The 55,527-nt window shown below is 62.2% G+C and carries 53 protein-coding genes and 3 pseudogenes (3 of these 56 only partly in view); 39 read left to right on the top strand and 17 right to left on the bottom strand.

Annotated elements, in window-relative coordinates:
- The 5 genes from BHE81_RS08505 to BHE81_RS08485 form a co-directional block, all read right to left on the bottom strand.
- Positions 1-3 carry the 5' end (the start) of an MFS transporter gene (locus BHE81_RS08505; RefSeq protein ID WP_024622677.1) on the bottom strand. The gene continues 1,185 nt to the left of window position 1, outside the view, so the window shows 3 of its 1,188 coding nt (coding positions 1-3); the start codon lies at positions 1-3; its stop codon lies off the left edge, out of view.
- A 56-nt stretch (positions 4-59) separates the two neighbouring features.
- Positions 60-821: an ABC transporter ATP-binding protein gene (locus BHE81_RS08500; RefSeq protein WP_023301809.1), complete on the bottom strand. Its 762-nt coding sequence runs from the start codon at positions 819-821 to the stop codon at positions 60-62.
- Positions 821-1,858, bottom strand: coding sequence for a FecCD family ABC transporter permease (locus BHE81_RS08495; protein ID WP_001545318.1), 1,038 nt, complete (start codon positions 1,856-1,858; stop codon positions 821-823). Before BHE81_RS08495 ends, BHE81_RS08500 begins: the two co-directional genes overlap by 1 nt.
- Positions 1,858-2,856 (bottom strand): ABC transporter substrate-binding protein, encoded by a 999-nt coding sequence (locus BHE81_RS08490; protein ID WP_004189482.1) that lies wholly within the window; start codon positions 2,854-2,856, stop codon positions 1,858-1,860. Before BHE81_RS08490 ends, BHE81_RS08495 begins: the two co-directional genes overlap by 1 nt.
- A 158-nt stretch (positions 2,857-3,014) precedes the next feature.
- Positions 3,015-3,926 (bottom strand): LysR family transcriptional regulator, encoded by a 912-nt coding sequence (locus BHE81_RS08485; RefSeq protein ID WP_004180365.1) that lies wholly within the window; start codon positions 3,924-3,926, stop codon positions 3,015-3,017.
- 96 nt (positions 3,927-4,022) lie between these two features.
- Between BHE81_RS08485 and BHE81_RS08480 the strand changes: the two genes are divergently transcribed.
- The 4 genes from BHE81_RS08480 to BHE81_RS08465 all read left to right on the top strand — a co-directional run bounded on the left by BHE81_RS08480 (position 4,023) and on the right by BHE81_RS08465 (position 10,001).
- The gene (locus tag BHE81_RS08480) at positions 4,023-5,018 is read left to right on the top strand and encodes an NAD-dependent epimerase/dehydratase family protein (RefSeq protein ID WP_023280245.1); all 996 of its coding nucleotides are present in this window, start codon (positions 4,023-4,025) and stop codon (positions 5,016-5,018) included.
- 95 nt (positions 5,019-5,113) lie between these two features.
- Entirely contained in the window at positions 5,114-5,728 is a 615-nt protein-coding gene (locus BHE81_RS08475) for a TetR/AcrR family transcriptional regulator (protein WP_004143215.1), read from the top strand.
- Positions 5,729-5,802: 74 nt separating this feature from the next.
- On the top strand, positions 5,803-6,912 hold the full coding sequence (locus BHE81_RS08470; protein ID WP_023159502.1) for an efflux RND transporter periplasmic adaptor subunit: 1,110 nt from the start codon (positions 5,803-5,805) through the stop codon (positions 6,910-6,912).
- A complete protein-coding gene (locus tag BHE81_RS08465; protein ID WP_023280243.1) occupies positions 6,909-10,001 on the top strand; it encodes an efflux RND transporter permease subunit in 3,093 nt (1,030 codons plus the stop codon). The genes BHE81_RS08470 and BHE81_RS08465 overlap by 4 nt, the downstream gene beginning before the upstream one ends.
- Before the next feature lie 55 nt (positions 10,002-10,056).
- Here BHE81_RS08465 and lldD read toward each other — a convergent pair whose 3' ends face one another.
- Positions 10,057-11,241, bottom strand: coding sequence for an FMN-dependent L-lactate dehydrogenase LldD (lldD, locus tag BHE81_RS08460; protein WP_004151846.1), 1,185 nt, complete (start codon positions 11,239-11,241; stop codon positions 10,057-10,059).
- A gap of 287 nt (positions 11,242-11,528) precedes the next feature.
- Positions 11,529-11,621: pseudogene (locus tag BHE81_RS28140) on the bottom strand (hypothetical protein); the annotation flags it as partial.
- Between BHE81_RS28140 and BHE81_RS08450 the strand changes: the two are divergent.
- The 8 genes from BHE81_RS08450 to ldtE all read left to right on the top strand — a co-directional run bounded on the left by BHE81_RS08450 (position 11,620) and on the right by ldtE (position 18,910).
- Positions 11,620-11,817: a hypothetical protein gene (locus BHE81_RS08450; RefSeq protein WP_002908880.1), complete on the top strand. Its 198-nt coding sequence runs from the start codon at positions 11,620-11,622 to the stop codon at positions 11,815-11,817. The pseudogene BHE81_RS28140 and the gene BHE81_RS08450 overlap by 2 nt on opposite strands.
- A 482-nt stretch (positions 11,818-12,299) precedes the next feature.
- The gene (sufA, locus tag BHE81_RS08445; RefSeq protein WP_004143232.1) at positions 12,300-12,677 is read left to right on the top strand and encodes a Fe-S cluster assembly scaffold SufA; all 378 of its coding nucleotides are present in this window, start codon (positions 12,300-12,302) and stop codon (positions 12,675-12,677) included.
- 2 nt (positions 12,678-12,679) lie between these two features.
- Positions 12,680-14,167: a Fe-S cluster assembly protein SufB gene (gene sufB / locus BHE81_RS08440; protein WP_002908877.1), complete on the top strand. Its 1,488-nt coding sequence runs from the start codon at positions 12,680-12,682 to the stop codon at positions 14,165-14,167.
- 16 nt (positions 14,168-14,183) lie between these two features.
- Positions 14,184-14,930 carry a Fe-S cluster assembly ATPase SufC gene (gene sufC, locus BHE81_RS08435; RefSeq protein WP_002908876.1) on the top strand — a complete coding sequence of 249 codons (747 nt, stop codon included), beginning with the start codon at positions 14,184-14,186 and terminating at the stop codon, positions 14,928-14,930.
- Positions 14,905-16,179, top strand: a complete 1,275-nt coding sequence (sufD, locus tag BHE81_RS08430) for a Fe-S cluster assembly protein SufD (protein ID WP_023280242.1) — start codon at positions 14,905-14,907, stop codon at positions 16,177-16,179. The genes sufC and sufD overlap by 26 nt, the downstream gene beginning before the upstream one ends.
- Complete coding sequence (gene sufS, locus BHE81_RS08425; RefSeq protein WP_002908867.1) at positions 16,176-17,396, top strand: cysteine desulfurase SufS; 1,221 nt, start codon at positions 16,176-16,178, stop codon at positions 17,394-17,396. Before sufD ends, sufS begins: the two co-directional genes overlap by 4 nt.
- 11 nt (positions 17,397-17,407) lie before the next feature.
- Positions 17,408-17,824 (top strand): cysteine desulfuration protein SufE, encoded by a 417-nt coding sequence (sufE, locus tag BHE81_RS08420; protein ID WP_002908865.1) that lies wholly within the window; start codon positions 17,408-17,410, stop codon positions 17,822-17,824.
- A gap of 99 nt (positions 17,825-17,923) precedes the next feature.
- The gene (gene ldtE, locus BHE81_RS08415) at positions 17,924-18,910 is read left to right on the top strand and encodes a L,D-transpeptidase LdtE (protein ID WP_019705815.1); all 987 of its coding nucleotides are present in this window, start codon (positions 17,924-17,926) and stop codon (positions 18,908-18,910) included.
- 61 nt (positions 18,911-18,971) lie between these two features.
- Here ldtE and BHE81_RS08410 read toward each other — a convergent pair whose 3' ends face one another.
- Complete coding sequence (locus tag BHE81_RS08410) at positions 18,972-19,208, bottom strand: major outer membrane lipoprotein (RefSeq protein WP_002908860.1); 237 nt, start codon at positions 19,206-19,208, stop codon at positions 18,972-18,974.
- A 312-nt stretch (positions 19,209-19,520) separates the two neighbouring features.
- Complete coding sequence (gene pykF / locus BHE81_RS08405; RefSeq protein ID WP_002908859.1) at positions 19,521-20,933, bottom strand: pyruvate kinase PykF; 1,413 nt, start codon at positions 20,931-20,933, stop codon at positions 19,521-19,523.
- Between the two features lie 137 nt (positions 20,934-21,070).
- Between pykF and BHE81_RS28135 the strand changes: the two genes are divergently transcribed.
- The 3 genes from BHE81_RS28135 to fumD all read left to right on the top strand — a co-directional run bounded on the left by BHE81_RS28135 (position 21,071) and on the right by fumD (position 21,651).
- Positions 21,071-21,202, top strand: coding sequence for a hypothetical protein (locus BHE81_RS28135; protein ID WP_004217210.1), 132 nt, complete (start codon positions 21,071-21,073; stop codon positions 21,200-21,202).
- A gap of 88 nt (positions 21,203-21,290) precedes the next feature.
- Positions 21,291-21,449 carry a hypothetical protein gene (locus BHE81_RS08400; RefSeq protein ID WP_032413936.1) on the top strand — a complete coding sequence of 53 codons (159 nt, stop codon included), beginning with the start codon at positions 21,291-21,293 and terminating at the stop codon, positions 21,447-21,449.
- Positions 21,439-21,651 carry a fumarate hydratase FumD gene (gene fumD, locus BHE81_RS08395; RefSeq protein ID WP_004180357.1) on the top strand — a complete coding sequence of 71 codons (213 nt, stop codon included), beginning with the start codon at positions 21,439-21,441 and terminating at the stop codon, positions 21,649-21,651. The genes BHE81_RS08400 and fumD overlap by 11 nt, the downstream gene beginning before the upstream one ends.
- A 17-nt stretch (positions 21,652-21,668) precedes the next feature.
- Here the strand turns inward: fumD and BHE81_RS08390 are convergent, their stop codons facing one another.
- Positions 21,669-22,307, bottom strand: coding sequence for a TetR family transcriptional regulator (locus BHE81_RS08390; protein ID WP_002908844.1), 639 nt, complete (start codon positions 22,305-22,307; stop codon positions 21,669-21,671).
- Positions 22,308-22,433: 126 nt separating this feature from the next.
- On the opposite strand from BHE81_RS08390, the gene BHE81_RS08385 reads away from it, so the two are divergent.
- From BHE81_RS08385 to BHE81_RS08370, 4 genes are all read left to right on the top strand, one after another.
- Complete coding sequence (locus tag BHE81_RS08385; protein WP_110246355.1) at positions 22,434-24,287, top strand: bifunctional sugar phosphate isomerase/epimerase/4-hydroxyphenylpyruvate dioxygenase family protein; 1,854 nt, start codon at positions 22,434-22,436, stop codon at positions 24,285-24,287.
- Positions 24,288-24,358: 71 nt separating this feature from the next.
- Entirely contained in the window at positions 24,359-25,681 is a 1,323-nt protein-coding gene (locus BHE81_RS08380; protein ID WP_004148701.1) for an MFS transporter, read from the top strand.
- A gap of 15 nt (positions 25,682-25,696) precedes the next feature.
- Positions 25,697-26,533, top strand: coding sequence for a shikimate dehydrogenase family protein (locus BHE81_RS08375; RefSeq protein WP_004189497.1), 837 nt, complete (start codon positions 25,697-25,699; stop codon positions 26,531-26,533).
- Between the two features lie 56 nt (positions 26,534-26,589).
- Entirely contained in the window at positions 26,590-27,333 is a 744-nt protein-coding gene (locus BHE81_RS08370; protein WP_023342758.1) for a substrate-binding domain-containing protein, read from the top strand.
- Here the strand turns inward: BHE81_RS08370 and BHE81_RS08365 are convergent.
- The 4 genes from BHE81_RS08365 to BHE81_RS08350 form a co-directional block, all read right to left on the bottom strand.
- The gene (locus tag BHE81_RS08365) at positions 27,317-28,066 is read right to left on the bottom strand and encodes an ABC transporter ATP-binding protein (RefSeq protein ID WP_004184407.1); all 750 of its coding nucleotides are present in this window, start codon (positions 28,064-28,066) and stop codon (positions 27,317-27,319) included. The two genes, BHE81_RS08370 and BHE81_RS08365, sit on opposite strands and share 17 nt — an antisense overlap.
- The gene (locus BHE81_RS08360) at positions 28,063-29,070 is read right to left on the bottom strand and encodes a FecCD family ABC transporter permease (protein WP_023301815.1); all 1,008 of its coding nucleotides are present in this window, start codon (positions 29,068-29,070) and stop codon (positions 28,063-28,065) included. Before BHE81_RS08360 ends, BHE81_RS08365 begins: the two co-directional genes overlap by 4 nt.
- Positions 29,060-30,118, bottom strand: a complete 1,059-nt coding sequence (locus BHE81_RS08355) for an ABC transporter substrate-binding protein (protein ID WP_023301816.1) — start codon at positions 30,116-30,118, stop codon at positions 29,060-29,062. Before BHE81_RS08355 ends, BHE81_RS08360 begins: the two co-directional genes overlap by 11 nt.
- 91 nt (positions 30,119-30,209) lie before the next feature.
- Positions 30,210-31,022 carry a DNA-binding transcriptional regulator gene (locus BHE81_RS08350; RefSeq protein ID WP_009486088.1) on the bottom strand — a complete coding sequence of 271 codons (813 nt, stop codon included), beginning with the start codon at positions 31,020-31,022 and terminating at the stop codon, positions 30,210-30,212.
- A 177-nt stretch (positions 31,023-31,199) separates the two neighbouring features.
- Between BHE81_RS08350 and BHE81_RS08345 the strand changes: the two genes are divergently transcribed.
- The 8 genes from BHE81_RS08345 (at position 31,200) to BHE81_RS08310 (ending at position 39,567) form a co-directional block, all read left to right on the top strand.
- The gene (locus tag BHE81_RS08345) at positions 31,200-32,864 is read left to right on the top strand and encodes a bifunctional 3-(3-hydroxy-phenyl)propionate/3-hydroxycinnamic acid hydroxylase (protein ID WP_023301817.1); all 1,665 of its coding nucleotides are present in this window, start codon (positions 31,200-31,202) and stop codon (positions 32,862-32,864) included.
- A gap of 1 nt (position 32,865) precedes the next feature.
- On the top strand, positions 32,866-33,810 hold the full coding sequence (mhpB, locus tag BHE81_RS08340) for a 2,3-dihydroxyphenylpropionate/2,3-dihydroxicinnamic acid 1,2-dioxygenase (protein WP_023301818.1): 945 nt from the start codon (positions 32,866-32,868) through the stop codon (positions 33,808-33,810).
- Positions 33,811-33,827: 17 nt separating this feature from the next.
- A complete protein-coding gene (mhpC, locus tag BHE81_RS08335; protein ID WP_004151837.1) occupies positions 33,828-34,694 on the top strand; it encodes a 2-hydroxy-6-oxonona-2,4-dienedioate hydrolase in 867 nt (288 codons plus the stop codon).
- A 10-nt stretch (positions 34,695-34,704) separates the two neighbouring features.
- Positions 34,705-35,511, top strand: a complete 807-nt coding sequence (gene mhpD, locus BHE81_RS08330; RefSeq protein WP_002908598.1) for a 2-keto-4-pentenoate hydratase — start codon at positions 34,705-34,707, stop codon at positions 35,509-35,511.
- On the top strand, positions 35,504-36,454 hold the full coding sequence (gene mhpF / locus BHE81_RS08325) for an acetaldehyde dehydrogenase (protein WP_009307632.1): 951 nt from the start codon (positions 35,504-35,506) through the stop codon (positions 36,452-36,454). Before mhpD ends, mhpF begins: the two co-directional genes overlap by 8 nt.
- On the top strand, positions 36,451-37,467 hold the full coding sequence (gene mhpE, locus BHE81_RS08320; RefSeq protein WP_023301819.1) for a 4-hydroxy-2-oxovalerate aldolase: 1,017 nt from the start codon (positions 36,451-36,453) through the stop codon (positions 37,465-37,467). Before mhpF ends, mhpE begins: the two co-directional genes overlap by 4 nt.
- Positions 37,468-37,542: 75 nt before the next feature.
- Positions 37,543-38,739, top strand: a complete 1,197-nt coding sequence (mhpT, locus tag BHE81_RS08315; protein ID WP_004148691.1) for a 3-(3-hydroxy-phenyl)propionate transporter MhpT — start codon at positions 37,543-37,545, stop codon at positions 38,737-38,739.
- A 102-nt stretch (positions 38,740-38,841) separates the two neighbouring features.
- Positions 38,842-39,567, top strand: a complete 726-nt coding sequence (locus BHE81_RS08310) for a polyphenol oxidase family protein (protein WP_009307636.1) — start codon at positions 38,842-38,844, stop codon at positions 39,565-39,567.
- Between the two features lie 12 nt (positions 39,568-39,579).
- On the opposite strand, the gene BHE81_RS08305 is transcribed toward BHE81_RS08310, so the two are convergent.
- Together BHE81_RS08305 and BHE81_RS08300 are read right to left on the bottom strand one after the other, a co-directional pair.
- Positions 39,580-41,160, bottom strand: a complete 1,581-nt coding sequence (locus tag BHE81_RS08305) for a rhodanese homology domain-containing protein (protein WP_004215159.1) — start codon at positions 41,158-41,160, stop codon at positions 39,580-39,582.
- 5 nt (positions 41,161-41,165) lie between these two features.
- Complete coding sequence (locus BHE81_RS08300; protein ID WP_023301821.1) at positions 41,166-41,768, bottom strand: cysteine dioxygenase type I; 603 nt, start codon at positions 41,766-41,768, stop codon at positions 41,166-41,168.
- Between the two features lie 106 nt (positions 41,769-41,874).
- Here BHE81_RS08300 and BHE81_RS08295 point away from each other — a divergent pair, with 106 nt between their 5' ends.
- The 7 genes and pseudogenes from BHE81_RS08295 to BHE81_RS08265 all read left to right on the top strand — a co-directional run bounded on the left by BHE81_RS08295 (position 41,875) and on the right by BHE81_RS08265 (position 48,891).
- The gene (locus BHE81_RS08295) at positions 41,875-42,768 is read left to right on the top strand and encodes a LysR family transcriptional regulator (RefSeq protein ID WP_023342759.1); all 894 of its coding nucleotides are present in this window, start codon (positions 41,875-41,877) and stop codon (positions 42,766-42,768) included.
- Positions 42,769-42,912: 144 nt separating this feature from the next.
- Positions 42,913-44,008 (top strand): annotated as a pseudogene (locus BHE81_RS08290) (LLM class flavin-dependent oxidoreductase).
- The gene (locus tag BHE81_RS08285) at positions 43,995-45,146 is read left to right on the top strand and encodes an acyl-CoA dehydrogenase family protein (RefSeq protein ID WP_004151831.1); all 1,152 of its coding nucleotides are present in this window, start codon (positions 43,995-43,997) and stop codon (positions 45,144-45,146) included. The pseudogene BHE81_RS08290 and the gene BHE81_RS08285 overlap by 14 nt, the downstream one beginning before the upstream one ends.
- 5 nt (positions 45,147-45,151) lie before the next feature.
- Positions 45,152-46,114: an ABC transporter substrate-binding protein gene (locus tag BHE81_RS08280; protein WP_023342760.1), complete on the top strand. Its 963-nt coding sequence runs from the start codon at positions 45,152-45,154 to the stop codon at positions 46,112-46,114.
- Positions 46,111-47,148 (top strand): ABC transporter substrate-binding protein, encoded by a 1,038-nt coding sequence (locus BHE81_RS08275; RefSeq protein WP_023282699.1) that lies wholly within the window; start codon positions 46,111-46,113, stop codon positions 47,146-47,148. The genes BHE81_RS08280 and BHE81_RS08275 overlap by 4 nt, the downstream gene beginning before the upstream one ends.
- On the top strand, positions 47,129-48,124 hold the full coding sequence (locus BHE81_RS08270; RefSeq protein WP_023301824.1) for an ABC transporter permease: 996 nt from the start codon (positions 47,129-47,131) through the stop codon (positions 48,122-48,124). Before BHE81_RS08275 ends, BHE81_RS08270 begins: the two co-directional genes overlap by 20 nt.
- On the top strand, positions 48,118-48,891 hold the full coding sequence (locus BHE81_RS08265) for an ABC transporter ATP-binding protein (protein ID WP_002908439.1): 774 nt from the start codon (positions 48,118-48,120) through the stop codon (positions 48,889-48,891). The genes BHE81_RS08270 and BHE81_RS08265 overlap by 7 nt, the downstream gene beginning before the upstream one ends.
- Positions 48,892-49,118: 227 nt before the next feature.
- Here BHE81_RS08265 and BHE81_RS08260 read toward each other — a convergent pair whose 3' ends face one another.
- The gene (locus BHE81_RS08260; protein ID WP_023301825.1) at positions 49,119-51,191 is read right to left on the bottom strand and encodes a TonB-dependent siderophore receptor; all 2,073 of its coding nucleotides are present in this window, start codon (positions 51,189-51,191) and stop codon (positions 49,119-49,121) included.
- A 505-nt stretch (positions 51,192-51,696) separates the two neighbouring features.
- Between BHE81_RS08260 and BHE81_RS08255 the strand changes: the two genes are divergently transcribed.
- Complete coding sequence (locus tag BHE81_RS08255) at positions 51,697-52,518, top strand: ABC transporter ATP-binding protein (RefSeq protein WP_023301826.1); 822 nt, start codon at positions 51,697-51,699, stop codon at positions 52,516-52,518.
- Positions 52,515-53,540 carry a FecCD family ABC transporter permease gene (locus BHE81_RS08250; RefSeq protein WP_004175714.1) on the top strand — a complete coding sequence of 342 codons (1,026 nt, stop codon included), beginning with the start codon at positions 52,515-52,517 and terminating at the stop codon, positions 53,538-53,540. The genes BHE81_RS08255 and BHE81_RS08250 overlap by 4 nt, the downstream gene beginning before the upstream one ends.
- The gene (locus BHE81_RS08245; RefSeq protein WP_004175715.1) at positions 53,537-54,589 is read left to right on the top strand and encodes a FecCD family ABC transporter permease; all 1,053 of its coding nucleotides are present in this window, start codon (positions 53,537-53,539) and stop codon (positions 54,587-54,589) included. Before BHE81_RS08250 ends, BHE81_RS08245 begins: the two co-directional genes overlap by 4 nt.
- A protein-coding gene (locus tag BHE81_RS08240) for an ABC transporter substrate-binding protein (RefSeq protein WP_073545859.1) crosses the window boundary here: on the top strand, positions 54,579-55,527 show its 5' portion. 29 nt of this gene lie beyond the right edge of the window; the window shows 949 of its 978 coding nt (coding positions 1-949); it begins with the start codon at positions 54,579-54,581; the stop codon falls past the right edge of the window. Before BHE81_RS08245 ends, BHE81_RS08240 begins: the two co-directional genes overlap by 11 nt.
- Positions 55,522-55,527 (top strand): annotated as a pseudogene (locus BHE81_RS08235) (MurR/RpiR family transcriptional regulator) (it continues 928 nt past the right edge of the window). Before BHE81_RS08240 ends, BHE81_RS08235 begins: the two are co-directional and overlap by 35 nt.

Here is a 55,527-nt window from a genome sequence, read left to right as displayed (position 1 = left end):
CACCGGAGGCCAGAGGGTTGCCGCAGGGCGCAGGGAGAAAAGAGGCATATCCGCCCAACCTAAACGATGAAATGAATGTGCTTTTTGCCGTGGTAAGGGGAGATCTCGATTTTGGTTTTCACCCGGAAAACGTCACACAGCAGCGCTTCGGACAAAATCTCCTCCGGCGTCCCGCTGGCGAGGATCTGCCCCTGCTGCATCACGATCAGCGAATCGCAGAACATCGCGGCATGGTTAAGATCGTGAATGGCCACAATGCTGGTTACCGGCAGCTCGCTGATCAACTGCATTAACTGCATCTGATGGTGTATATCCAGATGGTTGGTCGGCTCATCCAGCAGGATTTCGCTCGGGCTCTGCGCCAGCGCGCGGGCGATATGCACCCGCTGCCGCTCGCCGCCGGAGAGGCTTAACCATCCCTGTTCGCTTTTCTCCAGCATCGCTACCCGCTGCAGCGCGGCGGCAATCGCCTCGTCATCCTGAGCGCTCCAGTTTGAGAACGGAGAGTGGTGGGGAATGCGTCCCAGGCGCACGACGTCGCGCACCCGCATATTGGCCTCGGTCATGCCGTGTTGCTCGACGAAAGCCACGCGGCGGGCGAGCTGCTTTTTCGCCATCCGGGCGATATCCTGGCCGTCGAGGGTGACGCGACCTGCATCCGGGCGGCGCAGGCCCGCCAGAACGCGCAGCAGCGAGGATTTGCCGCAGCCGTTGGGCCCCAGCAGTCCGACCGTTTCGCCTCGCGGCACCCGCAGCGAGACATTATTGACGATGACCTTTTTGCCTGCCTTCCAGGTGATATTTTCAGCGCAAATACTCATCACTTATTCCTTGAGCGGTAGATAATCACGGCAAAGAAAGGCACCCCAACCAGGGCGGTTACTACCCCAACGGGCAGACTTTGCGGGGCAATCAGCAGGCGCGACGCAATGTCCGCCAGTACCATCAATATCGCCCCTGCCAGCGCGCTGGCGATCAGCAACGTTCGGTGCAGCGGGCCAAAGAAGAAACGCATCACGTGCGGCACCACCAGGCCAACAAAGCCGATTGAGCCGGCCATGCTGACGATGGTGGCGGTGATCAGCGCCGCAGTGGTGAAGAGGATCAGGCGCACGCGCGGCACAGCAATCCCCAGCGAGGCGGCGGCATCGTCGCCGAAGGTGAACGCGTCCAGCGCCCGGGCATACCACAGGCAGACCGCCAGACCCGCGAGCACCACCACAATGACCAGCTGGAATTCGGGCCAGCGGACGCCGCTGAAGCTGCCCAGCAGCCAGAACATCACATCGCGCGCCTGCTGCGCGCTGGCGGAGGTGCTGATGGTATAGGCCGTGATGGCGTTAAATAACTGCGAGGCGGCGACGCCCGCAAGAATCGTACGCTCATTGCCGCCGCGCGCGCCGTTAGTCAGCAAGGCGACAAAGGCGAAGGCGGCGAAGGCCCCGGCAAAGGCCCCGGCCGAGAGGGAAATCGCACCGGCGCCAAGGCCCAGCACCACGATCGATACCGCGCCGGTGGAGGCCCCGGCGGAGACGCCGAGGACGTAGGGTTCGGCGAGGGCATTTTTCAGCAGGCTTTGCAGCACGACGCCGCAGATAGCGAGGCCTGCGCCGCAGCAGGCGGCGACCAGCGCGCGGCTGAGGCGGAAATCCCAGATTACGCTCTCATAGATACGGTTGAGCGGCTCAGCGGTTAAGCCGGTTCTGTTGCTGATAGCGTAAAAGACATTCTGCAGCGGGATGGCCAGCTCGCCGACGCTGACGCCCACAGCGATTACCAGCGCCAGCACGATCGCTGCCAGTACACACCAGCCGGTGAGCAGTATGCTGCGGCGCGTCTCAATCGCGGCGACGCTCATCAGTTCAGCCCCATTTTTCTCAGCTGCTCGCCCACCTGTTCCGCGCCGTAAAGCGTGCGGATGGTCGGATTCATCGCCTGACCGTCCATGACCACGATATGGCCTTTTTTCACCGCCTCCAGCTGGCTGACGGCGGGATCGCTTTTGAGGAATTTGATCTTCTCCTCTGCCTTATCCAGCGCCCAGCGGTTACGGTCCAGGCTGGCGACCACGATCACATCCGGGTTGGCGGCAATAATGCTCTCCCAGCTCACCGTGGGCCACTCGGTTTCGGAGGTAATCGCATTATGTCCGCCCAGCACGCTGGCGATAAATCCGGAGGCGCTGTTTTTACCGCCGACATAGGCATCGGCCGAAGGCGAGGCGCTGGAGAACCAGAAGACGAAGGAGAGATCTTTTTTGTTTTTACCAAATTCGTGGCGCAGGTCGGCTTCACGTTTTTTGAAATCGGCAATCAGCGCCTGACCACGATCTTCGACGTTGAAAATGCGGGCGAAATCGCTAATTTCCTGATACAGCCAGGTCATATCCCACAGCTTTTGCCGGCTGCCGTACATATCGCCGGTGGCCTTTTTGGTGGCGCACATCCCCGGTGAGACGTAGCTGTTTACGCCGACGGTAGCGAGATCTTCACGCCTGGCGACTTTGCTTTCCGGCCCCAGCAGCAGCGGCAACTGGGCGGGAACGAAATCAGGATTTTGCGCCAGCACCGATTCCAGGCTCGGAATTTCCACCGTCAAGGTTTTAATCTTCGCGTTTTGCTCAGCCAGCTGCGGTAAAACGCTGGTCGGCCAGAAGGCGCTGGCGACCACCTGCTTTTGCAGCCCGAGCAGCAGCAGAATTTCGACCGTATTTTGCCCCAGCGCGACCACGCGCTCCGGCGGCCGGGTGAAGGTCTCCTGATAGCCGCAGTTTTCAATCGTCAGGGGGTAGGTTGTTGCCAGCGCGGAACTGACGGCGGTGAACATCAAGCCTAACGCGCAAAGGACCTTCTTCATTAAACGCTATCCTTGTAAACAGGCGAGTGGATGACCAGCAAATGGGAGTAATGCAAATGAAACTCATTATTGGGGCGGGGTTTTATACAATGCCATATTTACAGTGTCAATGAGTGACTATTTCCGCAGGCAATGAAATGCCCGCGCGATGGGGCGGGTCAGCTCGCCAGTGGGCCACGAATATACGCCTGCAACCCCTGGGCGAGAAAATCAAATACCCGCTTACAGGCAGGGCTGTGGCGCAGATCCTCATGCATTACCAGCCAGGTATCAAGATACAGAGAAAAGTCGGCCGCCAGCACTCGCTGCAGGGGAATAATGCCATCCGCAAGAGGCGCCTGGCAGATGCCGATCCCCGCTCCGGCGCGGATCAGGCTCAACTGGGCGAGGTCGCTATCGGTCCGCATCGCGAACGCCTCGCGCTGAAAACGGGGGTAAGCCTGCAGCGCCCGGCGCACGAGAGGGGTGGCGCTATCAAAACCAATTAGCGCGTGGCTGGCCAGATCGTCGAGGGTCGCGGGCAGGCCCTGCCGCGTCAGGTAGGCGGCGGTGGCATGTAACCCAAGCTCGATCCTGCCGAGACGGCGGGCGATAAGCTGCTCCTGCTGCGGGGCGACCATCCGCACCGCAATATCCGCCTCCCGGTGAAGCAGATCCTGAAACCGATTGGAGAGCATCAGTTCGATGACGATATTCGGGCACGCCTGCCTGAGCCGGGCAACCAGCGGCGGCAGCACCTCGGCGCCGACCACCTCGCTGGCGGCCACCCGCACCACGCCACGCAGCTCGGCTCTGTCGCGACTGAAGTTAGCCGCGGTGCGTTCCAGCGCCCGGGCGGTATTGTCCATCGCCTCGGCGTGCACCCGCAGCGCCAGCGCCGCGTCGGTCGCCAGCAGGCCGGTTTGCGAGCGGGTAAATAAGGCCTGGCCGAGGGCGTTTTCCAGCCCGGCAATATGGCGCCCCGCCGTCGGCTGAGTGATGTTCAGGGTACGCGATGCGCCCGATAAAGAGCCTTCCTGCAGGACGGCGAGAAAGGTTCGGTACCACTCCCAGGGAATAGAGGTATTCATACAAATATGTATAGCCGCTCGACGATGGTATGCAATTTCATTTGATATGAGCCGCAGGTAGGCTGTCAAGCATCCATTAGCGAACGGGGAAAGAGGATGAACAGCAGCGGCAAGGTACTTATTCTGGGAGCAAGCGGGGGCATCGGCGGGGAAGTGGCGCGCCGGCTGGTGGCAGACAACTGGCAGGTTCGGGCGCTGAAGCGCGGCGCCCAGATACGTGATCCCGAAGATGGCATACAGTGGATAGCCGGCGACGCGCTGGATGGCGGCCAGGTCGCGGCGGCGGCTGCCGGTTGCGACGTTATCGTCCATGCGGTGAATCCGCCGGGCTACCGGCACTGGCGGCAACAGGTACTGCCCATGCTGCACAACACCCTGCAGGCTGCCGAACGCCAGCGGGCGCTTGTAGTCCTGCCCGGCACGGTCTACAACTATGGACCGGATGCCTTTCCACTGATTGCTGAAGAGGCCGCACAACAGCCGGTGACCCGCAAAGGCGCCATCCGGGTGGCGATGGAGCTGGCGCTGAAGGATTACGTGCAGCGCGGCGGCCGGGCGTTGATTGTTCGGGCGGGCGATTTTTTTGGTCCACGCGCCGGAAATAACTGGTTTTCGCAGGGGCTGGTCAAGCCTGGTCAGCTTCCCCGCATCATTAGCTACCCGGGGGCGATCGGCGTGGGGCATCAGTGGGCCTGGCTGCCCGACGTCGCCGCCACCATCGCCGCGCTGCTCGCCCGCAGGCATGAGCTTGAGCCGTTCGCCCGCTTTCATATGCAGGGCCACTGGGACCCGGACGGCAGCGAAATGAGTCAGGCGATCCAGCGGGTGGTCGCCCGCTATGGCGGCAGGGCGGTAGCGAAGTCCTTTCCCTGGTGGCTGGTGAAGCTGGCGGCGCCCTTCAACGCCACCCTGCGCGAAATGGTCGAGATGCACTATCTCTGGCGTCTGCCGGTACGCCTGCGCAACGACAAACTGGTTGATTTTTTAGGCGCGGAACCGCATACCCCGCTCGACAGCGCGGTGTATCAGACGCTGCAAGGCCTGGGTTGTCTGTCCGCCGGCGCGATAAACCAAGAGGCGGGTGAGGCGTAACGCGGCAAGAGGATCACAGAGCGGGGCGTTATTGTGACCAAATCATAATAACGTCACTCGTTGTCAAACGATAGCGATCGCATTAAGCTAAACGGATGACGAAAAATACCCCCACCCCTGCAAGCCGTGGTCCCCATGACCACAGCGTTCGGGACCAGATTCTTGACGCGGCCATGGCGCACTTTAGTCGCTATGGCTATGAGAAAACGACGGTCACCGATCTCGCCAAAGCGATAGGCTTTTCCAAAGCCTATATCTATAAATTCTTTGACTCCAAGCAGGCGATTGGCGAGGCGATTTGCGCCAGCCGGCTGGAGAAGATCATGGTGGCCGTCAGCGCGGCCATCGCCGATGCGCCGTCCGCCAGCGAGAAACTGCGCCGCCTGTTCCGGGCGCTGACCGAGGCCGGCAGTGAACTGTTTTTCGAGGATCGCAAACTGTACGACATCGCCGCCGTCGCGGCGCGCGATAAATGGCCTTCAACGGAACAGTATGCCGGTCATCTGCAGCAGCTGATTGGTCAAATTCTTGTCGAAGGCCGCCAGGCGGGTGAGTTCGAGCGCAAAACCCCGCTGGATGAAGCGACCCTGGCGGTCTATATGGTGATGTGTCCTTTCATCAATCCGGTGCAGTTGCAATACAATCTCGACACCGCGCCCACCGCGGCGGTGCTGCTTGCCTCCCTGATCCTGAGAAGTCTCTCCCCCTGATTAGTGACTATTGACTTTATTGGTCACTGGTCTGAGAATGCGGTCACCATCCGGTCTTTTCATTAAGGTGACCCATGCTCAGGCTCAACGCCGTCCATCTTGCCGTCTGCCTCCTGCCGCTGGCCCTCGCGGGCTGCGGCGAACCTGCCGATCATGACGACCCCCGCATCCGGCCGCCGCTGGTCCGGGTGGCGACCGTCGAGCGCGCGGAGGCCGGCTCGCGGGCCTTTACCGGCGTGGTAGTGGCCCGAACCCAAAGCGACCTCGGCTTCAGGGTGGCGGGAAAAGTGCTTGAACGGCGGGTGGAAACCGGGCAGAGCGTCAAGCGCGGTCAGCTGCTGCTGCGCCTGGATCCGGCTGATCTAGCCTTGCAGGCGCAGTCCCAACAGCGGGCCGTAGATGCCGCGCGGGCGCGAGCCAAAAAGGCGGCCAACGATCTGGCCCGCTATCGCGGCCTGGTGGCGAGCGGCGCCATCTCTGCCGCGGAATTCGACCAGATTAACGCGGCAGCAGAGGCGGCGAGAGCCGACCTCAGCGCGGCCCAGGCGCAGGCCAATGTGGCGCAAAACGCCACCGGCTATGCCGGACTGCTGGCGGATGCTGACGGCGTGGTGGTGGAAACCCTCGCTGAGCCGGGGCAGGTGGTCAGCGCCGGGCAGGTGGTGATCCGCCTGGCGCGGGCGGGGCAGCGCGAAGCGCGGGTGCAACTGCCGGAGACGCTGCGCCCGGCGGTCGGCAGCGAGGCGCTGGCGAAACGCTATGGCAGCGAATCTCAGCCGGTCACGGCGACCCTGCGCCTGCTTTCGGACGCGGCTGACGCCACCACCCGCACCTTTGAAGCGCGCTATGTGCTTAACGGCGCGCTGGCGAATGCCCCGCTGGGGTCTACCGTGACCCTGCGCATCGGCAACGACCAGGCGCCAGGCCAGGTGCTGGCGGTGCCCCTGGCGTCGGTCTACGATCCGGGTAACGGCCCTGGCGTCTGGCGCATTGCCTCTCGTCCGGCCACCGTCTCCTGGCAACCGGTGACCGTGCTCGGCCTGGATGATGAAACCGCGCGGGTGACCGGCCCGCTGAAGCCCGGCGAGCCGATCGTCGCCCTGGGCGCCCATCTTCTGCACCAGGGCGAGGCGGTGCGTCTGGCGGAACGACGCGAGCATAATGCCGCCGGGAGCCAGCCATGAGCGCCGGGCGTTTTAATCTCTCCGCGCTGGCCGTCCGCGAGCGGTCGGTGACCCTGTTTTTGATTATCCTTATCTCCGTCGCCGGGCTGGTGGCGTTCTTCGGACTCGGGCGAGCGGAAGATCCGCCCTTTACGGTTAAGCAAATGACGGTCATTACCGTCTGGCCCGGCGCCACCGCGCAGGAGATGCAGGATCAGGTCGCCGAGCCGCTGGAAAAACGGCTCCAGGAGTTAAAGTGGTACGATCGCACGGAGACCTATACCCGCCCTGGCATAGCGTTGCTCACCCTGTCGCTGCAGGATCAGACCCCGCCTTCCGAGGTGCCGGAGCAGTTTTATCAGGCGCGCAAGAAGCTCGGCGATGAGGCGAAAAATCTGCCTGCCGGCGTCTCCGGTCCGATGATGAATGACGAATTCGCCGACGTCACCTTTGCGATCTTTGCCCTGAAGGCGCGGGGAGAGCCGCCGCGGCAGCTGGTGCGTGACGCCGAAGCCTTACGCCAGCAGCTGCTGCATGTACCCGGGGTGAAAAAAGTGAATATCCTCGGCGAACAGGCGGAGCGCATTTATCTCTCGTTTTCTCATGACCGTCTCGCCACTCTGGGTCTCTCGCCGGAGGCGATTTTTGCCGCGCTGAACAGCCAGAATGTGCTGACCGCCGCCGGGGCTATCGAGACCCGGGGCGGGCAGATCTTTATCCGCCTCGACGGGGCGTTCGACCGCCTGCAGCAGATCCGCGACACGCCGATTATTGCCGGGGGCAGAACGCTGAAACTGGCCGATGTCGCCACGGTTGAGCGGGGATATGAAGATCCCGCCACCTTCCTGATCCGCCATCAGGGCGAACCGGCGCTGCTGCTGGGCGTGGTGATGCGCGAGGGCTGGAATGGTCTGGCGCTGGGAAAAGCGCTGGATGCCGAAACGGCCAGCATCAATCAGAGCCTGCCGCTCGGCATGTCGTTGACCAAGGTGACCGATCAGTCGGTGAATATCAGCGCCGCGGTCGATGAGTTCATGATCAAATTCTTTGTCGCCCTGCTGGTGGTGATGGCGGTGTGCTTTGTCAGCATGGGGTGGCGCGTGGGCGTGGTGGTCGCGGCGGCGGTGCCTTTAACCCTCGCCGTGGTGTTTGTGGTGATGGAGGCGACCGGCAAAAACTTCGACCGCATCACTCTCGGCTCGCTGATCCTCGCCCTGGGGCTGCTGGTGGATGATGCCATCATTGCCATCGAAATGATGGTGGTCAAAATGGAGGAGGGGTATGACCGCCTCAAAGCCTCGGCCTATGCCTGGAGCCATACCGCGGCGCCCATGCTGGCCGGTACCCTGGTGACGGCCGTGGGCTTTATGCCTAATGGATTTGCGCAGTCCACCGCCGGGGAGTACGCCAGCAATGTGTTCTGGATCGTCGGTATCGCGCTGATTGCCTCCTGGATTGTGGCGGTGATTTTTACCCCCTGGCTGGGGGTGCACCTGTTGCCGGACAGAAAGCCCGCGGCGGCCGGCCACGCCGCGCTGTATGACACCCCGCGCTATCAGCGCTTCCGTCGGCTGCTGACCCGGGTTATTGCTCACAAATGGCGCGTGGCCGCCGGGGTGGTGGCGCTGTTTATCGTGGCGATCCTGGGCATGAGCGTGGTGAACAAGCAGTTTTTCCCCACCTCCGATCGTCCGGAAGTGCTGGTTGAAGTGCAGCTGCCTTACGGGTCGTCGATTAGCCAGACCAGCGCCGCGGCGGCGAAAATTGAGCACTGGCTGCAGCGGCAGCCGGAGGCGAAGATTGTCACCAGCTATATCGGCCAGGGCGCGCCGCGCTTTTACCTGGCGATGGCTCCGGAATTGCCCGATCCCTCCTTCGCCAAACTGGTGGTGTTGACCGACGGGCAGGGTGCCCGCGAGGCGCTCAAGCGGCGGCTGCGGGAGGCGGTGGCCAATGGCCTGGCGCCGGAGGCGCGGGTGCGCGTCACTCAGCTGGTGTTTGGCCCTTATTCGCCTTATCCGGTCGCCTGGCGGGTGATGGGGCCCGATCCGCACGCTCTGCTCGACATCGCCGAGCGGGTTAAATCGGTGCTGCAGGCCAGTCCGCTGATGCGCACCGTCAATACCGACTGGGGTTCGCGGGTACCGGTGATGCATTTCAGCCTCAATCAGGACCGGCTGCAGGCGAGCGGACTCAGCTCCCAGTCCGTCGCCCAGCAGCTGCAGTTCCTGCTGTCAGGGATCCCGATCACCACCGTCCGGGAAGATATTCGCGCCGTGCAGGTGATCGGCCGCGCGGCGGGCGACATCCGTCTGGATCCGGCGAAAATCGCCGACTTCACCCTGGTGGGCAGCGGCGGGCAGCGGGTTCCCTTGTCACAGATTGGCGACGTGTCGATCAGGATGGAGGACCCGCTGCTTCGCCGTCGCGACCGCACGCCGACCATCACCGTCCGCGGAGATGTTGCGGAGAACCTGCAGCCGCCTGATGTCTCCACCGCGCTGATGAAGCCGCTGCAGCCCATTATCGACTCGCTGCCGCCTGGCTATCGCATCGAGACGGCGGGGTCGATTGAGGAATCCGGCAAGGCCACCCGGGCGATGGTGCCGTTATTTCCGATAATGATCGCCCTCACGCTGCTGATCATTATCCTGCAGGTGCGTTCGCTGTCGGCGATGGTCATGGTTTTCCTGACCGCGCCGCTGGGGCTGATTGGCGTGGTCCCGACGCTGCTGCTGTTCAATCAGCCGTTTGGCATCAATGCCCTGGTGGGCCTGATCGCCCTGTCGGGGATCCTGATGCGCAATACGCTGATCCTGATTGGCCAAATCCATCATAACCAACAGGCGGGGCTCGATCCGTTCCACGCGGTGGTGGAGGCGACGGTGCAGCGCGCCCGCCCGGTTCTGCTGACCGCGCTGGCGGCGATCCTGGCGTTCATTCCGCTCACTCATTCGGTCTTCTGGGGAACGCTCGCCTATACGCTGATTGGCGGGACGCTGGGGGGAACCATCATGACCCTTATCTTCCTGCCGGCCATGTACGCGATCTGGTTCCGCATCCGTCCGGAGAACACGGTACAACAGACAGAGTTGCACCTTCAGAGGTAATTCCACTTTGCCGGACCTGGGCGAGGCACATGGCCAGGCCAGGTCCCGGGCAGGGTCAGGCGGGTAAGGATACCGGCACCGCATGAGTGCGGTGTTGATCCTGTTCGAGGCGATCAAGGCAATCGAGGCTGATGGCCGATGGCGAGGTCGCGCCGGTGAGGGTCATGGTAACCTTCATATCCTCGGCAAATAAGCGCAGCAGATGCGCCACGCCCGCTTCGCCCGCCGCGGCCAGGGCATAAATATAGGCCCGACCGAGCAGCACGCCTTTCGCGCCGAGGGCCAGCAGACGTATAACGTCCACGCCGGAGCGCACCCCGGAATCGGCAAGCACTGTCAGATCGTCGCCGACCGCATCCACCACCCTGGGCAGCGCCCGGGCGGTGGGGATGGCGCCATCGAGCTGTCTGCCGCCATGATTCGACACCACAATACCATCGGCGCCCAGCCGCACGGCATTGCGCGCATCGTCGGCATCGAGGATCCCTTTGATGATTAATTTTCCTTGCCAGCTGTCGCGGATCCACTCCAGATCGTGCCAGGCGATGGACGGGTCGAAGTTGTTGCTGATGAACCCCATATAGTCGTCCATGGTCATTTTGTGGCCGGTGTAGGCTTCGATATTACCAAACGACAGGGGTCTGCCCGCCAGCCCGACGTTCATCGCCCAGCGCGGATGGGTGCAAGCCTGGAGATATTGTCGCAGGGTGGCGTGCGGCCCGGACATCCCTGAGCGGTTATCGCGATACCGCGAGCCGGGGATTGGCATATCGACGGTAAATACCAGGGTTTTCATGCCAGCGGCCCAGGCGCGCTCCAGCGCGTTACGCATATAGCCGCGATCTTTCAGTACGTACAGCTGGGACCAGAGCGCGCCGCTGGCGTGGCTCGCCACCTCTTCAATCGAGCAGACCGACACGGTGGATAAGGTGTACGGGATCCCGGCGCGGGAGGCGGCGCGGGCCGCCTGGACTTCGCCGCGGCGGGCGTACATCCCGGTGGCGCCGACGGGCCCCAGCGCCACGGGCATCGCCCATGGGGCATCAAGGATCGTGGTCGCCAGCGTCGGTTCGCCGGCCCCGCACAGTACGCGCTGGCGAAGAGCTACCGAGGCAAGCTCGGCGGCGTTGGCGTTCATGGTGTTTTCCGCCACCGCGCCACCGTCAATATAATCGAAAAGGAAGCGGGGCAGACGACGACGAGCGGCTTCGCGATAATCGCTGGGGGCTGAAACAATCATTATTATGTCCTTATGTTTTTTAACCTTAGTGGATGTTCTGCAGGTAAAAAAACTATAGGCCTCTAAAAACCGGCGAGGAAATGAAATATTAGCATTCCAGCTATTCCCTGCTGGAATAATCTGGTTTTATCGCTGAGGCTGCTATTTCCTTTTTTTACTCTTCGGCGCGCGCGTTATTTTTATTTATTTCCGCGCAACGTGAAGCTGGCAAAATAAAGACCCGGTATGAGGCGACAGCGCTTTGCGCCATCGCCACCAGGGGAAGGAGAGGTCAGTGCGGCGCCTGCGTTTTCCGGGAGGTGTAAAGAAGATGAATTTGAAATTGAGCAGATGGTATCTTTTGCTAGCCTTTCTGAGGAGGGCAGACGGAGCGACACCATGAAAGATAAAGATGAACAAACGGCATTGATTGGCATGGCCATCGGCGCGGCGGTCATTAGCTTAGTGGCTACACAAAAGCAGATTAATCAGGGGAGTATCGTGGATGAACTGGTGAGGCTGGGCAGACAGAAGGGGGACGGGGTAGAGGATGAGGTCTTTGTCCAGGCCGCCCGGCTGGTGAGTAAAGGCACCTAGCCAGCCGGTATCCCGCCTGGCAGCCCCGTGTGCCCGTTTTATTTTGGTTTTTATTCCCCGAATGCGGCCGGCGAGCGGCGCTTATTCCTTTCCTGAAGCGTTACCGGCGGGCGCTTTCACTACCCGCTTTTTTCTAGCGCATGGCCGGGGCCGCGCCCCGCGCTGGCATGGTCTTTCTGTTACGTTGTCACTTTATGCTCGCCTGCAAGCGATAACCAGCAAGGTGGTCTGCCGCTATTGCATAAATCGGTATTTTCGATACATCTTTGCCATTGCGTGCGGAGATAGAATGATTTCAAAATAACATATTATAAATCAATCCATTAAGTTCTCTTTGCACGCCCTGATAATCCCCGGGCGAGGGTCTATGCTTATAAAAAGCGCTAAATGAGGCAATACCCCTGCTGCAGAAGGGTTGAAGTGATAATCATTATCACTAACATGGCGGTATGCCTTGATGGCGCCAACCTGGAGGTCTATCGATGGAAGTACAAGCAGGAACTTTTAATCCCGCCGATTTCAGCTGGCAGGGACTGACCATGACGCCGGCCGCTGCCGCGCATATCCGCGATCTGATGCGCAAGCAGCCGGATAAGAAAGGGCTGCGGCTGGGCATTAAAACCAGCGGCTGCGCCGGTTTTGGCTATGTGCTCGAAATGATTGCCGAGCCGGCGCCCGACGATCTGCTCTTTGAATCTGACGGGGCGAAGCTGTTTGCGCCGCTGCAGGCGATGCCGTTCATCGACGGCACCGAGCTGGATTATGTCCGGGAAGGTTTAAATGAAATCTTTAAATTTCATAACCCGAAAGCGCAGCATGAGTGCGGCTGCGGCGAAAGTTTTGGGGTGCAGGCGGAGTAACTATGTCGCGTAATACTGAAGCAACTGACGATGTCAAAACCTGGACCGGCGGCCCGCTCAACTACAAAGAGGGCTTTTTTACTCGCCTGCAAACCGATGAGCTGGCCAAAGGCATTAATGAAGAAGTCGTTCGGGCTATCTCGGCTCGCCGCAATGAGCCGCAGTGGATGTTGGAGTTTCGTCTGAATGCCTACCGGGCGTGGCTGGAAATGGAGGAGCCGCACTGGCTGAAAGCGCATTACGATAAGCTGAATTATCAGGATTACAGCTACTATTCCGCGCCCTCCTGCGGCAACTGCGATGAGACCTGCGCCTCCGAGCCTGGCGCGGTGCAGCAGACCGGGGCCAATACCTTTCTGACCAGCGAGGTGGAAGAAGCCTTTAACCAGCTGGGCGTGCCGGTACGCGAAGGGCGCGAGGTGGCGGTGGACGCGATATTTGACTCGGTGTCGGTGGCGACCACCTACCGAGAAAAGCTGGCCGAGCAGGGGATCATCTTCTGTTCTTTCGGCGAGGCGATCCACGATCATCCGGAACTGGTGAAAAAGTATCTGGGCACCGTAGTGCCGGGGAATGACAACTTCTTTGCCGCGCTGAACGCCGCGGTGGCTTCGGACGGCACCTTTATCTATGTGCCGAAGGGCGTCCGCTGCCCGATGGAGCTGTCCACCTATTTCCGCATCAACGCCGAAAAGACCGGGCAGTTTGAACGCACCATTCTGGTGGCCGATGAAGGCAGCTACGTCAGCTATATTGAAGGCTGCTCGGCGCCGGTGCGCGACAGCTATCAGCTGCATGCCGCGGTCGTTGAAGTCATCATCCATAAAGACGCGGAAGTGAAATACTCCACGGTGCAGAACTGGTTCCCCGGCGATAACAACACCGGCGGGATCCTCAACTTCGTCACCAAGCGCGCCCTGTGCGAAGGGGAGAACAGCAAAATGTCATGGACCCAGTCGGAAACCGGCTCGGCCATCACCTGGAAATACCCCAGCTGCATCCTGCGCGGCGATAACTCGATCGGCGAATTCTTTTCGGTGGCGCTGACCAGCGGCCATCAGCAGGCGGACACCGGCACCAAAATGATCCATATCGGCAAGAACACCCGCTCGACCATCATCTCGAAAGGGATCTCCGCTGGACACAGCCAGAACAGCTATCGCGGGCTGGTCAAAATCATGCCGACCGCCACCAACGCCCGCAACTATACCCAGTGCGATTCGATGCTGATCGGCCCGGACTGCGGGGCGCATACCTTCCCGTATGTAGAATGCCGCAACAACAGCGCCCAGCTGGAGCACGAGGCGACCACCTCGCGGATTGGCGAAGATCAATTGTTCTACTGCCTGCAGCGCGGGATCAGCGAAGACGATGCCATCTCGATGATCGTCAACGGTTTCTGTAAAGACGTCTTCTCCGAGCTGCCGCTGGAGTTCGCTGTAGAGGCGCAAAAATTGCTGGCCATTAGCCTTGAACATAGCGTCGGCTGATAATTAAGGAAAAAAGATGTTAAGTATTCAAGATTTACACGTCGCCGTCGAAGATAAAGCGATCCTGCGCGGGCTGAACCTTGAGGTGCGCCCGGGAGAGGTCCACGCCATTATGGGGCCGAACGGCTCAGGCAAAAGTACGCTTTCGGCCACCCTGGCCGGGCGTGAAGATTATGAGGTGACTGGCGGTCGCGTCGAATTTAAGGGCAAAAACCTGCTCGAACTCGCTGCGGAAGATCGCGCCGGGGAAGGTATCTTTATGGCCTTCCAGTATCCGGTAGAGATCCCCGGCGTCAGCAACCAGTTTTTCCTGCAGACTGCGCTGAATGCCGTGCGCAATTATCGTGGCCAGGAGGCGCTGGATCGTTTCGATTTCCAGGACTTAATGGAAGAAAAGATCAAGCTTCTGCAGATGCCGGAAGATCTCCTGACCCGCTCGGTGAACGTTGGCTTCTCCGGCGGTGAGAAAAAGCGCAACGATATTCTGCAAATGGCGGTGCTTGAGCCGGAGCTGTGCATTCTCGATGAATCGGATTCGGGGTTGGATATCGATGCCCTGAAAATCGTCTCGCAGGGAGTGAATGCCCTGCGCGACGGCAAACGCGCCTTTATCATTGTCACCCACTATCAGCGCATCCTTGACTATATCAAGCCGGACTATGTCCATGTGTTGTATCAGGGGCGGATTGTGAAGTCGGGCGATTTCTCTCTGGTCAAACAGCTGGAGGAGCAGGGCTATGGCTGGCTTACCGAACAGCAGTAACGCGCTGCAGCAGTGGCACCATCTGTTTGAAGCGCAGGGCGGCCCGCGTACCCCGGAGGCCAGTCAGCATCTGCAGCAGCTGCTGCGCCTTGGGCTGCCGACGCGCAAGCACGAGGACTGGAAATACACTCCGCTGGATGCCCTACTTAACGGTCGCTTTGTCGCCGTTGAGGGGGCCTCTCTCAGCGCTGAACAGCGTGATGCGCTGGCGCTGCCGCTGGACGCCTGGCGGCTGGTGTTTATCGATGGCCGCTATCATCCTCAGCTGAGCGACGATCTTGCCGCCAGCGGCGTGGAGGTCAGTGTCGATAATCAGCGCCAGCATCTGCCGGATGCCCTGCAGCCGGAGGTGTTTCTCCATCTGACCGAAAGCCTGGCCCAGACGGTGACCCGCATTCGCGTGCCGCGCAACCGCCGCCTGGATAAACCGCTGCTGCTGATGCATATCACCAGTGGCCTGGCCGGCGATGCGCTGAATACCGCCCACTATCGCCATCACCTGGCGCTGGAGAGCGGGGCGGAGGCGACGATTGTCGAGCATTACCTGAGCCTCAATGAGCAGCCGCATTTCACCGGCGGGCGATTGACCATGACGGTGGCCGATAACGCGCACCTCCAGCATATCAAGCTGGCATTTGAGAATGCCCGCAGCTATCACTTCGCCCATAACGACCTGCTGCTGGGCCGCGACGCCTCGGCCTTCAGCAGCAGTTTCCTGCTTGGCGGCCAGGTGCTGCGTCACCAGACCAGCACCCGCCTGGGCGGCGAAAACAGCAACCTGCGCCTCAATTCGCTGGCGATGCCGGTGAAAAATGAGGTCTGCGATAGCCGCACCTGGCTCGACCATCAGGTCGGCTACTGCACCAGCCGCCAGCTGCACAAAACCATCGTCAGCGATAAGGGGCGGGCGGTGTTTAACGGGCTGATCAACGTCGCGCCGCTCGCGCTGAAAACCGACGGTCAGATGACCAACAATAATCTGCTGCTCGGGCGGCTGGCGGAGGTCGACACCAAACCGCAGCTGGAAATTTACGCCGATGACGTGAAATGCAGCCACGGGGCGACGGTGGGGCGCATTGACGAAGAGCAGCTGTTCTATCTGCGCTCGCGCGGTATCGAACAGCAGGCGGCGCAGCAGATGATCCTCTACGCCTTCGCCGCCGAGCTCACCGAGGCTATCCGCAGCGACGCGCTCAGAGAGCAGGTGCTGGCGCGTATTGGACAGCGTTTGCCGGGAGGCACAGTATGACATTTTCAGTAGAACAGGTTCGCGCCGATTTTCCGGTACTGAACCGGGAGGTCAACGGTCAGCCGCTGGTCTATCTCGACAGCGCCGCCAGCGCCCAGAAGCCGGAGGCAGTGATCGGCGCAGAAGCGGAATTCTATCGCCACGGCTACGCGGCGGTGCACCGCGGCATCCATACCCTCAGCGCGGAAGCCACCGCGCGGATGGAAGCCGTGCGTCAGCAGGCGGCCACCTTCCTTAACGCCGGATCGGCGGAGGAAGTGGTGTTCGTCCGCGGCACCACCGAGGGTATCAACCTGGTGGCCAACAGCTGGGGAAACGCCAACGTCGGCGCCGGGGATAACATCATCATCAGCGAAATGGAGCACCACGCCAATATTGTGCCGTGGCAGATGCTCTGCGCCCGCGTCGGGGCTGAGCTGCGGGTGATCCCCCTGAACCCGGACGGTACGCTGCAACTGGATGTTGTCCCGGGACTGTTTGACCCGCGCACCCGCCTGCTGGCGATAACCGAGGTCTCCAACGTGCTGGGGACGGAAAACCCGCTGGCGGCGCTGATTGCTCTTGCGCATCAGCATGGCGCGAAAGTGCTGGTGGATGGCGCCCAGGCGGTGATGCACCACCCGGTGGACGTCCAGGCGCTGGGCTGCGATTTTTATGTTTTCTCCGCCCACAAGCTGTACGGGCCGACCGGGATCGGCGTGCTCTACGCCCGGTCCGAGCTGCTGCAGACGATGGCGCCTTGGGAAGGGGGCGGGTCGATGATCGCCACCGTCAGCCTGACGGAGGGCACCACCTGGAATCAGGCGCCGTGGCGCTTTGAGGCCGGCACGCCGAATACCGGGGGGATCATCGGCCTCGGCGCGGCGCTGACCTACGTCAGCCAGCTGGGACTGACGCAGATTGCCGAGTATGAGCAGACGCTGATGCGCTACGCGCTCGATGCCCTGCGCGCGGTACCGGATCTGATCCTTTACGGCCCGGCGCAGCGTAAAGGGGTAATTGCTTTCAACCTCGGTCAGCATCACGCCTATGACGTCGGCAGCTTCCTCGATAACTACGGGATCGCCGTGCGGACCGGACACCACTGCGCGATGCCGTTGATGGCCCGGTATCAGGTACCGGCTATGTGTCGGGCATCGCTGGCGATGTACAATACCACGGAAGAGGTGGACCGCCTGGTGGCCGGCCTCCAGCGGATCCGCAAACTGTTAGGGTAAAGGACGGGACAATGGCGGCACTACCGGACAAAGACAAACTGTTGCGTAACTTTAGCCGTTGCGCCAACTGGGAAGAGAAGTATCTCTATATCATCGAGCTTGGCCAGCGTCTGGCGCCGCTAAGCCCGGAAGAACATAGCGTGCAGAACATTATTCAGGGCTGTCAAAGCCAGGTCTGGATCGTGATGGACCAGGATCCCACAGGCGTGATCACCCTGCGCGGCGATAGCGATGCGGCGATCGTCAAGGGTCTGATAGCGGTGGTGTTTATCCTCTATGACCGGATGACCGCTCAGGACATCACCGAGTTCGACGTGCGTCCGTGGTTTGAAAAAATGGCGCTCACCCAGCATCTCACCCCCTCCCGCTCGCAAGGCCTCGAAGCCATGATCCGCGCGATACGCGCGAAAGCGGCAAATATTAGCTAGAATAAACAGGTAGATTTCATTCTGTTACGTCCGGCAGGGCGCTGACCCTGCCGCCGTTCAGTCTCCTGGCGTTTTATCAGCGAAAGAAGGAATCTCAGTATGAAACGCAAAACGATGATCACCTTAGCCCTTCTCAGCGCCCTTGGCGCCTCCACGGCCGCCTGGGCCGTTGATTATCCGCTTCCTCCCGCCAACAGTCGGCTGATTGGTCAGAATCAGTACTGGACGGTCCAGGAGGGAGATCGCAACCTGCAGGCGATTGCGCGCCATTTCGATACCGCGGCGATGCTGATCCTCGAAGCCAACGATACGATTGCGCCGGTGCAGCCGAAGCCCGGCACTCAGGTCCTTATCCCTTCTCAGATGCTGCTGCCCGACGTGCCGAGGGAGGGCATTGTCGTCAACCTCGCCGAACTGCGGCTGTATTACTTCCCGCCGGGAGAGAATCAGGTGCAGGTCTATCCGCTGGGCATTGGCCAGTTAGGTCTGGAAACGCCGGAGATGACCACCCGCGTGGGGCAGAAGATCCCTAACCCTACCTGGACGCCTACCGCCGGCATCCGCGCGCGCTCGCTGGAGAAAGGGGTGACGCTGCCGGCAGTGGTCCCGGCCGGACCGAACAATCCCCTGGGCCGCTATGCGCTGCGTCTGGCCTACGGTAACGGTGAATATCTCATCCACGGAACTAACGCCCCAGACAGCGTTGGTCTGCGCGTCAGCTCGGGCTGTATGCGGATGAACGCTGATGACATCAAAGCGCTGTTCAGCCAGGTGAAAACCGGGACGCCGGTACGGATTATCAATCAGCCGGTGAAGTTTGCCGTCGAGCCGGATGGTAAACGCTATGTCGAAGTCCACAGGCCGCTTTCGCAGACCGAAGGGGAAAACACCCGGACCATCGCTTACACGCTGCCAGCGGCGTTTCACGCCTTCGCAGAGGATAAAGCAGTGGATGACCTGCAGTTGAAAAAAGCGATGTCAAGAAGGGCGGGGTATCCGGTGGTGGTGTCGGCGGGGGCAGGTAGCGCGGCGACGTCGCTGTCGGCGCAGAATAGTTCGTCTGACAACGGTCTGCTTACCCAATAGCCCTCATGCTGAGGGCAAAAAAAATGGCGCACAGAGTGCGCCATTTTTATTACCAGAACTCTTACTTACGGTAAGAGTGAGCCTGGTTGTCCAGACGCTGGTTAGCGCGAGCTGCGTCGTCTTTAGCAGCCTGAACGTCGGAACGCATTGCGTTCACGTCGTTGCTCAGCTGGTCAACTTTAGCGTTCAGAGTCTGAACGTCAGAAGACAGCTGATCGATTTTAGCATTGCTGGAGCAACCAGCCAGCAGAGTAGAACCCAGGATTACCGCGCCCAGTACCAGTTTAGTACGATTCATTATTAATACCCTCTAGATTGAGTTAATCTCCATGTAGCGTTACAAGTATTACACAAAGTTTTTTGGGATGAGAATATTTTTTTTACCTGAACGCACTTATTTTTGATCGTTCGCTCAAAGAAGCATCGAATTGCTCAGAATCGCTGAAAAAGGCGAGTGAAAACAGCGCGCTTCCATCGGATTCATCTTAGATAATCCCTTATTAAATAGTAAATTCCGATTTGCATTTTTAATAGGAAGAGCTAATCAATGAATAAAAAAAAGCGCCCCGCGAGGCGCTTTATTAAAAAAAACCAATTAACCTGTAAATTATTACAGCACGTGTACGGAAGCGGTATTAGTCGTGCCGCTCGGCACTAATGCGCCGGAAACCATCACCACTACGTCGCCTTTACGCGCGAGGCCGCTCTTCAGCGCCAGGTCTTTGCCCAGATGATAGAAATCATCGGTAGAGGCAATCTCTTCCACCAGCTGCGGTACCACGCCTTTGCTCAGCACCAGCTGACGAGCGGTGGTTTCGTTGGTGGTCAGCGCCAGGATGGTGGCATCCGGGAAGTATTTGCGCACAGCGCGTGCGGATTTACCGCCCTGGGTGGCGACCACGATCAGCGGCGCTTCCAGTTTCTCAGCGGTTTCTACCGCGCCGCGGCACACCGCTTCGGTGATGCGCAGTTTACGGTTGTCGTTGTTGAAGTCCAGACGGCTGGTCATCACGCGGTCGGTACGTTCGCAAATGGTCGCCATGATGGTGACCGCTTCCAGCGGGTATTTACCTTTCGCGGATTCGCCGGACAGCATCACCGCATCGGTGCCGTCGAGGATGGCGTTAGCCACGTCGCCGGCTTCAGCGCGGGTCGGACGCGGGTTCTTGATCATGGAGTCCAGCATCTGGGTGGCGGTGATAACCACTTTACGCGCGCGGATACATTTTTCGATGATCATTTTCTGGGCGAAGATAACTTCTTCAACCGGGATCTCCACGCCCATGTCGCCACGCGCAACCATGATGCCGTCAGACGCTTCGAGGATTTCGTCGAAGTTGTTCAGGCCTTCCTGGTTTTCGATTTTGGAGATGATCTGGATGTTTTCACCGCCGTGGGCTTTCAGGTGCTCACGGATCTCGACGACGTCGGAACGTTTACGGATGAAGGAGGCCGCGACGAAGTCCACGCCCTGTTCGCAACCGAAGATCAGATCCTGTTTGTCTTTCTCAGCCAGCGCCGGCAGGGCGATGGAGACGCCCGGCAGGTTAACGCCTTTGTTCTCGCCGAGGTCGCCATTGTTCAGCACTTTACAGATAACTTTGTTGCCTTCGATAGCCGTGACTTCCATGCCGATCAGGCCATCGTCCACCAGGACGGTGTTGCCGACGGCGAGGTCGGAGGTGAAGCCTTCATAGGTTACCGCAACGATTTCGTTGTTGCCGATGACGGATTTATCGGTAGTGAAGGTGAAGGTCTGGCCTGCTTTCAGGGAGACGTCGTTGCCGCCTTCCAGCTTGATGGTACGAATTTCCGGCCCTTTAGTGTCCAGCAGAATAGCGGCTTTCTTACCGGTTTTGCTCATCACATTGCGCAGGTTCTGGATGCGCTGACCGTGTTCCGCATAGTCACCGTGGGAGAAGTTCAGACGCATCACATTCATGCCGGCTTCCAGCATTTTGGTCAGCATCTCTTCAGATTCGGTTTTCGGACCGATGGTGCAAACAATTTTGGTCTTTTTCATGACAGTTTTAGTCTTTAAGTTGTGAAGGATATGGAATTCTCGCTCCGCGGGCGCACTGCCGGGGAGCCAAACCTGTATTACGAAAGTTGCTAAGCCACGCCCTAAGGATAGGTGACAACCCTGAAGCGTGCAGAAGAATGTGTGCTGGCGGTTCAGCCCATGAAATGTGGCAAGGTGTTATGCGTTTTATCATGCAGTCCAATGCGCTGAAACCATTCAAGAAAGAATCGAAGCGCATTATACGCTGCCGAAATCAAAAAGGAAAATAAAAACCTCGTTTCAAATTATGGACAAAACGCGTAACAAAACCGGCACGTTATGCAAAAATCTACGCAACACACTTTTTCGTCACCGGCTATGAAAAAGGGTAAAAGAAATGGATTATTTCGCCATCGTGAGCCGGTAAAATGCGTCATTGAACCTTTAAAGTGGCGATGGTTTGCGTTGTGCGGGAAATCTATCAATAATGATTTGATTGATAATGATAAAATACGAGCCAAATTCAATGGGAAATAAAGCAAAAGACGACGACCTGTACCAGGAAATGTGCCGCGTGGTGGGTAAAGTCGTGCTGGAAATGCGTGACCTGGGTCAGGAGCCGAAACACATTGTCATTGCCGGTGTGCTGCGCACCTCGCTGGCGAACCGCAAAATCCAGCGTTCGCCGCTCACCGTGGAGGCTATGGAGAAAGTCATTCATGCGCTTTCCGGGCACTGAACCCTTACGCCGGCGGGTCAGGAAATCACGAAGCGGATCACCGCCCGGACGGCAATGTCACAATGGTGAGCCACCATCGCTTCATCGTCGATGGCGGGTAGCGGATCGTCAAGATACAGGCTGCTGAAGGTGTAGAAGTTCGACACCTGATAAAAGCTGAAACTGCTGATTAACCGGTGGACATCGCGCGCGTCGAGCCCCGCCTGAAAGACGCCCTGCTGCTGGCCGCGCAGTAAAATGTCTTCCAGAATCGACAGGGCGGTACGATTCAGCGGCTTCAGTTCACCCGAGCTTTTTAACCACTTGCCGCGCTGCATATTCTCCATGCAAATGACGCGCATATAGTCCGCATGGGTGGCGTGATAGCGCACGCTCCAGCGCACCAGCCGCACCAGCGCCTCCACCGGCGGCACATTCTCCAGCCCCAGCTGCTGCTCGGTTTCGCGGATCCGCGCATACACATGCTGCAGCACCTCCTGATAGAGCTGTTCTTTGCTTTTGAAGTAGTAAACCACCATGCGTTTGGTGGTCTGCGCCTCGGTGGCGATCTGCTCCATGCGGGCGCCTGACAGCCCGTGTTCAGCAAAGACAGCGATAGCGGCGCTGAAAATCCGCGCCTTCAGGGATTGTGCTTCATCATGGGCAACGACGGTCATGGCAACTCCTTTTTCTTGGGTGACAAAAAATACACATAATGATCACAATTTAGCAACCTGGTATGGCGCAAATGAACCAAATGATACATATTCAAGGCTTACGTCAGCTGTTGACCCGAGGACCTTATGCTGCGCTCTATCGCCACCGTTTCGATTTCCGGCACCCTGCCTGAGAAGCTGCACGCTATTGCGGCGGCGGGGTATCAGGGGGTGGAAATTTTCGAGAACGATCTGCTCTATTATACGGGGACGCCGGCGGAAATCCGCCAGCTTGCCGCCGATTTAGGGTTAAAAATCACGCTTTTTCAACCCTTTCGCGATTTTGAAGGCGCCAGTCGGGCGCAGTTTGCGGCGAATATGGCCCGCGCTCGGCGCAAATTTGCTCTGATGCACGAGCTGGGCTGCGAGACGCTGCTGCTGTGCAGCAATGTGCAGCCGGACTGCTCGGCGGATAGCGAATTGCAGGTCGCGGACCTGCGGGCGCTGGCCACGCTGGCGGAAGAGGAGGGGATCGCTATCGGCTATGAGGCCCTGGCCTGGGGAACCCATGTGAACCGCTGGCAGCAGGCCTGGGAGCGGGTGCGGCGGGTGGACAGCCCGGCGTTGGGCCTGGTGCTAGACAGCTTCCATATTCTGGCCCGCGGCGACACGCTGGACGCGCTACCGTTGGTGCCGGTGGAGAAAATCACCTTTGTACAGCTCGCCGATGCGCCGTATATGAAAATGGATTTGCTGGAGTGGAGCCGCCACTTCCGCTGCTTTCCCGGACAGGGGGAGCTGCCGCTGGAGGCGTTTGCCGAGCAGATCACCCGCTGCGGCTACCGCGGCCCCTGGTCGCTGGAGATCTTTAATGACGGTTTTCGCGCCTCGCCGAACGGCGCGACGGCCAAAGATGGTTATCGTTCGCTGCTGTGGCTGGAGGAGCAAACCCGCCGTCGGCTCCCGACGTGCGATGCCGATCTGTTTTCACCGCCGCCGCTGCCGGTCTATCACGGGCTGGAGTTTATCGAGTTTGCCGCCAGCGCCGCCGAGGCGCAGCGCCTGGGGCAACATCTGCAGGCGCTGGGTTTTCAGCACGAGGGAAGCCACCGCTCCAGACAGGTGACGCTGTGGCGCAACGGCGGGGCGCGGATCGTCATCAACCATCAGCCGCACAGCTGGGCCGACCATTTTTATCAACGCCACGGGGTATCGCTCTGCGCGATGGCGCTGCGGGTCGAGCACAGCGCGTCGCTTGTCGCCCGCGCCCGCGCGCTGGGGTATGCCACCTGGCAGGGCGACGCCGGGCCGAACGAAACGCCGATCCCGGCGATCTGCGTCCCCGACGGCAGCCTTATCTATCTCATCGACGCCGGGGAGGCTATCTACGAGCGCGATTTTCATCTGCGTGATGGCGTGACGGTGCGCGAGGATTATCTCGGTATCGATCATCTGGCGCTGGGAATGGAGGCCGACAGCCGCGATAACTGGGTGATGTTCTTCCGTACGGTGTTTGGTTTTTCCCTTGAGCATGAGCAGACGCTGCCGGACCCGTATGGACTGGTGCGCAGCCTGGCGGTGCGCAGCCCGCAGGGCGATATCCGTCTGGCGCTGAATATTTCGCAGAGCCGGGCGACGCAGATCGCCCGCTCCGTCGCTTGCTACCAGGGGGCGGGGCTGCAGCATGCCGCCTTTGCCTGCCGCGATCTGCCGGCCGCCTGCGACCAGCTTGCCGAGGTTGCCCGCCATACGCTGCCGATCCCGGCCAATTATTATGACGATCTGCTGGCGCGCTTTGGCGGCGAGCTGGACGTCGGGCAGCTTCAGCGCCAGCAGCTCCTCTATGACCGCGATCCGCAGGGGGGAGATTTCCTGCATCTTTACACCCGGCCGTTTACCGCCGGCCGCTTTTTCTTTGAGTTAACCGAGCGCCGGGCTGGCTATGCGCTCTATGGCGCAGCGAATGCGGCCGTCCGTCTGGCGGCGATGCAGTATTGTTAGCCTGAATCAAATGGTTCATTATGCGTTAAACACAATAACAACACCCTCTGTACCCGAGACAGGAACCGACTATGAGCTCATATAGCCCTAACCCGACGGCTGCCGCCCAGCCAGCCGTCACCGTGCGCCGCTCCCGGCGGCGTATCGGCATTCTTGCGCTGTTGGCCATTGGCACCATGATCAACTATCTCGATCGCACCGTACTGGGGATCGCCGCCCCAAAGCTCACCGCTGAGCTGGGGATCGACCCGGCGATCATGGGAATCCTCTTCTCCGCCTTCGCCTGGACCTATGCTCTGGCGCAGATACCCGGCGGATTATTTCTCGACCGCTTTGGCAACAAAGTGACCTACTTTTTGTCACTGACCCTGTGGTCGCTGTTTACCCTGTTCCACGGCATGGCGGTGGGACTGAAGACGCTGCTGCTGTGCCGCTTCGGGCTCGGCATTAGCGAAGCGCCGTGCTTTCCGGTCAACAGCCGGGTGGTCAGCGCCTGGTTCCCACAGCAGGAGCGGGCGAAGGCCACGGCGGTGTACACCGTGGGGGAGTATCTCGGGCTGGCCTGCTTTGCGCCGCTGCTGTTCTGGATCATGGACGGTTTCGGCTGGCGGGTGCTGTTCGTCAGCGTTGGCGCCGTCGGCATTCTGTTTGCCCTGGTGTGGTGGCGCTGCTACCGCGAACCGCATGAAGATCCGCGCCTTAGCCAGCAGGAGCGCGAGCATATCGAAAACGGCGGCGGCCTCAGCGCCCCGACCGACCAGCAGGTGGCGTTCAGCTGGCCGCTGGTCCGCCAGCTGCTGAGCAAACGGCAGATCATCGGCGCCAGTATCGGCCAGTTTGCCGGCAATACCGTGCTGGTGTTCTTTCTCACCTGGTTCCCCACCTGGCTGGCCACCGAGCGGCATATGCCCTGGCTGAAGGTTGGCTTCTTCTCCATCCTGCCGTTTGTCGCCGCCGCCGGCGGGGTGATGTTTGGCGGCTGGCTCTCCGACAAACTGCTCAAGGCCACCGGGTCGGCCAATCTTGGCCGTAAGCTGCCGATCGTTGCCGGCCTGCTGATGGCCAGCTGCATCATCACCGCCAACTGGCTGGAGAGCGACCTGGCGGTGATCCTGGTGATGTCGTTTGCCTTTTTTGGCCAGGGGATGGTGGGTCTCGGCTGGACGCTGATCTCCGATATCGCCCCGAAGGGGCTGGGCGGCCTGACCGGCGGCCTGTTTAACTTCTGCGCCAACCTCGCGGGGATCCTCACCCCGCTGGTGATCGGCTTTATCGTTGCCGGGTTCGGCAATTTCTTCTACGCCTTGATCTACATCGGCGGCGCCGCGCTGCTGGGCGTGGTGGCCTATCTGTTTATCCTCGGCGACGTCAAACGTATCGAGTTATCGCAGTAAGCAAAGGAGCAAGGCATGGTGATTAGTGGGCATACGCGGCTGATAGCGCACCTTGGCTATCCGACCGCCAGTTTTAAGGCGCCGATGATCTACAACCCGTGGTTCGTTGACCAGCAGGTGGACGTGAAGGTGGTGCCGATGGGGGTCAGGCCGGAGGACTACGCCGCGTTTATTCCGCCGCTGTTTACGATGACCAACATCATCGGCGCGCTGGTGACGATGCCGCATAAAATCGCCACCTGCGATCTGGTGCAGCGCCTGAGCCCGACGGCGGCCATCGCTGGCGCCTGCAATGCCATCCGCCGCGAGGCTGACGGTAGCCTGAGCGGAGACATGTTCGATGGCGAGGGATTTGTGCTGGGCCTGCGTCGTAAAGGGTTTAACCCGCAGGGGACGCGGGCGCTGGTGGTTGGCAGCGGCGGGGTGGGATCGGCTATCGCCGCCTCCCTCGCGGCGGCGGGGGTCAGCGCCCTGACCCTGTACGATACCCGGCCCGAGGTGGCGCACGCCCTCGCCGGGCGGCTGCATCAGCACTATCCGCAGCTCGATATCACCCTGATGCAGCCCGATCCTGCCGGACACGAGCTGGTGGTCAATGCCACCCCGCTGGGGATGAAGGCCAGCGATCCGCTGCCGCTGGACGTTGACCGTCTGGCGCCAGGCGCCTGGGTGGGGGAAGTCGTCATGACTCAGGAGTACACCCCGCTGCTGAGGGCCGCTCAGGCACGACAGTGCCACATCCAGCGCGGGACCGACATGCTGTTTGAAATGATCCCTGCCTATCTGCGCTTTTTTGACCTACCGGTAGCCACCCCCGAGCAGCTGCGGACCCTGGCAGAAATTCGCTACTGACGCGACGGCAAACCGGGTAATATAGCGCTATATTATCCGGTTTATAGCGACCTCTTATGACAAACACCACTCTCACGCTGCTGGCGGCGGGAAGCCTGAGAAGCGCTTTCCTGCCGCTGGTGGCGCACTTTCGGCAGCACACTGGCCTGGCGGTCGATGCGCAGTTTGGCCCTGCCGGCCTGCTGCGCGAGCGGATCGAAGCCGGGTCGCCGTGCGCGGTTTTTGCTTCCGCCAACGCGGCGCACCCGCAGGCGCTGCTGCAGGCGGGTCTGGCGCAGGAATGCCAGGGATTTGCCAGCAACCAGCTGATGCTGACCGCCCGGCGGTCGCCGGATAACGATGGCCTGGACTGGCTGGCGCTGCTCAGCACGACCCGCCTGCGGTTGGCGACCTCCACGCCGGGCTGCGATCCGTCGGGAGATTATACCTGGCAGCTGTTCGCCCGAATTGAGGCACGCTATCCAGGGTTGGGCAACGCGATGGCCGGGCGGGCGCAGCAGCTGGTCGGCGGCAGAGACTCACAGAGCGTGCCGCCGGGAGAGATAGCCGGCGCGTGGCTTATTCGCCAGAATCTGGCGGATCTGTTTATCGGCTATGCGCACTATGGCCCCGCGCTGGCCACCTGCGACGATCTGCGTACCCTGACCATCCCGGCGCCGTGGAATATTCGCTGCGATTACCAGCTGGCGCGTCTCAGGGCCGACCCCGCCGCGCTGGCCCTGTATCGCTTTATCCTCGGCGACGTTGGTCAGGGGTATCTCCGGCAGGCGGGTTTTATGCCGTTCAGCGACGCAGCGTAAACCCCGGCGCCAGCAGAGGGAACGCGGAGGCGGCATGGCGGATCAGGCGTACCGGCAGGCCGTACGCTTGCCGGAGATGCGTTTCGCTCAGCACGTCGGCGGTCTCACCCGCCAGCCACCGGCCCTCCGGCAGCAGAAGCAGCGTATGGCTGGCCACCTGTAGGGCGTGGTTGGGATCATGGGTGGTGAACAGGACGGTGCGCGCCTGGCGGTGGGCGAGGTCGCCGATCAGCTGCAGCACCACCTGCTGGTTACCGAGGTCCAGCGCCGAGCAGGGCTCATCCAGCAGGATATTCTGGCTGGCGCTGACCAGCGCGCGGGCAATCAGCACCAGCTGCTGCTGGCCGCCGGAGAGGGCGCCGAAGTCATCTTCGGCCAGGGCGGCAATCCCCAGCTGCGCCAGCGCCTGCTCAACCCGCCGGGCATCCTCCTCGTCCGGCTGGGCAAAGAGATCCACGTGCCGGGCCCGGCCCATCAGCACCACATCGCTCACGCGCCAGCGAAAAGCGGGACGAAACGACTGCGGAACCAGGGCCACGCCGCCCTCGCACTGCATCTCGCCGCCCAGCGGCGGCAACACGCCGGTCAGGGTATCCAGCAGGGTACTTTTTCCCCGGCCATTGGCGCCCAGCACCGCCCAGATCTCACCGGGCCGGCAGGCCAGCGTGAGCGGGGCGAAGAGCGGCTGACGGTGGCCATAGCGTAGCGATTGCAGCGATAATGAGCTGTTCATCGGGTCGTACTCCGGCGTCGGGATTGCACCAGCAACACGGTAAACAGCGGCGCCCCGAGCAGGGCGGTGATGATCCCGATCGGGATCTCCGCCTGGGTCAGCGTGCGCGCCAGATCGTCCACCACCAGCATCAGCGCGGCGCCGAGCCAGAAGGCGGTGGGCAGCAGGCGACGATGGTCAGCCCCTACCAGCAGACGGGCGAGGTGCGGGACCACCAGACCCATCCAGGCGATGCTGCCGCTGACCGCCACCTGGGCTGCCACCAGCACCGCGCAGCAAACCAGCACGCCGCGACGCAGCGCGGCCACCGGAACGCCAAGACTGCGGGCATCCCGTTCCTCCAGGGCCAGCAGGTTGATACGCCAGCGCAGCTTCCACAGCGCCCCGGCAGCCATCGCCAGGGGCAGAGACATAAGCAGTACCTTATGCCAGCTGGCGGTCGCGAAGCTGCCGAGCAGCCAGAAAACGATGTTCGGTAACGTCTCTTCGCTGTCGGCGAGGTACTGCATCAGGCTGACCAGCGCGGCGAAGAAGCCGCTGAGAATGATCCCGGACAGAATCAGCCCCAGCGTGCTGTCCCGCCCCTGGAGGGCGGCGAGGGCGTAAATCAGCCCCAGCGCGACGAGGCCGAAGAAAAAGGTCGAGGCCATCATCAGCAGACTGCCGACGCCCAACAGGATCGCCAGCGTGCCGCCGAAGGCGGAGCCGGCGGTCACCCCGATGATGTGCGGATCCACCAGCGGGTTCTGGAACACGCCCTGCAAGGTGGCGCCGCACAGCCCCAGCGCGCCCCCGACCAGCAGGGCCATCACCACGCGCGGCAGGCGAACCGACCAGACGATCTGCCCGATCACCCCTTCACCTGGCGGCAGATGGACCAGGGTGTGGCCAACGGCGCTCAGGCTTAACGGGTACTGGCCGAAACAGAGCGAGGCGACCGCGATCGCCAGCGTCGCCAGCGCCAGGCTTCCCTGCACCAGCCAGGGCTGAGAGTTAGCGGGCATCTGGCATCCACGCCACGCGGTAAAAACGCTGATAATAATCCCTGGCTTTACTGTCCACATCGATGCTCTGGTAGCGCGCGGGATAGAGTTTTTTCGCCATCCACAGCTCACCCAGCGCCATGGCCTCTGGCATCGGGTAACCCCAGGCTTTGGCATACTCCGGCATCAGCCACACGCGGTGATGTTTCACCGCATCGATCGTCTGCCACTGCGGGTCGTTCTCTATCTGTTTGACCACCTGCGGATAACGGTCCTGGACGAAGATCACCTGGGGGTTCCACTCCAGCACCTGCTCCAGCGACACCTGGCGGGCGCCTTTTACGCTGGCGGCCGCCACGTTCAGCGCCCCGGCGTGCGCCATCATCAGCCCGGTATATTTGCCAGCGCCATAGGTATTCAGATCGGGGTTGGCCATGTACACCCGCACCCGCTGGTTCGGTGGAATATCGGCCACCGGCGCATTGGCTTGCTTGCGCGCCTCGAAGGTGTAGTGAATCAGCGCCTCGGCCTCGGGCTGGCGTTCGACCACCTCGCCGATAAGGCGGATCCCCTCCATCAGCCCGGCGTTATAGGCCTGCTCTTCGTCAGCCATGGTGGGGTTCATTTTATTTTTTTCCCCGGCGGCATCGTGACGCAGCGAGATGGCCACCACCGGGATCCCGGCCTGTTGGATCTGCGCGATCATTGCCGGCGGCGCATAGTTGGCGACGAAAACCACCTGCGGACGCAGCGCCAACAGGCTTTCAATATTGACCTGGGTGAGATCGCCCGGGGTCGCCAGTTGCCCGATCTCGGGCATAAAGCGGGCGAACTGCGGCCCGAGCTGTTTCTGCCAGCTGCTTAAGACGCCGACGATATCCTCGGCGGCATGCAGTTGTACCAGCAGGTTGAGCGTCTGATGCTGCAGAACCACAACGCGGGTGACGTGGTCGGGGAGGGTGACCTGGCGACCCAGCTGGTCGGTGACGGTGCGGTCGGCGAAGGTCTGGCCGGTGAACAGGCTGGCGCTGAGCAGCGTCAGGCCCAGCAGTAAGGGGTGTTTTGACATGGTGTGGCCCGAATGGCGTGAAAATTCGTTGTGTATTAAATTATATAACGAAGCCGGGCGCAATGGTTGATCGCATTTATCCTCATCACGATCAGGGCATTTCGTACCACACTTCTTCATCCTCCATGCGGGCTTCTATCTGCCTCGCCACCCTCTGCAGCGCAGGGAGATGCTTCTGCGCCGCCTGCTCAATGGTCATTGCGCTGGCGATATAGACCAGGTTCAGGCAGCCGATAACCCGCTGCTGACTGCAGACCGGCACGGCGATCGAGGCGATTTTCTCCTCCTGCCGCCAGCCGCGGAAGTTTTCGCCATAGCCGTTCTGGCGGGTGCGGGCGAGGATCGCCGCCAGCCGTTCCGGTTCGCGGGCCAGCTGATACTCAGCTTCCGGACGGGCGGCCAGCATGCTGACGACGGCGTCGCGTTCCGCGTCGGGGGCAAAGGCCAGCCACGTCAGTCCGGAGGCGGTGAGCAGCAGCGGCAGCCGCCGTCCGACCATCGCGCGGTGAAACGACAGTCGGCTGAAGCGGTGGGTAGTCTCGCGCACCACCATGGCGTCGACGTCGAGGGTGGTGATGTCCGTTGGCCACTGCACCTCGCGCAGCAGCTCGCCGAGCAGCGGCGTGGCGAGGGCAGAAATCCAATGTTCGTCACGAAATCCATCGCTCAGCTGGCGGACGTTAATGGTCAACCGGAAGCTGTCATCGGAGCGGCTGCGGCGGACAAAACCCTCCTCCTGTAGCGTCTCCAGCAGCCGGCGCACGGTGGTGCGATGCAGGCCGCTAAACTCCGCCAGCAGGCCCGGCGTCGCGCCGCCGTCGAATTTATTTAACAATTTTAATAACAATAAACCCCGGCTTAATCCGCGCACCGTTTTGTACGCTGCGGACTCATCGTCACGCATAAATCCTCCCTTAAAATGCTTTAAAAACAGTGTTGTGCACCTGGTGCACATTCGATGATGTTTTGATTGTAGCCGAAAACCCCCGCCCTATACTCAGCCCATTATAAAAATACGTTTACACATGATTAACAAATTGCCTGTCAGCCGGGCAGTTTCCGAGTCGTGAGGTCGCTGAGAATGACAACATCTACACCCGATATTCAACCCGCCGTGCAGCATACCGCTCAGGTCGCCATCGTTGGCGCCGGTCCGGTTGGTCTGATGATGGCCAACTACCTTGGCCAGATGGGCATCAGCGTGCTGGTGGTGGAAAAGCTCGCCACACTGATCGATTACCCGCGGGCCATCGGCATTGACGATGAATCCCTGCGGGCGATGCAGGCGGTGGGGCTGGTGAATGACGTGCTGCCGCATACCACGCCGTGGCACGCCATGCGTTTTCTCACCCCAAAAGGCCGCTGCTTTGCCGATATCCAGCCGATGACCGATGAGTTTGGCTGGTCGCGGCGCAACGCCTTCATTCAGCCGCAGGTCGATGCGGTGATGTATCACGGTCTGCAGCGTTTCCCGCAGGTCCGCTGCCTCTTCTCCCGCGAAGTGGAAGCCTTTAGCCAGACCGGTGACGGTGTCACGTTAAATCTTAAAGGACCGGACGGCGAGCGGGAGACGGTGCGCGCGGACTGGCTGGTGGCCTGCGACGGCGGCGCCAGCTTTATTCGTCGTACGCTGAACATCCCCTTCGAAGGTAAGACCGCGCCGAATCAGTGGATCGTCATCGATATCGCTAACGACCCGCTGGCCACCCCGCACGTTTACCTGTGCTGCGACCCGGTGCGACCCTACGTTTCCGCCGCGCTGCCCCACGGCGTGCGCCGCTTTGAATTTATGGTGATGCCCGGAGAAACCGAAGCCCAGCTCAGCGAGCCACACAATATGCGCCGTCTGCTGAGCAAAGTGCTGCCGGACCCGGACCGCGTCGAGCTGATCCGCCAGCGGGTCTATACGCATAACGCCCGCCTTGCCGAGCGCTTTCGCATTAACCGGGTGCTGCTGGCCGGCGATGCGGCACACATCATGCCGGTCTGGCAGGGGCAGGGATACAACAGCGGCATGCGCGACGCCTTCAACCTGGCGTGGAAGCTGGCGCTGGTGGTCAACGGTAAAGCGGGAGAGGCGCTGCTCGACAGCTACCAGCAGGAGCGCCGCGACCACGCGAAAGCGATGATTGATCTGTCGGTCACCGCCGGCCACGTGCTGGCGCCGCCGAAGCGCTGGCAGGGGGCCGTGCGCGACGGTCTCTCCTGGCTGCTGAATTACCTGCCGCCGGTGAAGCGCTACTTCCTCGAGATGCGCTTTAAGCCGATGCCGCAGTACCGCGAGGGGGCGCTGCTGACCGACGGCGCCGGCAAGACCTCGCCGGTGGGCAAAATGTTTATTCAACCGCAGGTGACGCTGGAGAGCGGCGAGAGCGTGCTGCTCGACGAGGTTATCGGGGCGAATTTCGCCATTATCGGCTGGGGCTGCAACCCGCAGTGGGGGCTCGACGCCGGGCAGATCGCCCGCTGGCGCGCGATTGGCGTGCGCTTTATCCAAGTGGTGCCGGAGGTGCAGATCCACCGCGAGCAGGATAAGGCCCCCGGCACGCTGCGGGTGGGCGACAGGCAAAATCGCCTGAAGAGCTGGTTTGCTCAGCATAACACCGCCATCGCCGTGGTCAGACCGGACCGCTTTGTCGCCGCTCTCGCCATCCCGCAGACCCTCGGCGCGCAGCTGACCGCCCTGGCGGAAAAAATGACCCTCGCAATCGAGGAAACTGCCCACGCAGAAGAGAAGGTGGCCTGATATGCATGCCTATTTGCACTGTCTCTCCCACACTCCGCTGGTGGGATTCGTGGACCCGGAGCAGGCGGTCCTCGATGAAGTGAACCGGGTGATTGCCGACGCCCGGCGGCGGATCGCTGAATTCGATCCAGAGCTGGTGGTGCTCTTCGCTCCCGATCACTACAACGGTTTTTTCTATGACGTGATGCCGCCGTTCTGCCTCGGGGTCGGCGCCACCGCGATTGGCGACTTCGCCAGCGCCGCCGGCGACCTGCCGGTGCCCGCCGAGCTGGCGGAAGCCTGCGCCCACGCCATCCTCAACAGCGGTATCGACCTGGCGGTGTCGTACAACATGCAGGTGGACCATGGCTTCGCCCAGCCGCTGGAGTTTCTGCTGGGTGGCCTGGACCGCGTGCCGGTGCTGCCGGTGTTTATTAACGGCGTCGCCGCGCCGCTGCCGGGTTTTCAACGCACCCGGCTGCTGGGCGAGGCGATGGGCCGCTTTCTCAATACCCTCAATAAGCGGGTGCTGATCCTCGGCTCGGGCGGACTCTCGCACCAGCCGCCGGTGCCGGAGCTGGCGAAGGCCGACGCCCATCTGCGCGATCGCCTGCTCGGCGGCGGCAAACAGCTGCCGCCGGACGAACGTGCGCTGCGCCAGCAGCGGGTGATCAGCGCCGCCCGACGGTTTACCGAAGACCCGCACTCGCTCCATCCCCTCAACCCGGTCTGGGACAACCGCTTTATGAGCCTGCTGGAGCAGGGGCGGCTGAGCGAACTGGACGCGATCGGCAATGACGAGCTGTCGGCGATGGCCGGCAAATCGACGCACGAAATTAAGACCTGGGTGGCCGCTTTTGCCGCGCTATCCGCTTTTGGCCGCTGGCGCAGTGAAGGCCGCTATTACCGGCCGATCCCCGAGTGGATCGCCGGATTCGGCTCGCTGAGCGCCACCATCGAGATTTGATTAACCGGGAGACTAACATGAGCTATCAACCGCAAACTGAAGCCGCCACCAGCCGATTCCTCAATGTCGACGAGGGGGGCCGCACGCTGCGTATCCATATCAATGACTGCGGCGACGGGAAAGAGACCGTGGTCATGCTGCACGGCTCCGGGCCGGGGGCCACCGGCTGGGCCAACTTCAGCCGCAATATTGACCCGCTGGTCGAGGCGGGCTATCGCGTGCTACTCCTCGACTGTCCGGGGTGGGGCAAAAGCGATGCTATCGTCAACAGCGGCTCGCGTTCGGATCTCAACGCCCGCATTCTGAAAAGCGTGGTCGATCAGCTGGGGATCGATAAAGTCCATCTGCTGGGCAACTCGATGGGCGGCCATAGCGCGGTGGCCTTCACCCTGAGCTGGCCGGAGCGGGTGGCAAAGCTGGTGCTGATGGGCGGGGGGACCGGCGGTATGAGCCTGTTCACGCCGATGCCGACCGAGGGCATCAAGCTGCTGAACGCCCTGTACCGCGAGCCGACCATTGAAAACCTCAAAAAGATGATGAGCATCTTCGTCTTCGACACCCGCGACCTCACCGAGGCGCTGTTCGAGGCGCGTCTCAACAATATGCTGTCGCGCCGCGACCATCTGGACAACTTCGTCAAGAGCCTCGAAGCCAACCCGAAGCAGTTTCCTGACTTTGGCCCGCGGCTGGGCGAAATCAGCGCGCCAACTCTGATCGTCTGGGGACGCAATGACCGCTTCGTGCCGATGGACGCCGGGTTGCGCCTGCTCGCCGGGATCGCCGGTTCGGAACTGCATATTTACCGCGACTGCGGCCACTGGGCGCAGTGGGAACATGCCGACAGTTTTAATCAGCTGGTGCTCAATTTCCTCGCACGGGCTTAAGGAGTAAATGATGACTTTTTCTCTTGACGCGCTGGCCCGGCAGCTCCGCGACGCGGAACAGAGCGGCCAGGCGATCGCCCCGCTGCGCGATATTCTCGGCGTCGACAATGCCGACGCCGCCTATGCCATCCAGCGCCTGAACGTCCAGCACCATGTGGCCCATGGCCGGCGGGTGGTGGGCCGCAAGGTGGGCCTGACCCATCCCAAAGTGCAGCAGCAGCTGGGCGTCAATCAGCCGGACTTCGGCACCCTGTTTGCCGACATGTGCTACGGCGACAACGCCGAGGTGCCGTTTGGCCGCGTGCTGCAGCCCAAGGTGGAGGCCGAGATCGCCCTGGTGCTGAAGCAGGATCTGCCGCATGCCGATACCACTTTTGATGAACTGTATAACGCCATCGAATGGGTATTGCCGGCGCTGGAGGTGGTGGGCAGCCGCATTCGCGACTGGTCAATCGGCTTTGTCGACACCGTCGCCGATAACGCCTCCTGCGGCCTGTACGTCATTGGCGGCCCGGCGCAGCGTCCGGCGGGACTGGATCTGAAGCAGTGCGCCATGCACATGACCCGCAACCAGGAGCTGGTCTCCAGCGGCCGCGGCAGCGAGTGTCTGGGGCATCCGCTGAACGCCGCAGTCTGGCTGGCGCGCAAGCTGGCGAGTCTCGGCGAACCGCTGCGGGCGGGGGATATCGTGCTGACCGGGGCGTTAGGCCCGATGGTGACGATTAACGAGGGGGACAGCTTTGTCGCCCATATCGAAGGTATTGGCTCAGTCGCGGCACGCTTCGTTGCCGCCGGAGAAGGAGATCGTGATGCGTAAACGTAAAGTCGCCATTATCGGCTCCGGGAATATCGGCACCGATTTAATGATTAAAATCCTGCGCCACGGCCAGCATCTGGAGATGGCGGTGATGGTCGGCATCGACCCGCAGTCGGATGGCCTGGCCCGCGCCCGGCGCCTGGGCGTTGCGACCACTCACGAAGGGGTGGGCGGCCTGATGCAGATGGCGGAATTTGCCGACATCGATTTTGTTTTTGACGCCACCAGCGCCGGGGCGCACATCAAAAACGATGCCGCGCTGCGCGAAGCGAAGCCGGGGATCCGCGTTATCGACCTGACGCCGGCGGCGATTGGCCCGTACTGCGTACCGGTGGTCAACCTCGCGGACAATCTCCATCAGGGCAACGTCAATATGGTGACCTGCGGCGGGCAGGCGACCATCCCGATGGTCGCCGCGGTCTCGCGAGTGGCGAAGGTGCATTACGCGGAGATTGTGGCCTCGATCGCCAGCCAATCCGCCGGGCCGGGCACGCGGGCCAATATTGACGAATTTACCGAAACCACCTCGCAGGCGATTGAAAAAGTCGGTGGGGCGGGCAAGGGCAAAGCGATTATTGTACTGAACCCGGCGGAGCCGCCGCTGATGATGCGCGATACCGTCTACGTCCTGAGCGAGCTGGCGTCGCAGGAGGCGATTGCCGCCTCGATCGCCGAAATGGCGGCAGCGGTGCAGGCTTACGTCCCAGGCTACCGGCTGAAGCAGCAGGTGCAGTTTGAGGTTATCCCCGAGGATAAGCCGGTCAACCTGCCCGGCGTCGGCTGTTTTTCCGGCCTGAAAACCGCGGTTTACCTCGAAGTGGAAGGGGCGGCGCACTATCTGCCAGCGTACGCGGGCAACCTCGATATTATGACCTCGGCGGCGCTGGCGACGGCGGAGCAAATGGCCGGGGCAATGCACAGCGCGGCGGGAGCGACAGCATGAACGGTAAAAAACTTTATATCTCGGACGTGACGCTGCGCGATGGTATGCACGCTATTCGTCACCAGTATTCCCTGGCGCAGGTACAGCAGATCGCCAGCGCGCTGGATAAGGCCGGGGTCGACTCCATCGAAGTGGCCCATGGCGATGGCCTACAGGGATCCAGCTTCAACTACGGCTTTGGCGCCCACAGCGACATCGCGTGGATTGAAGCGGCGGCGGCGGCGGTCAGCCAGGCGAAAATCGCCACCTTACTGCTGCCGGGCATCGGCACGCTGCACGATCTGAAAGCGGCGTATCAGGCCGGGGCGCGGGTGGTGCGGGTCGCCACCCACTGCAGCGAAGCGGACGTCGCCGCGCAGCATATTGCCTTTGCCCGCGAGCTGGGGATGGACACCGTCGGTTTTCTGATGATGAGCCATATGATCTCCCCGCAGGCGCTGGCGCAGCAGGCGCTGAAGATGGAATCTTATGGCGCGACCTGTATCTATGTGGTGGATTCCGGCGGGGCGATGAACATGAACGACATTCGCGACCGCTTCCGCGCCCTGAAGGCGGTGCTGAAGTCGGAGACCGCCACCGGGATGCATGCCCACCATAATCTGAGCCTCGGGGTGGCGAACTCGATCGTCGCGGTGGAAGAGGGGTGCGATCGCATTGACGCCAGCCTGGCCGGGATGGGGGCGGGGGCGGGCAATGCGCCGCTGGAGGTGTTTATTGCCGCCGCCGACAAGCTCGGCTGGCAGCATGGCACCGATCTCTACGCCCTGATGAACGCGGCCGATGAGCTGGTGCGGCCGCTGCAGGATCGCCCGGTGCGTGTCGACCGCGAAACGCTGGCGCTGGGCTACGCCGGAGTCTACTCCAGCTTCCTGCGCCACAGCGAAGCGGCGGCCAAGCGCTATGGCCTCAGCGCGGTGGATATTCTCGTCGAGCTGGGCAAGCGGCGGATGGTCGGCGGCCAGGAGGATATGATCGTCGACGTCGCGCTGGATCTGCTTAACCGCAATAAATAACTAAGAACGTGCGGCTGACAAAGCATCAGCCGCCAGTCACCTGCTCCGTTTGTTCGGCTATCGCCAAGGTACCCTATGACCAAGATAACGACTGCAACCCCCTCGCGCCTGGTGGTCACCATCGGGCTCTGTTTTATGGTGGCCCTGATGGAAGGGCTGGATCTGCAGGCGGCGGGGATCGCCGCCGTCGGCATGGCGCAGGCCTTTGCGCTGGATAAAATGCAGATGGGCTGGATCTTCAGCGCCGGGATCCTCGGCCTGTTGCCCGGCGCGCTGGTGGGCGGCATGCTGGCGGACCGCCACGGGCGTAAGCGCATTCTGTTGGGGTCGGTGCTGCTGTTTGGCCTGTTCTCGCTGGCCACCGCGCTGGCATGGAGCTTCCCGACGCTGCTGCTGGCGCGCCTGCTCACCGGCGTCGGGCTCGGGGCGGCATTGCCGAACCTGATTGCCTTAACCTCGGAAGCCGCTGGCTCACGCTTCCGCGGCCGGGCGGTAAGCCTGATGTACTGCGGCGTACCCATTGGCGCCGCGCTGGCGGCAGCGCTGGGCTTTTCCGGTCTCGCCGCGGCCTGGCAGATTATTTTCTGGATTGGCGGCGTGGTCCCGCTGCTGCTGATCCCATTGCTGATGCGCTGGCTGCCGGAGTCGCAGGCGTTTCAGCGCGCGGAGGCCAGCGTGCCGCTGCGCACCCTGTTTGCCCCGGGCCAGGCCGCCGCTACGCTGCTGCTGTGGCTGGGTTATTTTTTCACCCTGCTGGTGGTCTATATGCTGATCAACTGGCTGCCTATGCTGCTGGTGGGCCAGGGATTCCGCGCCAGCCAGGCGGCGGGGGTGATGTTCTCTCTGCAGATCGGCGCCGCCTGCGGCACGCTGCTGCTGGGGGCGCTAATGGATAAGCTCACCCCGCTGCGGATGTCGCTCCTGATCTACAGCGGCATTCTGGCGTCGCTGCTGGCGCTGGGCAGCGCGTCGTCGCTGACTGGCATGCTGCTGGCGGGGTTTGTCGCCGGGCTGTTCGCCACCGGCGGACAAAGTGTGCTTTACGCTCTGGCGCCGCTTTTTTATCCCGCGGCCATCCGCGCCACCGGGGTGGGCACCGCCGTGGCGGTGGGGCGTCTTGGGGCGATGAGCGGCCCGCTGCTGGCCGGCAAGATGCTGGCCCTCGGCACCGGCACCGTCGGGGTGATGGCGGCCTCGGCGCCGGGCATTGTGCTGGCCGGCGTGGCGGTGTTCTGGCTGATGCATCGCCAGCAGCGCGCGGCCATGGTCTGATATGCATCCGGCGGTCTGGTAAAAAAATGCCGGGCCGCCGCCTTGCCTGTCCGCGTCCCCTGGCCTAAGGTAAGACATCATTCCCTGACGCTTATCGTCCCTATGGCTTACACCTCCCGTTTGCTCAATGCGATCCCTGGCATCCGCCACGCTTTTCTCGATGTCCATGAAACCGCCGCCTTTCCCTATGCCGAGCTGGCTCCGGTGAAGCTGGTGCATGGTAATGAGGTTCATCATTATCAGCAGCCGCTGCCGACGCGCCCGCACGCCGACGCGGTGTTTACCGCGGTAGCCGGGCAAAAGGTGGGGGTGGTGACCGCCGACTGTCTGCCGCTGCTGATCGCCTCGCGCGACGGTCGCTACGTCTGCAGCGTGCATGCCGGCTGGCAGGGGCTGGTCAGCGGTATTGTCGACAACAGTCTGGCCTGTTTTCGCCAGCAGGGGGTGGCATTGGCCGATCTGGTCATCGCCGTGGGGCCGTATATTCACCCCTGCTGTTACGAAGTCTCCGCCGGATTCTATCAGCAACTGCTGGACCAGCCCGGCGGTGACCGGGTGGCCCGCCATCGCCAGCGGCTGTTCCACTCCCGTTCGGGCCCGGTCAGCGATCCGCTCAAAGCCGCCGCACGCGGCAGCGATAATCTGTGGTTTGATCTGCGCGCCTTTGCCGAAGCGATCTTCGCAGAGGCGGGGGTGGCGCCGGCGAGCGTTGAATGGCTGGGGAGTTGTACCTACTGCACCCCGCAGTCGCTGGGCTCCTACCGGCGCCGGACCCATTTTCCGGCGCCGAAGAGCTTTCAGTATTCGTGGATCATGCGCGAGGCCTGAGGCGGGCTCGCGCTAGAGCACCCGAAAACCGTGGGTGCCGTCGCGGGCCAGCTGATCCACCAGGCCATACTCCCACTCCAGATAGGCCTGCATGGCCTCGGCGGAATTATCGGTTCCTTCGTACGGACGACGATAGCGATCTCGGCGCTCGACGGCGAGGCCGCTATCGCCATGCGCCAGCGGCAGACCGGCGGCGATCCACGCCAGCGTCCCGCCGGTAAGCAACTGCACCGGTTTACCGGTCAAGGCCGCCACCTCCGGCACCGCGTAGCGGGCCAGCAGACTGCTGCCGCAGGTCACCACGTAACGTTGGGCGGGAGGGATTGCTTCCAGGGCCTGGCGCAGCTGCGAGCGCGTTAGCCACCACGCGCCGGGGATATGGCGAGCGACAAAGTTGGCGCTGGTAGTAAAATCGAGCACCACCGTACCGGGTTCTTCCAGCTGTTGCGCCAGCTGCGCCGGGCTTATCTCCTCCGCCTGCGGGCCGGGCGGCACCTCGGCGGCTGGCACCCCGCGTTCGCTCAACTGGCTGGTCGACAGCGCGCTCAGCCGCGCCGTCTCCCAGCCCATCTGCGCCAGCCACGAGCCGGTTATCGCCGCCCGGATGCCATCGTCATCCAGCAGCACAATGCGCGCCCCTCGTACGCTGGCGAAGTGGTCGGTCTCCTGCACCAGCTGGCCGCCTGGCGCGCTCAGGCTGCCGGGATAGTGACCCGCCGCGTACTCTTCGGGGCTGCGGACATCAAACAGGAAGGTGGTGCGGTCGCTCTGCTGCAGCCAGCGTTGCAGCGTGGCCTCATCGATGACCGCCACCCCGGCCCGTTCGGCAAAATGCGCCACCTCAGCGGCCCGGGCGCCGGAGGCGCGGGCGGAGGGATCGTATTGCCGCTGTTGCTGGTGCGCCAGCGTCTGGCCGGCCAGCGTCCAGCCGATAGTGCCATTGCGCAGGGCATGGACCGGGTTTGGCACGCCGGCGTTGATCAGCGACTGGGTGCCGATGATGCTGCGGGTGCGTCCGGCGCAGTTGACGATAACCGGCGTCTGCGGGGAGGGCGTCAGGCTCTCTACCCGCAGGGCCAGCTCGCCGCCGGGCACGCTGATGCTGCCGGGGATGCTCATGGTCTGGTACTCATCGAAGCGCCGGGCGTCGACGATCACCACCTCCTGCCGGCTGTCGATGAGCGCCTGAACCTCCTGGGCGCTGAGCGACGGTGTGTGACGCACGCTTTCCACCAGCTCGCCAAAGGCTTTACTGGCGGAGTTGACGTCCTGAAACAGCTCGCCGCCGCTGCGGCGCCAGCCGGCGAGACCCTCGGCCAGCAGGGCCACATCCTGATAGCCCCAGGACCGCAGCCGTTCGATGGCGATCTCCGCCAGACCCTCGCCGTTGTCGTAGACGGTGAGCGGGGTGGTGAAGCGCGGTATCCGCCGGCGGACCTCCAGCTCCAGTTTGCTGAGCGGCAGATTGACGGCAAACAGCGGATGAGCGGTGGCGAAATCGGCCTCTTCACGGACGTCGATCAGCGCCAGTTCACGACGGTCGAGCAGCGCCTGGCGGATCCCGGCGGCCTGGCGATAAGCGTAGGTGGACATAGTGGTTATCCTTGATGTTCGCGGGAGGAATCCCAGATATTGGGTAAATGGCGGTTAGAGTAGCCGGAGATAAACGGTTTCTGCTGCCCTTCCGGGGTATACACGGCGCGCTTCACCGCGCCGATATTGCCGCCGTAGACATGAATGCTGATAGAGACGCGATCCGCCAGCGCATTGCTGACGCGATGAATATCGCCATCGTCAGCGGAGACTTTCTCCACCTGGCCTGCTTCCAGAAGCGTGGCGGCCCCCAGCGCGCGCGGTATGCCATCGGCATCCAGTTGGTAGCGCTGGTTTTCCTCCGCGCCGCGCAGCATCCCAATGGCCCCCCACACCCGGTGGTCATGGATCGGCGTCGCTTGCCCCGGTCCCCAGACGAAGCTAACAATCGAGAAGCGCTCCCCGGAGTCGGCATGCAGCAGATACTGCTGGTAATGGTGCGGATGCGGCAGGGTGTACTCTTCCGGCAGCCAGTCGTCGTAACGCACCAGCGCCGTCAGCCGCTGCGCCACGGCGTCAAGCAGCGGGGCGGCCTGGTGGTGTTCGCGGTGCAGGCGGTCTACCTCATGAATGAAATGGCGTAATTTTTCCAGTCGTGGTGCAGTCATGTGCGGTTCCTGTCAGAGGGACTGGTCAAAACGCTAACAGAGGCGTTAATATTATTTAAATGCAATTTACGCATATATTAATATGCAAATTTCACATAAGGATCCTATGCGCATTGACGATATCGACGCTTTGCTGGCCACGGTGCAGTTTTCCTCCCTCAATCAGGCCGCGGAATATCTGGGGATCACCCAGTCGGCCATCACCCGGCGCCTGCAGCGTCTGGAACAGGAGCTGAACGTCACGCTGTTGGAGCGCCAGACCCGCCCGCTGACCCTGACCGCCGCCGGCCACCGGGTGTACGAGCAGTGTCTGAGCATTAAGCGTGAGACGAAAAAACTCTACAGCCTGTTGGATCCGGAAGGCGAGCCGCGCGGCGCGCTGCGTCTCGGCGTGCCGCAGAGTCTCAGCGAGATTGCCCTGCCGGCGGCGCTGTCGGCGCTGAGCCAGCAGTTTCCCGGACTGTCGCCGCAGATCACCTGCGGCTGGAGCGGACAGCTGCAGCGCCGGCTGGAAAACGGCGAGCTGGACGGCATGCTGGCGATGGGGCCCGCCCAGCAAAGCTTCGCCGAGGGCTACAGCGGGCGCCTGCTGTGTCCCCTGGAGGTGGTGCCGATCGCCGGCCGGCGTTTGAATTTGCGCGCGTCATCCCTGCTGGAGTGCGCCGAACGGGGCTGGATCCTTAACCCCGACGGCTGTGGCCTGCGCGCCGGGCTCATTCGCGAGCTGCAGAGCCAGGGATTGCGGTTGACGCTCAACGTCGAGAGCGCGGGCGCGCAGCTGCAGATAGCGCTGGTGGCGCAGGGGCTGGGGCTGGGTCTGGTGCCGAGGGCGGCGCTGGCCAGCAGCCCGTGGCGGGACGAGATCGCGGTCCTCAGCCTCAGCGATTTTCAGCCTGCGGTCTCACTGTGGCTGATCCACGCCCAGTATCTGGCGAACCTGCAGCCGCCGCTGACCTTTTTCGCCAGCAAAGTGGTGCAGCAGCTGACCGTATCCGACTGAAAGCACTATGCATTTTTGTTTAATGCTAATTAAGCATATTAAGATATGATAAAAATGCATTTTGCTCATTAACACGCTCTGTATAGGGTAATGACCAGCGCCGCTGTCGCGGCCACTCCATTACCCTGACGCAAGGAGTTGTTCATGAGCATTCAGTTTCTCGGCATGATTGGCCACCGCCTCTCTTCCGAAACGATTGCCCCGGTGGGGCCGATCTTTGACCGCGACTATATCGTTCGCTTTGCGCAAACCCATGAAGCCGCCGGGTTTGATCGTCTGCTGGTCGGCCACTGGTCCGATCAACCCGACGGCTTTCTGGTGACGGCCCTGGCGGGACTGTCGACGCAGAAAATTCAGTACCTGCTGGCCCATCGTCCCGGTTTTGTTTCCCCAACCCTTGCCGCGCGCAAATTCGCTACCCTTGAGCACCTGCTGGGGGGCCGCTTGGCGGTGCATATCATCAGCGGCGGCAACGATGCCGAACAGCGCCGGGATGGCGATTATCTCGACCACGACCAGCGCTACGCTCGCACCGACGCCTTCCTCGACACCGTGCGCCAGGTGTGGACCAGCGAGCAGCCGGTGGATATTCACAACGATTTCTATCAGGCCGAGCAGGCCTGGTCCGCCATTCGCCCGCTGCAAAAGCCGCATCTTCCCATCTACTTCGGCGGCTCGTCGGAAGCGGCCATCGCCGTCGCCGGCAAACATGCCGACGTCTTCGCGCTGTGGGGCGAGTCGCTGGCGCAAACCGGCGAGACCATCCAGCGGGTGCGCGCCGAAGCGGCGAAACACCAGCGTGATATCGGCTTCAGCGTCTCGTTCCGGCCGATTATCGCCGACAGCGAAGCCGAAGCCTGGGAGAAAGCCGAGCATATCCTGCACGTCGCCACCGAGCAGGCGGCGCAGCGCGGGGGCGGGTTCAAAGCCAAACCGGACAGCATCGGCGCCCAGCGGCTGCGGGCCACCGCGGCGCAGGGCAGAGTGGTAGACAAACGTCTGTGGACCGGCATCGCCCAGCTGGTGGGCGGCGGACATAATTCCACCGCGCTGGTGGGCACCCCGGAGCAGGTGGCGGATGCGCTGCTCGACTACTACGACCTCGGGGTGCGTAACTTCCTGATCCGCGGCTTCGATCCGCTGAACGACGCGGCCGACTATGGCCGGGCGCTGCTGCCGATCGCCCGGGAAAAAGCCGCCCGGCGTGCGGTGGCGGAGCGCGCATCGTGATCCATCCTGAGCGCGACGACTGGGCCCGGCAGCTGACGGCGCTCCGCCAGCAGATGGCGGAGCAGGCAGCCAGCCTTGACGCCAGCGGCGAGTTTCCCTGGCGTAATATCGACCATCTGCGTGCGGGGGGCTGGTTAAGTCTCGCCGTGCCGCCATCCTGCGGCGGCGCGGGCGCCAGTCTGGCCCAGTTGCAGCAGGTCATCGCCGCCATCGCCTGGGGAGAGCCGGCGACAGCGCTGATCGTCTGCATGCAGTATCTCCACCATTTGCGGCTGGCGGAAAACGACGCCTGGCACGCGCCGCTGCGCCAGCAGGTTTTTCACGATGCTGTCGAACACGGTGGCCTCATCAACAGCCTGCGCGTCGAGCCGGAGCTGGGCTCCCCGGCGCGGGGCGGCCTGCCGGACACCGTGGCGACCCGTCGCGCGGAGGGCTGGGACATCAGCGGCCATAAAATTTATACCACCGGCATTGAAGGGCTGCGCTGGCTGGCGGTGTGGGCCAGAAGCGATGATAACCCGCCGCTGGTGGGCACCTGGCTGGTGCCTGGCGACAGCCCGGGCATCAGCGTGGTGAAAAGCTGGGATCACGCCGGGATGCGGGCCACCGGCAGCCATGAAGTTATTTTTAACCACGTGCGGGTGGCGGCAGAGCACGCGGTGGATGTCTGGCCGACCGATGCGCCACCCGCCGCCCAGGCCGAACCGTTTCGCCTGTTCGCCAACCGGCAGACGGCGCTGCTGGCGGCGATCTATGACAGCATTGCCCACGCCGCTCACGACTGGCTGGTGAGGTGGCTGGCGGGGCGGGTGCCCGCCGGTCTCGGCCATCCGCTCTCTCGTCTGCCACGGGTGCAGGAGAAAGTCGGGCAGATCGCCGGGCTGCTGCTGGTCAACCGCAGCCTGCTGGAGCAGGCCGCCGCGCTGCGCTTTTCCGCCATCGAGGCCAATCTGGCGAAAGTCACCATCACCGACAACGCCATTCAGGCGGTGAATATCGCGCTCGAGCTGACCGGCAATCATGGTCTCAGCCGACAAAACCCGCTGGAACGCCACTACCGCAATGTGCTCTGCGGACGGGTACATACCCCACAGAGCGACAGCGCCTGGCTGGCAGCCGGCAACTTCGTCTTTCAATCACAAGGATAATCACGATGCGTCTATCATTTTCAGGCCGGGTGGCGGCCGCGCTGATGCTGCTGGCGCTGGGCGGCTACGCGACAGCGCAGGAGCGGCTTACCCTGCGTATCGCCGATCAAAAAGGCGGCATGCGTTCGCAGCTGGAGGCGGCCAACGCCCTGCAAAATCTCCCTTACGACATTAAGTGGGCCGAGTTCCCGGCCGCCGCGCCGCTGGCGGAAGCCCTCAACGCGGGCGCCGTGGACGCGGGGATCATCGGCGATGCGCCGTTGCTCTTCGCCCTGGCCAACGGTGCGCCGGTCAAAGCTATTGCCGTGGATAAAAGCAACCCGGCGGGGACCGCGGTGCTGGTATCCCCCGGCAGCACGTTAAAAAGCGGCGCTGATTTAAAAGGCAAACGCATCGCCACCGGTAAAGGGTCGATTGGTCATTTCGTGGCGCTGAAAGCGCTGGAGCAGGCGGGGATTTCACCGAAGGAGGTGCAGTGGGTGTTCCTCGGCCCGGTGGACGCCAAAGTGGCGTTGCTAAACGGTTCGGTGGACGCCTGGGCGACCTGGGAGCCCTACACCACCCAAATGGTGAAGACCAACGAGGGGCAGATCCTGGTGAGCGGCAAAGGGCTGCTGCCGGGGAATACCTTCCTCGCGGCAACGGATTCCGCGCTTAACGATCCGCAAAAACGCGCCGCGCTGCAGGATTATCTCCAGCGCCTGGCCGGCGCCGAGCGCTGGGCCTACGCCAATCTCGACAGCTACGGCAAAACGTTGGGGGAGATCATCCGCTTCCCGGCGGAGATCGCCCGCGCGCAGTTTGCCAACCGCCAGTCGCAGTGGCAGCCTCTGGTCGAGGAAACAGTGGCCCAGCAGCAGGCAACGGCGGACTTTTATCTCGCCAACGGCCTGATCCGCACCCGGCTGGACGTGAAGCCGACCTTTGACCGCCGTTTTAGCGTGCCCGCCGCCGAGGTGACGCCATGACCAGAACCACTTTTTCCCGCCGCCGTTTTTTACAGCTCAGCGGCGGCCTGGCGCTGGCCGGGGTCTCTCTGCCGCTGTGGGCTCATGATATGGCGGACATGGCCGGCGGCGATGCCCATCCGGCGCTGCGCCTGCCAGAGCCCTACAAGATCAAGCTGGCGATCAACAAAAGCGCGGTATGCCTCGCGCCGGTCGCCGTCGCCGAGCAGCAGAAGATATTCAGTAAATACAACCTCGACGTTGAGTTTGTTAACTTCGGCAGCTCCACCGATGTGCTGCTGGAGGCGATCGCCACCGGTAAGGCCGACGCCGGGGTGGGGATGGCGCTGCGCTGGCTGAAGGCGCTGGAGCAGGGCTTTGACGTCAAGCTCACCGCCGGGACCCACGGCGGCTGTCTGAACCTGCTGACGGCTAAAGACTCGCCGTTCGGCGGCCTCGAGAGCCTGAAGGGTCAAACCATCGGCGTCACCGACATGGCCGGACCGGATAAAAACTTCTTCGCCATTCTGCTTAAGCGCCACGGTATCGACCCGATCAGCGACGTGCAGTGGAAAGTCTACCCGGCGGATCTGCTCAGCGTGGCGCTGGACAAGCGCGAAATCGCCGCCATCAGCGGCAGCGAGCCGTTTAGCTATCGTCTGCTGGAGACCGGTAAGTATCAGCTGATCGCCAGCAATATGACCGGGGATTATGCCAACCTCAGCTGCTGCGTGCTGGGGGTGAGCGGGAGCCTGGCGCGGGACCATAAACCGGCCGCCGCGGCGCTCACCCAGGCGATCCTTGAGGCGCACAGCTATGCCGCTGCGCATCCGGAAAGCGTGGCGCAATCCTTCCTCGCCCATGCCCTGAATACCAGTGAAGCGGAGGTGAGCGGCATCCTGCACGGGCAGGGCCACGGCCATCACGCGGTGGGCGAAGCGTTCGTGAAAGAGCTGACGCAGTATGCGGTCGACCTGCAGCGGGTGCAGGTGATCAAGCCGGGTACCGATCCCCATCAGTTCGCGGAGAGTATCTATGCCAACGTATTCGCCTGAGCAGGCTCTGGCGCGCCCCACCGGCCGCGCGCCGCTGTGGGGAGAAGGGCTGCTGGCCGCCGCGCTGTGGCTGCTGGGCGGTCTGTTTACTCTTACCTGGCCCGACTCCGGGCGGCGCTGGCCGTTTAGCGAAGGCTGGGCGCTGGCGCAATTCACCCTCGGCGGCGGCTTGCTGCTGCTGGCGCTGAGCTATCGCTACTGGCGGGCGCGCGGCGCGCGTGTGCTGCATGCCGGCAAGTGGCTGGCGCTGCTGCCGGTGCTGTTTGCTGTCTGGGAAGGGCTGACCGCCAAAACTGCCGTGTTGCCGGTACCATTCTTCGCGCCGCCGCAGGCGCTGATCGAGGTGCTGCACGACGACTGGCCGCGCCTGCTCGACAGCCTGCTGCACTCCCTGGGGCTGCTGGGGCTCGGTGTGCTGCTGGGTACCAGCAGCGGGTTCATCACCGGTCTGGCCATCGGCTGGTCGCAACGGATTGGCTACTGGGTGCATCCGGTGTTACGTCTGCTGGGGCCGGTGCCGTCCACCGCGCTGCTGCCGCTGTGCCTGTTTATTTTTCCCTCGAGCTTCGGCGCCAGCGTGTTTTTGATCGCGCTGAGCACCTGGTTCCCGGTCACGGTGCTGACCTGGTCCGGAGTGATGGGCATTGATAAGGCGTGGTACGACGTGGCGCGGACCCTCGGCGCCAGCCAGCGTTTCCTGATCCTGCGGGTGGCGATCCCCGCCGCGTTGCCGAACGTCTTTGTCGGCCTGTTTATGGGGCTCGGCGCGTCGTTTTCGGTGCTGATTGTCGCCGAAATGGTCGGGGTGAAGTCGGGGATCGGCTTTTACCTCCAGTGGGCCCAGGGCTGGGCGGCCTATCCTAATATGTATGCCGCGCTGCTGGTGATGGCCTTGTTATGTTCCGGCCTGATAAGCGGATTATTTATGCTGCGTGACCGTCTGCTGAGCTGGCAGCGAGGAGGGATGCAATGGTAACCGAGACGATAGCGCGCGGCGCGGCGGTATCCATCAGCCATCTTCATCATGCGTTTACGCTTGGCAAACAGACGGTACCGGTGCTGGAGAATATTAGCCTGCAGCTGCGCCCGGGGGAAAGCGTGGCGCTGCTGGGCCCTTCCGGCTGCGGTAAATCAACCCTGCTGCGGCTGCTGGCGGGGCTGGAAGCGCCGCAGAGCGGACAGATGCAGATCGACGGCGCGGCGCTCGGCGCCCCGGGGCCGGAGCGAATTCTGGTGTTTCAGGATCCGACGCTCTATCCGTGGCTGACGGTGCGGCAGAACGTGCTGCTGGGCCCGCAGGCGCAGGGGAAAAAGGGGCTGGAGGCGAAGGCAGACGCGTTGATTGACCGCATCGGGCTGCAGGCCTTCAGCGAGGCGTGGCCGCGGCAGCTGTCCGGAGGGATGGCACAGCGTGCGGCGCTGGCGCGCGCCTTGTTGAACGAACCGCGTCTGCTGCTGCTCGACGAGCCGTTGGGCAAACTCGATTCGCTGACCCGCATCAGTATGCAGCGGGAGCTGATCGCCCTCTGGCAGCAGCAGGGGTATACCAGCCTGCTGGTGACCCACGATATCGAAGAGGCGCTGCTGCTGTGCGAGCGGGTGCTGGTGATGTCGCCGCGTCCAGGGCGGATTATCGCCGAGTTTGCGCTGCCGCTGGCTTTTCCCCGTCATCGCGATAACCCGCAGCTGCTGCAGCATCGTCAGGATATATTGCGCATCCTCGGCCAGGAGGCGGATTGGTAAGCTGAACGCATTCCCCGGTGGCGCTGCGACAAATGTCACGGAAAGGTAGGCCGGTGCAAGCGCAGCGCCGCCCGGCAATGGGCATCCGGCGCCAGGCGCCTGTTTTTGCCCGGTGGCGGCTGCGCCTTACCGGGCCTACGAACTGCGACAAATGTCACGGAAAGGTAGGCCGGCGCAAGCGCAGCGCCGCCCGGCAATGAATATCCGGCGCGACGCCATGGTCCGGCTTAAAAATCCATCTTCACCGTGAACTGCACTTCGCGCGGGTCGCCAATCTGGTTGCCGAGGTTATTGGTGCCGATCGAGGAAGTGTAATAGGTCTTATCAAACAGGTTCTTCACATTCACCTGCAGCGTCACCGGATACTGCAGCTTCATCTTATAGGCGGCAAACACATCCGCCACCGCATACCCCTGCAGATAATAATCCGCGCCGTTGGTGCCGGAACGCTTGCTGACCGCATGGCCGCCGCCGCCGACGGTCAGGGTATTGCTGTTATAGACGTTATGAATATCATAGGTCAGCAACAGCGAACCGGTATGTTTCGGTACGTTTGGCAGCGGTTTCCCGGCGTAATCCGGATCTTCCAGCACTTTGGCGTCGGTGTAGCCGTAGCTGGCGATCACGCTGAGGTTATCGGTGATGGACCCGGCCAGATCCACTTCCACGCCCTGGGAACGCACTTTGCCCGCCGTTTTGGCCACCGTCTCATCGCCAATGCTCTCGGTGTACAGCACGTTACGCTTATGAATATCAAACAGCGCGATATTGGCGGTAATGCCGTTTAACAGGTCGAATTTGGCGCCCACTTCGTAAGAGGTGGACTCTTCCGGCGGCAGCTCGCCGATATAGCTGGCGATCGACGACTGCGGCATAAACGACTGGGCGACGTTGGCGAACAGAGAGACGTTCGGCGTGACCTTGTAGACCAGGCCGGCTTTCGGCGTCCATTTCTCATCGCGGCTGTCGGTATTGACGTTAAACGGTCGGCCTTTACCGGCGTACTGGGTGTAGTACTGGTAGCGCACGCCGGCGACGGCGATCCAGTTGTCGGTCAGGTACAGCGCGTTCTGCACGTATGCGGCATAGCTCTCCTGCTGGATTCGCTGGTCGCTGTCGGAGGCGGAGACGGTATTACAGGTGTCGAGAGTGCCGTAGACCGGATGATAGATGTTAAAGCCTTTAACGTTCTTACAGCGCAGCATATCGGTGCGCAGCAGATCGTAATTCTCATAGGCGACGCCGGTCAGCAGCTCGTTATAAAAGCCGCCCACTACCACGTTGCCCTGCAGGTCGGCGCGGGTGGAGTGCATCTTCTGCGTTGAACCGTGGGTACCATCGACCCGGCGGGTGAGGTTGCCGGTCGCCGAATCATAGGCCATCACCCGCGCCTGGTTATCGTTATAGTGATCCTGGCTGTAGCTGTAATCGAAGCGCGCGGTCCAGGCGTCGTTAAGGCGATACTCGGCGTTGAGCTGAGCGAGATCGGAATAGCCATCGGTAATATTAAACGCTTCATCGAAGCGGGTTTTGCGATCGACGTTAACCGCATGGCCGGTATTCAGATCGAAGATAGTGCCGCGATCAAAGGGGGCGCTGTAGTCGCGGTGCGAATAGGACGCGGTCACCGTTGCCCGCTCGCCAAACCAGGTCAGGGAAGGGGCGATAAAGCTGCTTTTGTTTTTACCGAAATTGCGCCAGTAATCCTCATTCTGATATTCGCCGATCAGTCGGTACGCCAGATTTGTGCCTTCGATGGGGCCGGTGATGTCGACGCTGCCGGTGCCGCCGCCAAAGCTGGTGGAGGTCCCGGAAACCGAACCGGAGAACTGCCGCTCCGGCCGTTTAGTGATGACGTTGATCAGCCCGCCGGGGTCGAGGATACCGTACAGCGTCGAGGCGGGCCCCTTCAGGACTTCCACCCGTTCGGTGGCGGCGTTAAAGCTGCGCGGCAGCACGGTGCGCAGGCCGTTGGTCATGATCGAGCCGTCGCGGTTGGCGCCGAAGCCGCGGCGGGTAAAGGCGTCCTGGGTACCGCCGAGGGTGTTGGTCTGCACCACGTTAGCGACGTTATACAGCGCCTCATCGAGTGAGGTGGCGTGCTGATCTTCGAGAACCCGATCGCTGACGGTATTGACCACTTGGGGAATATCCAGCAGCGGCATCGAGGTTAGCGTCGCGGTGGCGGAGCTGAGCGGCTGATAGCCGCTTGTGGCGCTTTGCTGCGCGCCGTCGGCCACTACGGTGATGGTCTCTTCCGCGTCGTTAGTACTTTTCGCCGCGCGATTGTCGGCGGCCATTAATCCCGGTGAGGCTAAAAAAAGAAGCGAAAAAAGCGCGCGCCCTGGCAACGTCCTGCAGGCGACATGGGGTTGAGTCATTATCTGTTTCTCGTGAACGAATCTGCCTTTGCGGTCAGATTAAGCCAATAAAATCATTGCCCTGAATAATAAAAGCACTCTGTTTAGCGTCTGAATGCGCCTTCAGATGTGTAATTGAGAATCATTCAATCATGAAGGGATGTAGTAGTAAACGTTATGCAAGATAAAAATTCAGCGGCGAGGAACAGGACGTTTTAAACACCTCCAGTAGGGAATGTTCTGTAGTTATCTATCTGATATTATTTTATTTTAATTATATTGCGTTGGCACAGTCTCGCTGTAGTCAGCGTCCCCGTCTGAAGACGATGGCGAGTATTGACTACTACATTCATCCCCGTCATGATCAAAAGAGAATGAGATTTATTTTGATTTGACTGCAGAATGTCCAGCTATCGCCTGGAACGCTGCGGCGCAGGAGCGAGTTATGCCACAGCGGGTGAAACCTGCAGAGCAGGGGATCGTACTGGATGCCCTGTCGGCCGGCTACGGCCAGACCCTGAGCGTTGACGATATCAACCTGACCATTCCCACCGGCAAAATGACGGTGCTGGCCGGGGCGAACGGATCCGGCAAATCCACGCTGCTCTCGACCATCGCCAGAATGCTGAAACCGCTCGGCGGCTGCGTGCGTCTGGACGGGCAAGCCATTCACCAGATGCCGACGAAAGCCGTCTCGCGCCAGCTGGGCATCCTCCCGCAATCGCCGTTGACCCCGGAAGGATTGACCGTTTTCGAGCTGGTCTCGCGCGGGCGCTACCCGTGGCAGGGGCTGATGCGCCAGTGGTCCGAGGCCGATGAGCTGGCGGTAGAGGAGGCGCTGCGCTTAACCGGTACCGCCGAATTCGCCCATCTGCCGGTGGACAGCCTCTCCGGCGGCCAGCGTCAGCGCTGCTGGATCGCCATGGCGCTGGCCCAGCAAACGGCCACCATTCTGCTCGATGAGCCGACCACCTGGCTCGATCTGCGCTATCAGGTCGATATCCTTGAGCTGCTCCAGACCCTCACCCGCGAACATGGCCGCACGGTGGTGACAGTGCTCCATGACCTTAACTTTGCGGTGAACTACGCCGATCTGCTGGTATTCCTTAAACAGGGGCGCATCGCCGGCACGATTAGCGACAACGACGTCTGTAGCCCTGAGCTGATTAAACGCGTGTTTGACGTTGACGTGCAGATGTCGATTAACCCGCAAACCGGCAAACCCTTCTTTATGCCGTTTCGCGCCCGCCAGGCAGCGGCACAATGAGCGTGGCCATCCTGCTTTCCGCGCGGCGTCGCCCCCGCCCCCGGCTGGCGCTGCTTCTGCTAACGCTGCTGCTTATCGCCGCCTCGCTGGTGCATCTTGGCTTAGGCGCCCGCTGGATCGCCCCGCAGACGGTGCTGCGAGCGCTGCTGGAGTACGATCCGCGCAACTTTGAGCAGCGGATTATCATCGATCTGCGACTGGTGCGGCTGGCGGCGGCGCTGCTGACCGGCGCGGCGCTCGGCGTCGCCGGGCTGCTGCTGCAGACGGTGATCCGTAACCCGCTTGGCGAGCCGCATATTCTCGGGCTTAACGCCGGCGCCTCGCTGGCGGTGGTGGCGACCTCGGCGCTGGGCCTGTCCTTCGGCGCTTTCCCCGCCGGGCGCCCGCTGACCGCCGCCTGCGGCGCGGGGCTGCTGTTTGGTGGCGTGATGGCGCTGGCCTCTGCCGGGCGCGGCGGGGCGACGCCGCTGCGCATCACGTTGTGCGGAGTGGCGCTGTCAGGGTTTGCGTCGGCGGTGACGGCGGCGATATTGATTCTCGATGAACAGACGCTGCTGGCGATGCGCACCTGGCTGGCCGGCGACCTGGCCGGAATGAACTGGAGCACGCTGCAGACGGCGCTGGTCCCGGCGCTGATCGGCCTTGGCGTCGCGTTGCTCATTGCCCCACGCCTCAACGTGCTGGCGCTGGGGGATAAGGTGGCGCTGGGCCTTGGCGTTAATCTCGTCCAGACGCGGCTGCTGGGCCTGCTGGCGATTGCGCTGCTCTGCGGCGCGGCGGTGGCGGTGGCCGGGCCGATCGGCTTCGTCGGGCTGGTGGTGCCGCACGTGGTGCGCCGTCTGGTGACGGAAGATATCCGCCTGGCGCTGCCGCTCGCGGCGCCGGTGGGGGCGCTGGCGCTGGTGCTGGCGGACATCGCCGCCCGGACGCTGGTCGCGCCGCAGGAGCTGGCCACCGGAGCGATGACCGCCCTGGTGGGCGCGCCGTTGTTTATCTTTATCGCCGCGAGGTTTTTTAAATGACGCGCGCCGTTCACCGGGCCGGTTTTCGGCCGCTGGCTTTCGCCTCCCGTCATCTGCTGCTGCGTCCTGCGGCGTTAAAAATTGCCGCCAGCATAGTGCTGACGCTGCTGGCGCTGGGGCTGTACAGCCTCAGCCGCGGCAGCTATCCGCTGCCCGCGTCGACGCTGGCGCGGGCCCTGCTGGCGCCGCAGGAGATGGGCGAGCAGCCGCGCTTTATTCTGTTTGATATCCGCCTGCCGCGGATCCTGATGGCGCTGCTGTGCGGGGCCATGCTGGGGCTGGCCGGCGCGGCGATGCAGAGCATCACCCGTAACGGGCTGGCCGACCCGGGGCTGATCGGCGTCAAAGAGGGGGCCAGCATCGTGGTTCTGGCGCTGGTGCTGTTTTTCCCGGCGGTAGGCCTGGTCTGGCGGCCGCTGGCGGGGATGGTCGGCGGCATAGCGGTGGCCCTGCTGGTCCTGACGCTGGCCCGCGACTGTTCGCGGCCGCGCTTTATTTTAATTGGCATCGGCGTCTCCTGGAGCCTGGCGGCCGCGGTCGGCATCTTTATGACCACCGCCGACGTACGCGACGTGCAGACGGCGATGATCTGGCTGGCGGGCAGCCTGCAGGCCGCCACCTGGCCGCTGCTGGCGGTGGCTTTTTGCTGGGCGCTGCCCGGGGCCATCATCCTGTTCTGTACCGCCCGGGCGGCGGACGTGGCGCTGCTGGGCGACCGGACCGCCATCGGCCTCGGCGTACGTCTGCAGCAGCTGACGGTGCTGCGCTTTTTCGCCCCGGTGCTGCTGACCTCGGCCAGCGTCTCCTGCGTCGGCAGCCTGGGTTTTGTGGGCCTGATGGCGCCGCATATGGCGCGTTTCGTGCTGCGCGGCGGCCAGGTATCGCTGCTGTGCGGCAGCGCGCTGATTGGCGCCTTGCTGGTGCTGGCGACCGATACCCTTGGCCGGCTGGCGTTTGCCCCGCTGCAGATCCCGGCGGGGATTGTCATTGCCCTGGTGGGCTGCCCGTTCTTCGTTGTCTTGCTCTGGCGTCGCCGTGATGCCCTTTAACCAGGAAGGTAGTATGCGTTGGTTCGTCTCATTGCTGCTGTTGCTGACGGGGGCCGTCAGCGCCGCCGCCCCACAAACTCAAACTTTCACCGATGATTTAGGCCGCACCGTCACCGTGCCGCTGCATCCGCAGCGTATCGTTTCGATGCACGATCTCGACATTACCATTCCGCTGATTGAGCTCGGGGCGCCGCCGATCGCCAGCCACGGCCGGACGCGCCCGGACGGCAGCCACTACCTGCGATCCAGCGCCCAGCTCACCGGCGTCGATTTCGACAACAGCGATATCCGCTTTATTGGCACCGCCGATATCGATCTGGAAGCGGTAGCCGCCGCCAGGCCGGATCTGATCATCACTGAGCCCAGCCGCCACGTGTCAGTGGAGCAACTGGAGAAGATTGCCCCGACGGTGAGCATCGACCATCTGCAGGGCAGCGCCCCGGAGATTTACCGCAAGCTGGCGCAGTTGACCGCCACCCAGCCGCGGCTGGCGATCCTCGAGCGCCGCTATCAGGAGCAAATCAAGCAGCTGAAAGCGATGGTCAACCCACCGCAGTACAGCGTCTCAGTGATCCAGGCGAACAACGGCAAGGTCACGGTGCATCATTCGTATCATGCGCTGGGCCGGGTGCTGCGCGACGCCGGGTTCCGCTTTCCGCCGCTGATTGAGCGGATCCCCGACGGCCAGCGCATTGACGTCAGCGCGGAACAGCTGCCGGAGCTGGACGCTGATTTTGTCTTCGCTACCTGGCGGTCGGATACCGGCGGTAAGCCGCAGGATGAGCTGCAGGCGATGGAAGGCGTGATGCCCGGCTGGTGCGACTTTATGCGCGCCTGCCGCACCGGGCACTATATTTTACTGCCGCGGGAAGAGGTGATCTCTAACTCCTACGCCGCGCTGTCCCTGATGGTGGCCCAGGTGCAGTCGCATATTGCCG

It is taken from the genome of Klebsiella sp. AqSCr, from assembly GCF_008452795.1.
GTDB lineage: Bacteria > Pseudomonadota > Gammaproteobacteria > Enterobacterales > Enterobacteriaceae > Klebsiella > Klebsiella pneumoniae.
The sequence above is the reverse complement of the archived record's forward strand: the minus strand, read 5'-3'. Positions and strand labels throughout refer to the sequence as shown.

Bases quoted from the DNA above. Each gene is read 5' to 3' on its own strand.
- BHE81_RS08485 (WP_004180365.1), bottom strand. From the start codon at position 3,926: ATGAATACCTCTATTCCCTGGGAGTGGTACCGAACCTTTCTCGCCGTC.
- BHE81_RS08270 (WP_023301824.1), top strand. From the start codon at position 47,129: ATGCCAACGTATTCGCCTGAGCAGGCTCTGGCGCGCCCCACCGGCCGC.
- BHE81_RS08255 (WP_023301826.1), top strand. From the start codon at position 51,697: ATGCCACAGCGGGTGAAACCTGCAGAGCAGGGGATCGTACTGGATGCC.
- lldD (WP_004151846.1), bottom strand. From the start codon at position 11,241: ATGATTGTTTCAGCCCCCAGCGATTATCGCGAAGCCGCTCGTCGTCGT.
- BHE81_RS28135 (WP_004217210.1), top strand. From the start codon at position 21,071: ATGTGTGCTGGCGGTTCAGCCCATGAAATGTGGCAAGGTGTTATGCGT.
- BHE81_RS08245 (WP_004175715.1), top strand. From the start codon at position 53,537: ATGACGCGCGCCGTTCACCGGGCCGGTTTTCGGCCGCTGGCTTTCGCC.
- BHE81_RS08365 (WP_004184407.1), bottom strand. From the start codon at position 28,066: ATGAACAGCTCATTATCGCTGCAATCGCTACGCTATGGCCACCGTCAG.
- BHE81_RS08470 (WP_023159502.1), top strand. From the start codon at position 5,803: ATGCTCAGGCTCAACGCCGTCCATCTTGCCGTCTGCCTCCTGCCGCTG.
- BHE81_RS08260 (WP_023301825.1), bottom strand. From the start codon at position 51,191: ATGGCCGCCGACAATCGCGCGGCGAAAAGTACTAACGACGCGGAAGAG.
- mhpT (WP_004148691.1), top strand. From the start codon at position 37,543: ATGACCAAGATAACGACTGCAACCCCCTCGCGCCTGGTGGTCACCATC.
- mhpB (WP_023301818.1), top strand. From the start codon at position 32,866: ATGCATGCCTATTTGCACTGTCTCTCCCACACTCCGCTGGTGGGATTC.
- mhpC (WP_004151837.1), top strand. From the start codon at position 33,828: ATGAGCTATCAACCGCAAACTGAAGCCGCCACCAGCCGATTCCTCAAT.
- sufB (WP_002908877.1), top strand. From the start codon at position 12,680: ATGTCGCGTAATACTGAAGCAACTGACGATGTCAAAACCTGGACCGGC.
- BHE81_RS08275 (WP_023282699.1), top strand. From the start codon at position 46,111: ATGACCAGAACCACTTTTTCCCGCCGCCGTTTTTTACAGCTCAGCGGC.
- fumD (WP_004180357.1), top strand. From the start codon at position 21,439: ATGGGAAATAAAGCAAAAGACGACGACCTGTACCAGGAAATGTGCCGC.
- BHE81_RS08495 (WP_001545318.1), bottom strand. From the start codon at position 1,858: ATGAGCGTCGCCGCGATTGAGACGCGCCGCAGCATACTGCTCACCGGC.
- BHE81_RS08400 (WP_032413936.1), top strand. From the start codon at position 21,291: ATGAAAAAGGGTAAAAGAAATGGATTATTTCGCCATCGTGAGCCGGTA.
- BHE81_RS08355 (WP_023301816.1), bottom strand. From the start codon at position 30,118: ATGTCAAAACACCCCTTACTGCTGGGCCTGACGCTGCTCAGCGCCAGC.
- BHE81_RS08480 (WP_023280245.1), top strand. From the start codon at position 4,023: ATGAACAGCAGCGGCAAGGTACTTATTCTGGGAGCAAGCGGGGGCATC.
- sufA (WP_004143232.1), top strand. From the start codon at position 12,300: ATGGAAGTACAAGCAGGAACTTTTAATCCCGCCGATTTCAGCTGGCAG.
- BHE81_RS08280 (WP_023342760.1), top strand. From the start codon at position 45,152: ATGCGTCTATCATTTTCAGGCCGGGTGGCGGCCGCGCTGATGCTGCTG.
- sufC (WP_002908876.1), top strand. From the start codon at position 14,184: ATGTTAAGTATTCAAGATTTACACGTCGCCGTCGAAGATAAAGCGATC.
- mhpF (WP_009307632.1), top strand. From the start codon at position 35,504: ATGCGTAAACGTAAAGTCGCCATTATCGGCTCCGGGAATATCGGCACC.
- ldtE (WP_019705815.1), top strand. From the start codon at position 17,924: ATGAAACGCAAAACGATGATCACCTTAGCCCTTCTCAGCGCCCTTGGC.
- BHE81_RS08390 (WP_002908844.1), bottom strand. From the start codon at position 22,307: ATGACCGTCGTTGCCCATGATGAAGCACAATCCCTGAAGGCGCGGATT.
- BHE81_RS08345 (WP_023301817.1), top strand. From the start codon at position 31,200: ATGACAACATCTACACCCGATATTCAACCCGCCGTGCAGCATACCGCT.
- mhpE (WP_023301819.1), top strand. From the start codon at position 36,451: ATGAACGGTAAAAAACTTTATATCTCGGACGTGACGCTGCGCGATGGT.
- BHE81_RS08295 (WP_023342759.1), top strand. From the start codon at position 41,875: ATGCGCATTGACGATATCGACGCTTTGCTGGCCACGGTGCAGTTTTCC.
- BHE81_RS08490 (WP_004189482.1), bottom strand. From the start codon at position 2,856: ATGAAGAAGGTCCTTTGCGCGTTAGGCTTGATGTTCACCGCCGTCAGT.
- BHE81_RS08310 (WP_009307636.1), top strand. From the start codon at position 38,842: ATGGCTTACACCTCCCGTTTGCTCAATGCGATCCCTGGCATCCGCCAC.
- sufD (WP_023280242.1), top strand. From the start codon at position 14,905: ATGGCTGGCTTACCGAACAGCAGTAACGCGCTGCAGCAGTGGCACCAT.
- BHE81_RS08300 (WP_023301821.1), bottom strand. From the start codon at position 41,768: ATGACTGCACCACGACTGGAAAAATTACGCCATTTCATTCATGAGGTA.
- BHE81_RS08305 (WP_004215159.1), bottom strand. From the start codon at position 41,160: ATGTCCACCTACGCTTATCGCCAGGCCGCCGGGATCCGCCAGGCGCTG.
- BHE81_RS08410 (WP_002908860.1), bottom strand. From the start codon at position 19,208: ATGAATCGTACTAAACTGGTACTGGGCGCGGTAATCCTGGGTTCTACT.
- BHE81_RS08250 (WP_004175714.1), top strand. From the start codon at position 52,515: ATGAGCGTGGCCATCCTGCTTTCCGCGCGGCGTCGCCCCCGCCCCCGG.
- BHE81_RS08375 (WP_004189497.1), top strand. From the start codon at position 25,697: ATGGTGATTAGTGGGCATACGCGGCTGATAGCGCACCTTGGCTATCCG.
- BHE81_RS08380 (WP_004148701.1), top strand. From the start codon at position 24,359: ATGAGCTCATATAGCCCTAACCCGACGGCTGCCGCCCAGCCAGCCGTC.
- BHE81_RS08450 (WP_002908880.1), top strand. From the start codon at position 11,620: ATGAAAGATAAAGATGAACAAACGGCATTGATTGGCATGGCCATCGGC.
- pykF (WP_002908859.1), bottom strand. From the start codon at position 20,933: ATGAAAAAGACCAAAATTGTTTGCACCATCGGTCCGAAAACCGAATCT.
- sufS (WP_002908867.1), top strand. From the start codon at position 16,176: ATGACATTTTCAGTAGAACAGGTTCGCGCCGATTTTCCGGTACTGAAC.
- BHE81_RS08475 (WP_004143215.1), top strand. From the start codon at position 5,114: ATGACGAAAAATACCCCCACCCCTGCAAGCCGTGGTCCCCATGACCAC.
- BHE81_RS08265 (WP_002908439.1), top strand. From the start codon at position 48,118: ATGGTAACCGAGACGATAGCGCGCGGCGCGGCGGTATCCATCAGCCAT.
- BHE81_RS08360 (WP_023301815.1), bottom strand. From the start codon at position 29,070: ATGCCCGCTAACTCTCAGCCCTGGCTGGTGCAGGGAAGCCTGGCGCTG.
- mhpD (WP_002908598.1), top strand. From the start codon at position 34,705: ATGACTTTTTCTCTTGACGCGCTGGCCCGGCAGCTCCGCGACGCGGAA.
- BHE81_RS08465 (WP_023280243.1), top strand. From the start codon at position 6,909: ATGAGCGCCGGGCGTTTTAATCTCTCCGCGCTGGCCGTCCGCGAGCGG.
- BHE81_RS08385 (WP_110246355.1), top strand. From the start codon at position 22,434: ATGCTGCGCTCTATCGCCACCGTTTCGATTTCCGGCACCCTGCCTGAG.
- BHE81_RS08370 (WP_023342758.1), top strand. From the start codon at position 26,590: ATGACAAACACCACTCTCACGCTGCTGGCGGCGGGAAGCCTGAGAAGC.
- sufE (WP_002908865.1), top strand. From the start codon at position 17,408: ATGGCGGCACTACCGGACAAAGACAAACTGTTGCGTAACTTTAGCCGT.
- BHE81_RS08500 (WP_023301809.1), bottom strand. From the start codon at position 821: ATGAGTATTTGCGCTGAAAATATCACCTGGAAGGCAGGCAAAAAGGTC.
- BHE81_RS08350 (WP_009486088.1), bottom strand. From the start codon at position 31,022: ATGCGTGACGATGAGTCCGCAGCGTACAAAACGGTGCGCGGATTAAGC.